The organism is Xanthomonas sp. 3058 (assembly GCF_014199765.1).
GTDB lineage: Bacteria > Pseudomonadota > Gammaproteobacteria > Xanthomonadales > Xanthomonadaceae > Xanthomonas > Xanthomonas campestris_B.
In genome coordinates this window covers 1-57,671 of the sequence record NZ_JACHOF010000012.1, presented here as the reverse complement: position 1 = coordinate 57,671, position 57,671 = coordinate 1, and the positions used below count along the sequence as shown (strand labels likewise).

The 57,671-nt window shown below is 65.6% G+C and carries 43 protein-coding genes (1 of these 43 running past the window's edge); 20 read left to right on the top strand and 23 right to left on the bottom strand.

Annotated features, from left to right (window positions below):
- The 5 genes from GGR61_RS14740 to GGR61_RS14720 form a co-directional block, all read left to right on the top strand.
- Positions 1 to 782 carry the 3' portion of a tetratricopeptide repeat protein gene (locus GGR61_RS14740; protein WP_184408295.1) on the top strand. It extends 415 nt beyond the left edge of the window, so 782 of the gene's 1,197 nt are visible here — the last part of the coding sequence; the start codon falls outside the window, past its left edge; the stop codon is at positions 780 to 782.
- Positions 783 to 1,049: 267 nt separating this feature from the next.
- On the top strand, positions 1,050 to 1,607 hold the full coding sequence (locus GGR61_RS14735) for an energy transducer TonB (RefSeq protein WP_184408332.1): 558 nt from the start codon (positions 1,050 to 1,052) through the stop codon (positions 1,605 to 1,607).
- Between the two features lie 85 nt (positions 1,608 to 1,692).
- Positions 1,693 to 2,454, top strand: a complete 762-nt coding sequence (gene exbB / locus GGR61_RS14730; RefSeq protein WP_184408296.1) for a TonB-system energizer ExbB — start codon at positions 1,693 to 1,695, stop codon at positions 2,452 to 2,454.
- Between the two features lie 58 nt (positions 2,455 to 2,512).
- Complete coding sequence (locus tag GGR61_RS14725) at positions 2,513 to 2,935, top strand: biopolymer transporter ExbD (protein ID WP_011035268.1); 423 nt, start codon at positions 2,513 to 2,515, stop codon at positions 2,933 to 2,935.
- A gap of 3 nt (positions 2,936 to 2,938) precedes the next feature.
- Positions 2,939 to 3,349, top strand: coding sequence for a biopolymer transporter ExbD (locus tag GGR61_RS14720; protein WP_011035269.1), 411 nt, complete (start codon positions 2,939 to 2,941; stop codon positions 3,347 to 3,349).
- A 298-nt stretch (positions 3,350 to 3,647) separates the two neighbouring features.
- Here GGR61_RS14720 and GGR61_RS14715 read toward each other — a convergent pair whose 3' ends face one another.
- The 3 genes from GGR61_RS14715 to cls all read right to left on the bottom strand — a co-directional run bounded on the left by GGR61_RS14715 (position 3,648) and on the right by cls (position 6,244).
- Complete coding sequence (locus GGR61_RS14715; protein WP_184622346.1) at positions 3,648 to 4,430, bottom strand: pyridoxine 5'-phosphate synthase; 783 nt, start codon at positions 4,428 to 4,430, stop codon at positions 3,648 to 3,650.
- Positions 4,431 to 4,440: 10 nt separating this feature from the next.
- A complete protein-coding gene (locus tag GGR61_RS14710) occupies positions 4,441 to 4,707 on the bottom strand; it encodes a hypothetical protein (protein WP_184622279.1) in 267 nt (88 codons plus the stop codon).
- Positions 4,708 to 4,783: 76 nt separating this feature from the next.
- Complete coding sequence (gene cls / locus GGR61_RS14705) at positions 4,784 to 6,244, bottom strand: cardiolipin synthase (RefSeq protein WP_184622277.1); 1,461 nt, start codon at positions 6,242 to 6,244, stop codon at positions 4,784 to 4,786.
- Between the two features lie 136 nt (positions 6,245 to 6,380).
- Between cls and GGR61_RS14700 the strand changes: the two genes are divergently transcribed.
- The gene (locus GGR61_RS14700; protein ID WP_184408300.1) at positions 6,381 to 7,475 is read left to right on the top strand and encodes a PA0069 family radical SAM protein; all 1,095 of its coding nucleotides are present in this window, start codon (positions 6,381 to 6,383) and stop codon (positions 7,473 to 7,475) included.
- A gap of 125 nt (positions 7,476 to 7,600) precedes the next feature.
- On the opposite strand, the gene GGR61_RS14695 is transcribed toward GGR61_RS14700, so the two are convergent.
- The gene (locus tag GGR61_RS14695; protein WP_184622274.1) at positions 7,601 to 8,317 is read right to left on the bottom strand and encodes a 2OG-Fe(II) oxygenase; all 717 of its coding nucleotides are present in this window, start codon (positions 8,315 to 8,317) and stop codon (positions 7,601 to 7,603) included.
- Positions 8,318 to 8,649: 332 nt separating this feature from the next.
- A complete protein-coding gene (locus GGR61_RS14690; RefSeq protein WP_184622272.1) occupies positions 8,650 to 9,990 on the bottom strand; it encodes an outer membrane protein transport protein in 1,341 nt (446 codons plus the stop codon).
- A 216-nt stretch (positions 9,991 to 10,206) separates the two neighbouring features.
- Between GGR61_RS14690 and GGR61_RS14685 the strand changes: the two genes are divergently transcribed.
- From GGR61_RS14685 to GGR61_RS14675, 3 genes are all read left to right on the top strand, one after another.
- Positions 10,207 to 10,899 carry a rhomboid family intramembrane serine protease gene (locus GGR61_RS14685; protein ID WP_184408303.1) on the top strand — a complete coding sequence of 231 codons (693 nt, stop codon included), beginning with the start codon at positions 10,207 to 10,209 and terminating at the stop codon, positions 10,897 to 10,899.
- An 88-nt stretch (positions 10,900 to 10,987) separates the two neighbouring features.
- Complete coding sequence (locus GGR61_RS14680) at positions 10,988 to 11,308, top strand: DUF1820 family protein (protein ID WP_184408304.1); 321 nt, start codon at positions 10,988 to 10,990, stop codon at positions 11,306 to 11,308.
- Positions 11,308 to 12,294: a D-2-hydroxyacid dehydrogenase family protein gene (locus tag GGR61_RS14675; RefSeq protein ID WP_184622270.1), complete on the top strand. Its 987-nt coding sequence runs from the start codon at positions 11,308 to 11,310 to the stop codon at positions 12,292 to 12,294. The genes GGR61_RS14680 and GGR61_RS14675 overlap by 1 nt, the downstream gene beginning before the upstream one ends.
- A gap of 78 nt (positions 12,295 to 12,372) precedes the next feature.
- On the opposite strand, the gene GGR61_RS14670 is transcribed toward GGR61_RS14675, so the two are convergent.
- From GGR61_RS14670 to GGR61_RS14660, 3 genes are all read right to left on the bottom strand, one after another.
- Positions 12,373 to 13,305, bottom strand: a complete 933-nt coding sequence (locus GGR61_RS14670) for a hypothetical protein (RefSeq protein WP_184622268.1) — start codon at positions 13,303 to 13,305, stop codon at positions 12,373 to 12,375.
- Between the two features lie 94 nt (positions 13,306 to 13,399).
- Positions 13,400 to 14,917, bottom strand: coding sequence for a S41 family peptidase (locus tag GGR61_RS14665; RefSeq protein WP_184622266.1), 1,518 nt, complete (start codon positions 14,915 to 14,917; stop codon positions 13,400 to 13,402).
- A 104-nt stretch (positions 14,918 to 15,021) separates the two neighbouring features.
- Positions 15,022 to 16,320, bottom strand: a complete 1,299-nt coding sequence (locus GGR61_RS14660; protein WP_184622264.1) for a peptidoglycan DD-metalloendopeptidase family protein — start codon at positions 16,318 to 16,320, stop codon at positions 15,022 to 15,024.
- A gap of 97 nt (positions 16,321 to 16,417) precedes the next feature.
- Here GGR61_RS14660 and GGR61_RS14655 point away from each other — a divergent pair, with 97 nt between their 5' ends.
- Complete coding sequence (locus tag GGR61_RS14655) at positions 16,418 to 17,074, top strand: hypothetical protein (RefSeq protein WP_184622262.1); 657 nt, start codon at positions 16,418 to 16,420, stop codon at positions 17,072 to 17,074.
- Between the two features lie 58 nt (positions 17,075 to 17,132).
- A complete protein-coding gene (locus tag GGR61_RS14650) occupies positions 17,133 to 18,950 on the top strand; it encodes a M28 family metallopeptidase (RefSeq protein ID WP_184622260.1) in 1,818 nt (605 codons plus the stop codon).
- Between the two features lie 151 nt (positions 18,951 to 19,101).
- On the opposite strand, the gene GGR61_RS14645 is transcribed toward GGR61_RS14650, so the two are convergent.
- From GGR61_RS14645 to GGR61_RS14630, 4 genes are all read right to left on the bottom strand, one after another.
- Entirely contained in the window at positions 19,102 to 19,545 is a 444-nt protein-coding gene (locus GGR61_RS14645) for a PepSY domain-containing protein (RefSeq protein ID WP_184622258.1), read from the bottom strand.
- A gap of 303 nt (positions 19,546 to 19,848) precedes the next feature.
- Entirely contained in the window at positions 19,849 to 20,910 is a 1,062-nt protein-coding gene (locus GGR61_RS14640; RefSeq protein WP_184622256.1) for a glycoside hydrolase family 5 protein, read from the bottom strand.
- A gap of 545 nt (positions 20,911 to 21,455) precedes the next feature.
- Positions 21,456 to 22,502 (bottom strand): glycoside hydrolase family 5 protein, encoded by a 1,047-nt coding sequence (locus GGR61_RS14635; RefSeq protein ID WP_260287959.1) that lies wholly within the window; start codon positions 22,500 to 22,502, stop codon positions 21,456 to 21,458.
- Positions 22,503 to 22,815: 313 nt separating this feature from the next.
- Positions 22,816 to 23,889 (bottom strand): glycoside hydrolase family 5 protein, encoded by a 1,074-nt coding sequence (locus GGR61_RS14630; protein ID WP_184408312.1) that lies wholly within the window; start codon positions 23,887 to 23,889, stop codon positions 22,816 to 22,818.
- Positions 23,890 to 24,200: 311 nt separating this feature from the next.
- On the opposite strand from GGR61_RS14630, the gene GGR61_RS14625 reads away from it, so the two are divergent.
- Positions 24,201 to 25,259, top strand: coding sequence for an NAD(P)-dependent alcohol dehydrogenase (locus tag GGR61_RS14625; protein WP_184408313.1), 1,059 nt, complete (start codon positions 24,201 to 24,203; stop codon positions 25,257 to 25,259).
- Between the two features lie 236 nt (positions 25,260 to 25,495).
- On the opposite strand, the gene GGR61_RS14620 is transcribed toward GGR61_RS14625, so the two are convergent.
- The 4 genes from GGR61_RS14620 to GGR61_RS14605 all read right to left on the bottom strand — a co-directional run bounded on the left by GGR61_RS14620 (position 25,496) and on the right by GGR61_RS14605 (position 32,578).
- Positions 25,496 to 25,849: a hypothetical protein gene (locus GGR61_RS14620; RefSeq protein ID WP_184408314.1), complete on the bottom strand. Its 354-nt coding sequence runs from the start codon at positions 25,847 to 25,849 to the stop codon at positions 25,496 to 25,498.
- Between the two features lie 15 nt (positions 25,850 to 25,864).
- Positions 25,865 to 27,346 carry an FAD-dependent oxidoreductase gene (locus GGR61_RS14615; protein WP_184622254.1) on the bottom strand — a complete coding sequence of 494 codons (1,482 nt, stop codon included), beginning with the start codon at positions 27,344 to 27,346 and terminating at the stop codon, positions 25,865 to 25,867.
- A 176-nt stretch (positions 27,347 to 27,522) separates the two neighbouring features.
- The gene (gltB, locus tag GGR61_RS14610; RefSeq protein WP_184622252.1) at positions 27,523 to 31,995 is read right to left on the bottom strand and encodes a glutamate synthase large subunit; all 4,473 of its coding nucleotides are present in this window, start codon (positions 31,993 to 31,995) and stop codon (positions 27,523 to 27,525) included.
- Positions 31,996 to 32,197: 202 nt separating this feature from the next.
- Positions 32,198 to 32,578, bottom strand: coding sequence for an I78 family peptidase inhibitor (locus GGR61_RS14605; protein ID WP_184408317.1), 381 nt, complete (start codon positions 32,576 to 32,578; stop codon positions 32,198 to 32,200).
- Between the two features lie 57 nt (positions 32,579 to 32,635).
- On the opposite strand from GGR61_RS14605, the gene GGR61_RS14600 reads away from it, so the two are divergent.
- Complete coding sequence (locus tag GGR61_RS14600) at positions 32,636 to 33,910, top strand: DNA topoisomerase IB (RefSeq protein ID WP_184408335.1); 1,275 nt, start codon at positions 32,636 to 32,638, stop codon at positions 33,908 to 33,910.
- A gap of 83 nt (positions 33,911 to 33,993) precedes the next feature.
- Here GGR61_RS14600 and GGR61_RS14595 read toward each other — a convergent pair whose 3' ends face one another.
- Positions 33,994 to 34,338: a hypothetical protein gene (locus GGR61_RS14595; RefSeq protein WP_184622250.1), complete on the bottom strand. Its 345-nt coding sequence runs from the start codon at positions 34,336 to 34,338 to the stop codon at positions 33,994 to 33,996.
- Between the two features lie 306 nt (positions 34,339 to 34,644).
- Here GGR61_RS14595 and GGR61_RS14590 point away from each other — a divergent pair, with 306 nt between their 5' ends.
- Entirely contained in the window at positions 34,645 to 35,259 is a 615-nt protein-coding gene (locus GGR61_RS14590; protein ID WP_184622248.1) for an NAD(P)H-dependent oxidoreductase, read from the top strand.
- Between the two features lie 334 nt (positions 35,260 to 35,593).
- Here GGR61_RS14590 and GGR61_RS14585 read toward each other — a convergent pair whose 3' ends face one another.
- Together GGR61_RS14585 and GGR61_RS14580 are read right to left on the bottom strand one after the other, a co-directional pair.
- The gene (locus GGR61_RS14585; protein WP_260287953.1) at positions 35,594 to 35,872 is read right to left on the bottom strand and encodes a hypothetical protein; all 279 of its coding nucleotides are present in this window, start codon (positions 35,870 to 35,872) and stop codon (positions 35,594 to 35,596) included.
- The gene (locus GGR61_RS14580) at positions 35,869 to 44,436 is read right to left on the bottom strand and encodes a glucoamylase family protein (RefSeq protein ID WP_184622344.1); all 8,568 of its coding nucleotides are present in this window, start codon (positions 44,434 to 44,436) and stop codon (positions 35,869 to 35,871) included. Before GGR61_RS14580 ends, GGR61_RS14585 begins: the two co-directional genes overlap by 4 nt.
- 830 nt (positions 44,437 to 45,266) lie before the next feature.
- On the opposite strand from GGR61_RS14580, the gene GGR61_RS14575 reads away from it, so the two are divergent.
- The 3 genes from GGR61_RS14575 (at position 45,267) to GGR61_RS14565 (ending at position 48,944) form a co-directional block, all read left to right on the top strand.
- Positions 45,267 to 45,653 carry a BlaI/MecI/CopY family transcriptional regulator gene (locus GGR61_RS14575; protein WP_184408320.1) on the top strand — a complete coding sequence of 129 codons (387 nt, stop codon included), beginning with the start codon at positions 45,267 to 45,269 and terminating at the stop codon, positions 45,651 to 45,653.
- Positions 45,654 to 45,656: 3 nt separating this feature from the next.
- Complete coding sequence (locus GGR61_RS14570; RefSeq protein ID WP_184622246.1) at positions 45,657 to 47,483, top strand: M56 family metallopeptidase; 1,827 nt, start codon at positions 45,657 to 45,659, stop codon at positions 47,481 to 47,483.
- A gap of 345 nt (positions 47,484 to 47,828) precedes the next feature.
- A complete protein-coding gene (locus GGR61_RS14565; RefSeq protein ID WP_184622244.1) occupies positions 47,829 to 48,944 on the top strand; it encodes a saccharopine dehydrogenase NADP-binding domain-containing protein in 1,116 nt (371 codons plus the stop codon).
- 214 nt (positions 48,945 to 49,158) lie between these two features.
- On the opposite strand, the gene GGR61_RS14560 is transcribed toward GGR61_RS14565, so the two are convergent.
- From GGR61_RS14560 to GGR61_RS14550, 3 genes are all read right to left on the bottom strand, one after another.
- Positions 49,159 to 49,947 (bottom strand): DUF1868 domain-containing protein, encoded by a 789-nt coding sequence (locus GGR61_RS14560; protein ID WP_184622242.1) that lies wholly within the window; start codon positions 49,945 to 49,947, stop codon positions 49,159 to 49,161.
- A 613-nt stretch (positions 49,948 to 50,560) separates the two neighbouring features.
- On the bottom strand, positions 50,561 to 52,345 hold the full coding sequence (locus GGR61_RS14555) for a ribonuclease H-like domain-containing protein (RefSeq protein ID WP_184622240.1): 1,785 nt from the start codon (positions 52,343 to 52,345) through the stop codon (positions 50,561 to 50,563).
- Positions 52,342 to 54,834, bottom strand: a complete 2,493-nt coding sequence (locus GGR61_RS14550) for a DEAD/DEAH box helicase (protein WP_184622238.1) — start codon at positions 54,832 to 54,834, stop codon at positions 52,342 to 52,344. The genes GGR61_RS14555 and GGR61_RS14550 overlap by 4 nt, the downstream gene beginning before the upstream one ends.
- Before the next feature lie 282 nt (positions 54,835 to 55,116).
- Between GGR61_RS14550 and GGR61_RS14545 the strand changes: the two genes are divergently transcribed.
- Together GGR61_RS14545 and GGR61_RS14540 are read left to right on the top strand one after the other, a co-directional pair.
- Complete coding sequence (locus tag GGR61_RS14545; RefSeq protein ID WP_184408326.1) at positions 55,117 to 55,581, top strand: hypothetical protein; 465 nt, start codon at positions 55,117 to 55,119, stop codon at positions 55,579 to 55,581.
- Positions 55,582 to 55,798: 217 nt separating this feature from the next.
- Positions 55,799 to 56,461: a hemolysin III family protein gene (locus GGR61_RS14540; RefSeq protein ID WP_184408327.1), complete on the top strand. Its 663-nt coding sequence runs from the start codon at positions 55,799 to 55,801 to the stop codon at positions 56,459 to 56,461.
- A gap of 137 nt (positions 56,462 to 56,598) precedes the next feature.
- Here the strand turns inward: GGR61_RS14540 and GGR61_RS14535 are convergent, their stop codons facing one another.
- A complete protein-coding gene (locus GGR61_RS14535) occupies positions 56,599 to 57,129 on the bottom strand; it encodes a hypothetical protein (RefSeq protein WP_260287949.1) in 531 nt (176 codons plus the stop codon).
- Between the two features lie 90 nt (positions 57,130 to 57,219).
- On the opposite strand from GGR61_RS14535, the gene GGR61_RS14530 reads away from it, so the two are divergent.
- Positions 57,220 to 57,456, top strand: coding sequence for a helix-turn-helix domain-containing protein (locus tag GGR61_RS14530; protein WP_184622236.1), 237 nt, complete (start codon positions 57,220 to 57,222; stop codon positions 57,454 to 57,456).
- The last annotated feature ends 215 nt before the right edge of the window (positions 57,457 to 57,671 follow it).

Here is a 57,671-nt window from a genome sequence, read left to right as displayed (position 1 = left end):
TGGACAACAACGGCCAGTTCCAGTCGATGCTGATGCTGGCGCAGTTGCAGTTGCAGGACGACCAGCAGGCCGAAGGCCTGGCCACGCTCGACAAGTATCTGGCCGAGAGCAAGTCGCAGCGCCCGGAAGATCTGATCCTCAAGGGCCAGGCGCTGTATCAGGCCGAGCGCTACAAGGAAGCGATCCCGGTGTTGAAGCAGGCCATTGCTGCCTCGCCGGAGCCGAAGGACACCTGGAACCAGCTGCTGATGGCCGCCTATGCCGAAGCCGGCCAGACCGGTGAAGCCGTTGCCGCCGCCGAGGCGCTCGCCGCCAAGACGCCGAACGACAAGAAGGCCCAGCTCAATCTCGCCAGCATGTACATGCAGGCCGACCAGATGGACAAGGCCGCCGCAGTGATGGACAAACTGCGCGCTGCCGGGCAGTTGACCGAAGAAAAGGAATACAAACAGCTGTATTCCATCTACGCCAACACCGAGAACAAGGAAAAGGACGTCATCGCAGTCATCAATGAAGGTATGCAAAAAGGCATCCTCAAGCCTGATTATCAGACATACCTCGCATTGGCGCAGTCCTATTACTACAGCGAGGATGTGCCGAAGGCGATCGAAAACTGGCAGAAGGCCGCACCGCTTTCCAAGGACGGCGAGACCTATCTGAATCTGGCCAAGGTGCTGCATTCGGAAGGTCGCATCCCAGAGGCCAAGCAGGCCGCGCAGCAGGCGATCGCCAAGGGTGTTAAAAAACCCGAAGACGCCAAGAAGATCATCAACCTGAAGTAAAAAAGAAAATAAACCCCCGAAATCCCTGTGTTTTTAGTGGTTACAGGACTCGGGATTGGTATAAGCTTGGGAGTTCCTGCGGTGTCAAAGCCGTCCGAAAACCTGGGGATCATCACCGTGATCCGGGGCCCCCACTGAAAGAGCCATTGGCGCATGACGGAACAACTCGTTATCCACAGGCATGACTATGATGCCGGGAACCAGGGTCTGAGCTGGGCCCGCATTATCGGCATTGCTTTTGTAATTGCCTTGCACCTCACTGCACTGATGATGTTGCTGATCCCTGCAGTGGCGCCGAAGGCTCCGGCAGAGAAGGAGCGCACCACCATGGTCACCCTGGTGGATGCACCGCCTCCTCCCCCGCCGCCGCCGCCGCCGCCGCCGCCGGAAGACAAGCCGCCGCCGCCGGTCAAGAATCTGTCGCCGCCGAAGCCGTCACCGGTTCCGCCGCCGCCGGAAGCGCCGGTCGTCGATGTTCCCGAACCGCGTCCGAGCGATATCGTCACGCCGCCTAGCCCGCCGAGTCCTCCGACTCCGCCGAGCGATATCGGCGCCAGTGTCGATATCTCGTCCAAGAACATGAACCCGCCGAAGTACCCGCCGGCTGCATTCCGTGCCGGTGTCCAAGGTGAGGTCATCCTGATCGTGGATGTGGATGCCAACGGCAACGTGACCAACGTGTCGGTCGAAAAGTCCAGCCGCAACCGCGACCTTGACCGTGCCGCGATGGACGCAGCACGCAAGTGGAAGTTCAATGCCTCCACTGTCAACGGGCAGAAAGCCGCCGGACGCGTCCGCGTCCCGGTCAACTTTGCTCTGAACTGATCCCACGGGCCGGCTACGGTCGGCCCAGGATCCTGTCTTCCTTTCGCTCCACCCTTCATCACCACACACAACAAAGGTAAGCGTCATGCTGCAGGAATTCTTTATCGCCGCCGCTGCAGGGGGCTCCAATCCGTCGGCCGCTCTGTCGCAGATGGGCTTCGAGCATCTGATCACCGAAATGACCTCTCAGCCCGGCGACTTCGCCGTGTCCTGGGTCGTGCTGATCACCCTGATCGCCATGTCCGCTGCCTCCTGGTACTGGACTGTCATCAACATTTTCCGCGCCACCCGTCTGAAGAGCGCGGCTGACCGCGTCACCACCGCGTTCTGGGATGCCCCGAATGCGCAGGACGCCATCCGCGCCATGGAAGAGCAGCCGGCTTCCGAGCCGTTCTCCAAGATCGCACTGGACGCTGCCCAGGCTGCTGCCCACCACCAGCGTGCCGAGGGCACCACTGGCGGCCTGGGTGAAACCCTGAGCCGTTCGGAATTCGTCGATCGCGCCCTGCGTCAGGCCGTGACCCGCGAAAGCACCCGTCTGCAGTCCGGCATGACCTTGCTCGCCACCGTCGGTGCGACCGCACCGTTCGTCGGTCTGCTCGGTACCGTGTGGGGCATCTACGGCGCGCTGATCAAGATCGGTGCCACCGGCTCGGCCTCCATCGACGCCGTTGCCGGCCCGGTGGGTGAAGCGCTGATCATGACCGCGATCGGTCTGTTCGTCGCCATCCCGGCCGTGTTCGCGTTCAACTTCTTCTCCAAGGTCAACAGCTCGGTGATCGCCAAGTTCGACACCTTCGCCCACGACCTGCACGACTTCTTCGCCACCGGTTCGCGCGTCCGCTAATCGCGGCGCAGATCCGTTAGTAAAGAACGCCTTCGCAACGATTTAGACGGAGCCCGTTATGGCCTTCAGTAGTGGAAACAGCGGTGGCCCGATGGCCGACATCAATGTGACGCCCCTCGTGGACGTCATGCTGGTGCTGCTGATCATCTTCATCATTACGGCACCGCTGATGTCCCACAAGGTCAAGGTGGAGCTGCCAGAGGCCAACCTGATCCAGAAGGAAGATGCGGAGAAACGTGCCGCACCGATCACCCTGGCCGTCAAGGAAGACGGGTCGCTGTACTGGAACGACGAGCCGATTTCCAAGGAAGCCCTGGAGTCGCGCCTGTCCACCGCAGCACAGCAGACCCCGCAACCGCCGCTCAACTTGCGCGGCGACCGCACCACCAAGATGCGTACGATCAACGAGATCACCAAGATCGCGCAGGGTCAGGGCATGTTGGACGTCGGCTTCGTTGCAACCAAAGAGAAGGGGCAGTAAGCCATGGCATTCAGTACCGGTGGAAACCGTGGCCCGATGGCCGACATCAACGTCACGCCCCTGGTGGACGTGATGTTGGTGCTGCTGATCATCTTCATCGTGACCGCGCCGATCATGACCTACCCGATCGCCGTGGATCTGCCGCAGCGGGTGCTCAACCCGCCACCGCAGACGACCGAGCCGCCGCCGCCGATCGAGTTGCGGATCGACGCCAGCAACCAGGTGTTCTGGAACAACAGCCCGACCCCGGTCGCGCAGTTGCAGCAGAAGATGGAAGAAGTGGTGCAGGCCGATCCGACCAACCAGCCGGAACTGCGCATCGATGCCAATGAAGATGCGGAGTACGAAGTGATGGCCAAGGTCTTGGCTGCTGCGAAAAACTCGCAGATGAAGAAAATCGGCTTCATGCAGTAAGACATCGCAACACCGCAACACACCAGTCATGACGCGACTGCAACGCCACCGGAAACGGTGGCGTTTTTTTATGCCGATCGAAGTGGAGGGTGTTTGCCTGTTCGAATCGTGCGTCTGGCGCCTTCGGGTCGGCTGGTGCTCTTCATCGATAGCGTGCACGCAGGAGCGCATCGGCTGACTGCAGTAAATAACGTCCCAAATATGTTGCAGTTACGATGGTAAGTAGGCGATTAACTCGTGCTCTGCAGAGAAAATCCGACCTGAAACCAGTGGGCGGTATCTGCCCTACCCTGTCGATTTACTCGGGCGAGTATCTCAGGCGTTTATCGGCACGCTGCAGAACGTCCAGATACGCGCGCACCGTTGCATCCAGACCGTGATACAGGGCCTCGCCAATCAATGCATGGCCGATGGATACTTCGAGCACGCCCGGGACAGCGGCCAGAAAGTCACCCAGGTTCGCCTGCGACAGATCGTGCCCGGCATTGATGCCCAGCCCTGCAGCGCCTGCGCGTTGCGAGGCTTCGGAAAATAGCTTCAAAGCAGCATCCGGCTGACCGCTCAGATGCGCCTGCGCATACGGGCCTGTGTACAACTCAATGCGGTCCGCACCTAGTGCTGCCGCTTGCGCAAGATCGGGATTGCCGGCATCGACAAACAAACTGACGCGAGCACCACTTGCCTTGAACGAGGCAATCAGCGCGGCGAGTTGAGCGGTGCCCTGTGTAAAATCGAAACCGTGGTCGGAGGTCAGCTGTCCATCGCCGTCGGGTACCAGGGTGACCTGCTCCGGGCCGGTGGCGCGACACAATGCGAATAAACCCGGATAACCCTCGCGCGGTGGCGCAAACGGGTTGCCTTCGATATTGAATTCGACTCCGTGCTCGCGTGTCAGTGCGCTCAGCGCCAGCACGTCGTCTGCGCGGATATGCCGTTGGTCCGGGCGCGGATGCACGGTGACGCCGTGCGCACCGGCTTCAATACAGGTCCGCGCGGCGTGCACCACATCCGGATCGAGGCCGCCGCGCGAGTTGCGCAGTACCGCGATCTTGTTGACATTGACGCTGAGCCGGGTGGTCACGACGGTGTTCTCACGCCTGTGGTTCGCCATCGCGTTGTGCTGCAAGCGCCGCTTTGCGGGCTTCGGCAATCTCGCGCAGGCGACGGAGTTCGGCCGGGTCGATCATGCTGCTGGTGGCGCGCTGGGTGCCGTCCATGCGCGAGGCGAACCAGCCGCGTGTCCACAGCAACAGCAGCAGCAATGCGACCAGCAGCGAAACCACCAGCAACCACACGTGCGGCGTGCTGAAAGCCAGCACCAGCGCACCCAGTGCCATAAGCAGAAACAGCCAATGCATGACGCGCTCCCCCCGATCAATGGCGGCAGTGTAGCGCCGTGCCCGACGCGGTTCCACGTGAGCTGCGCGGCATGGGTCAGAGCAGCGGCGATAGCAGCCGCGCGCAGGCCTCGGGCAGGCGCGAGCGCCACAACGGCCGGTGCTGCACGAAACGTACTTCCTGCGCCTGCTGCAGATCGGTCTCTATCATCCCGGCCAGTTCTGCCGCCACCGCCTGGTCGCGGAACAGCATCGACAGCTCAAAGTTCAAGCGGAAACTGCGGCTGTCGAAATTGGCACTGCCGACGATGCTGACGTCGTCGTCGGCCAGCAGCGCCTTGGTATGCAGCATGCGCGGGCCGTATTCATAGATACGCACCCCCGCTTCGAGCAGCTCGTCGAAGTAAGAGCGCGCGGCGTAGGTGACCAGGCGCGAATCACTGACCCGTGGCACCAGCAGCCGCACGTCCAGCCCGCCGAGCGCGGCCGAGGTCAGCGCCATGCGCGCCGCCTCGCCCGGCACGAAGTACGGGGTCACCAGCCAGACGCGGTGCTTGGCCTCGTGGATGGCCGCCACCATCAGGCGATGGATCGACTCCCACGACGAATCCGGGCCGGAGACCAGCACCTGCGCATCGACATCGCCTTGCGCCCGGCTTGGCACGTCCTCCGGCCATAACTGCTGGCCCTGGAACGCGATGCGGCCCTGCCCGGTGGCGTAGAGCCAGTCTTCCAGGAACACCAGCTGCAGGCTGCGCACCACGTGGCCCTGCAGGCGCACATGCAGGTCGCGATATGCGGCCACGCGCACCCGCTCGTTCTCGTCGTCGGTGACGTTGATGCCGCCGGTAAAGGCGACCCGGCCGTCGATCACCACGACCTTGCGATGGGTACGCAGATTCAGCCACGGCCGCTTGAACGGCTTGAGCAGCTGGGACGGATGGAACCAGGCGGTTTCCACCCCGGCCTGGCGCAGCATACGCAGCACGCGCCGGGTCATCGCCGACGAGCCCACCGCATCCATCAGCAAGCGCACTTTGACCCCGGCGCGCGCGCGCTCCATCAACGCATCGCAGATCGCAGTGCCGCTGTGGTCCGGCTGGAAGATGTAGTACTCCAGATGGATGTGGTCGCGTGCATCGCGGATCGCCTCGATGATGGCGGCGTAGGTAGCCGCGCCATCCACCAGCCAGTGCACTTCGGTGGCGCTGCTGGGTGCAAGGCCGGTAGTGGACTGGGCGATCTTGGCAAGTTCGGTGCAGTCGGCGTCCGGTGGGCAGACGCTGCTATAGCTCTCCATGCCCGAGCGCGACCGGCCGCGGCGCAGGCGCTGGCGTTTGACCTTCTGCGGGCCGAGCCAGTAGTAGATCAGCAGACCCAGATACGGCAGCGCGGCCAGCGACAGCACCCAGCTGAGCGTGGCCACCGGCTCGCGCTTCTGCAGCACGATCCAGCTGGAGATCCACAGCAGATACAGCACGTAGGCGGCGATGAGGAGCGCTTCGAGGTGGGGAATGGTGGCCAACCAGTCCCACGCGCTCTGGACGAATGCGAGCATGCGCGGATTCTACGGGCCGCATGCCACGCTGCGATGACCGGGCGAGCAACGTGGCGCCGAGGTAGCGATCTGAAAGCTCCATCCGAGCGCGCGCGCCGTCGCGGCGTCTGAGACTCACCGACAGTACGATGCGCCGATGGCAAGCGCGATCAAGGGCCGTGGTGCGACCGGCCATCTGCCCGGGCGATTCGAAGTCACCACCCAACAGGCAGTGGACGATGGCTGGTACGCCGACGACGGCGAAGAGTTCGTCGCGCCGGCATTGCGTACGCAAGTCACCGAGGAAACCGCGCGCAGCATCATCAGCCGTAACCAGTCGCCGGACATCGGGTTTTCGCAATCGGTCAATCCGTATCGCGGTTGCGAGCATGGCTGCAGCTACTGTTTCGCACGGCCCTCGCATGCGTATCTCAATCTGTCGCCCGGGTTGGATTTCGAGACGAAGCTGTTCGCCAAGACCAATGCGCCGGAGCTGCTGCGCCGGGAATTGTCGCGCCCGGGCTATGTGCCCAGCCCGATCGCACTGGGCATCAACACCGATGCGTACCAGCCGATCGAGCGCAAACGTGCACTGACGCGGCGGTTGATCGAGGTGCTGTGGGAAACGCGCCATCCGTTCACGCTGATCACCAAGAATGCGTTGGTGACGCGCGACCTGGACCTGCTCGCGCCGCTGGCACGCGAGGGCCTGGTCAACGTGCACTTTTCGGTGACCACGCTGGACCCGCAGCTGTCGGCAAAGCTGGAACCGCGCGCGTCCGCACCGCATGCCCGCCTGCGCGCGATGCGGACGCTGCACGCGGCCGGCGTGCCGGTCGGGGTGATGGCCGCGCCGGTGATTCCGTGGATCAACGACCATGAGTTGGAAGCGATTCTGCAGGCCGCGTCCGATGCCGGCGCGCACAGCGCCGGCTACGTGTTGCTGCGGCTCCCGCACGAAGTGGCGCCGCTGTTCCGCGACTGGCTGCAGACCCATCACCCACAACGCGCCGCGCATGTGATGAGCACGATCCAGCAACTACGCGGCGGCAAGGATTACGACAGCGCCTTCGGCGCGCGCATGCGTGGGCAAGGCGTGTACGCGGACCTGTTGGCGCGACGTTTCGCGCTGGCCCACCGCCGCTGCGGTTTCGACGCACGCCAGATGCCGCGGTTGGACACGGCCAAGTTCCGCCGCCCCGCTCCACCGGTCAAACCGGTGCCGGCATCGCCGCAGGGGCAGTTGTTTTAAGGACGGGGATTCGTGATTGGGGATTGGGGATTCGTAAGAGCCGTCGTGATTCGGCAGTCGGGATCAGTGATTCGCAACAGCAGCAGCACTGCAGTGCCCCGCTCTTGCGAATCCCCAATCCCCAATCACGAATCCCCGCCATATAACGCCTGCGCCGACTGAAACAGGATCCAGCTGGTGGCAATGAACTTGTCGCCGCCGACCGGGCGGTTGCCGCGGTGGGTGTGGGTGAAGGCGGTGGGCGCGATCAGCAGGCTGCCGGTGCGGGGGCGTGCCTTGCGCTGCTGGAACAGGAATTCGGTTTCGCCCTGTTCGAATTCCTCGTTGAGGTACAGCGTCCACAGCAGGTGCCGGTGCAAGGTGTCGGCGCTGGCATCGCGTGGATACAGTTCGCAATGCCAATACGGATACCCGCCCTGGTCGGCGGTGTACCACTGCAGATTGATCGCGCCCGGACGCAGGCAGGTGCGTGCCAGATCGCCCAGCGCCTGGTCGCTCATCTGCACGATGTCTTCGGCAACCAGCCGGTGCGGGCTGCCGTCGGCGGTGGTGACCTGCAACATCAATGGCGAGATCAACGCCTGCGGATAGCGCCGCAGATAGGTGAGCACGCCCTCGAAAACAGCGTGCTGGATGCGGTTTTCCGCTGACGCCCACTCGGCCACGCCGCTGATGCGCAGGTCGCGGCTGTGTTTGAGGTCGGGAAACACGCCGCTACCGACGCGCCCCGGTTGCAGCTGCTGACTGGCGCGCATGCGTTGCACGATCGCCGCGCAATCCTCGCGCGATACCGCGTGGTCGGTGATCTGGATGAAGTCGGGTTGGTCCATGCGCATGACCATAGCAACCTCGGCCGCAGCCTGCATGATCGGTGCCGTTAGTGTACACACGTGGATCGATACGCTGCGCCATGTCGCGCCGGGGTTGCTTCGATGCGCGCTGCTGGACCTGGCGGGTTTCGCGCGCAAGACCGGGCCAGTGCAACCGGCGCCGCGCCGTCCGGATCTTCCGCCGCAGTGTCCTTGCCACGCAAGGCAACGCCGCGTTGCGCTGGTCTTGTCGATGACGATGCTGCGCGCCTGCAGCATCGGTGCACGCGCACAGCGTCCGCACGATCGCAAAGAAAAACCCCGCCGAAGCGGGGTTTTTCATCACACGTGTGGCCGAGCGTCGATCAGAACTTGTAGTTGATCGAGGCAGCCAGCACGTCGCCGCGCACCTGGTAGTCACCGACCAGCGTGTTGCCGGTGGCGGTGGTGCGGTTGGTGGTCGGGTCGCTGGTGAACAGGTGCGTATAGCCGAAGTTGTACTCGGCCTTGTCCGACGGACGCCAGCTCATACCTACCGACACCCACTTGCGGCTCGCATCCGGTACGCGCACGTCACGGTGCTCGGCGGTGGTCGGAGTCTGGTCGTAGGCCAGACCGCCGCGCAGGGTCACGGTCTCGCTCATGCGGTAATCGGCACCGATCGAGGCGAAGGTGGTGTCGCGGTAGGAGAAGTCCAGCACGCTGTCGGGCTGGTTGGAGGCGAAGTCCACCGTCACCTGGTCGAACTTGCTCCAGGCGGTGCGGGTGACGTCGGCCATGATCGACCACTGCTCGTTCACGTTGTGGGTGAAGCTGGCGGTGGCACTGGCCGGCAGCTTGACCGTGGCGCGACCCTTGGTGTCGATGAAGGTGCCCGGAGCAGCCTGCGCCAGCACGGCGGAAGCGCCGCCCGGCACGGTGAAGTCGGCGTCGCCATCAGTGATCTTGTGCTCGACTTCCGAGCGGTAGCTGAAGCCGATGTGGGTGTTTTCGTCGATGCTGAACAAGCCGCCGAGGGTGAAGCCCACTTCGGTGCTGTCGCCCTTGATGCGCGAGTAACCATCGGCGCTGCCCGGTGCGAAGCCCGGCGCGCGACGCGCAGCCAGGATGCTGCCGAAGTCCACGGCGTTGGCCAGGTCGATATCCAGACGCTCGGCGAACACCGAGGCACCGAAGGACACATACGGATTCACGTCATAGGAGAACGCGACATTGAAGTCGATCGCCTGCAGCTCGGTCTTGGTGCCGTGGTAGCGGCCGACCCAGTCGCGGTCGTATTCGGTCTTGAAGCCGAACGGCACGGTCAGCGAAGTACCCAGGTGCATGTTGTCGTTCTCGCCGAACGGCACGTGGAAGTACATCGCCGGGACCGGCGCGATCATGCCGGCGTCGCCGCCATTGCCGCCGGAGATCGGCGCACCGTTGGCATAGCTGGCGCGGTCGCCCTGGAACTTGGCCGAGAAGCTGATGGCGCTGACGTCGGCCTGGAACAGGCGGCCGTCGAGCTGGCGCATGCCTGCCGGGTTGTTGGCGATGATCGAGGCATCGTCGGGGGCACTGCCCGAACCTGCGAAGGCGCGGCCAAGACCCTTGGCGCTGTTTTCCTTCAACTGGAACGCGGCGCCGTGGGCCTGGCCAACGGCCAGCACACCGGCGATACCAACGGCCAACAGGGTGGCGCGGCTAAGAGTAGAAGCGGTAGACATAAGTGGTGCTCTCCGGATAAGGACTGCAGTGGTCGGTACAGCGCCCGCGCCCAGCGCCAAGTGGCTGCTGGAGCGCGCCGGAGACCCCCCCCCGACATACGACGCCGTACGTAGTATACCCATGACGATTAACCGAACAATAACAAAGTGCATTTTGATCGCTCAGACAGGTTAGGGATGGGTTCAGGAGCGTGAACCCGCTAGAGTGCCACTCCGATGTTCGTTTCGATCCCCTCCCGCAAGAAATCCGCGCCGCGCTGGGCGGTGCCGCTGCTGTTTGCCACGGTGTGGCTGGCCTATCTGTGGTCGATCAGCCGGCCGGGCGAAGCGCGCAATACGCTGTGGCTGGACTGGGGCGCGCTGTCCAGCGGCGTGTCCAACCTGGCCGACTGGTGGGCGACGCTGCGCGACGGTAGCGTGCTGCGCTTGTTCACTGCGCTGTTCCTGCATGCCGACTGGTCGCATCTGCTCGGCAATCTGGTGTTCCTGCTGATCTTCGGGCTGCCGGCCGAGCGCATTCTGGGGCCGTGGCGCTTGCTGCTGCTGTTCCTGGTCGGCGGTGCGGCCTCCAATCTGGCGGCGATCTTCGCCATCGGCACCCCGGACCGGGTGATCATCGGCGCCTCGGGCGCGGTGTCGGCGTTGATCGGCACCTATCTGGCGCTGTTTCCGGGCGCCAAGCTGGGCGTGGTGCTGCCGCTTGGGGTGTTTCTGGAATTCATCCGGGTGCCGGCGCCGCTGCTGATCGGCGCCTGGGCGCTGCTGCAGGTGGTGTTCGCCTATATCGGCCCGGCGTTCGGCATGGTGGCATGGTCGGCGCATATCGCCGGTTTCGTGTTCGGCATCGTCTATGGGCTGTATGTGCGTGCGGCGATCGCGCGACGGCTGCGCAAGCGCCACGGGTTCTAGCGCGGCGATCGAGTCGATGCGAACGGCCGTGCTGCGCGGCGCAGGGGCTGCACGACCTCGGCTGCGCTGGCGCGCCTATACTTGCGCCATGTCCAAGCCCTTGTACAAAGTCACCTTCCTCAATCACGGCAAGGTGTACGAGCTTTACGCGCGGCAGGTCACCGGCAGCCATCTGTGGGGCTTCAACCAGATCGGCGAGCTGGTGTTCGACGTGCACGACGGGTTGGTGGTCGATCCCACCGAAGAACGCCTGCGCGAAGAGTTCGGCAACACCAAGACGCTGCACCTGCCGATGCAAAGCATCGTGCGGATCGAAGAAGTGGAAAAGAAAGGCCAGTCGGTGATCCGCGATGCCGCCACCGGCGACAAGGTGGTCACGCCGTTCCCGCTGCCGGGCAAGCCGCGCTGATGCGCATCCTGGTGCCCGACGATTACCAGGGCGCGGTGCGGCAGCTGCCCTGCCTGCAGCGGCTGCACGGGCATGAGGTGCAGGTGCTGGGCGCGCTGGCCACCGATCCCAACGAATGGGCCGAGCGCCTGGTCGAAGCCGACGCGCTGGTGCTGATCCGCGAACGCACCCGCGTGGACGCGACGCTGTTGCGGCGCTTGCCGCGGCTGAAACTGATCAGCCAGACCGGGCGCGTGGGTGCGCATCTGGATGTGGCCGCGTGCACCGAATTCGGAGTGGCGGTGGCCGAGGGCGTCGGTTCGCCGGTAGCGCCGGCCGAGCTCACCTGGGCCTTGATCCTGTCGGCCAGCCGCCGCTTGAGCGATTATCAGCGTGCCCTGCAGCAGGGCCGTTGGCAGGCGCTTGGCGATCCTGGACTGGGACGCGTACTGCATGGGCGCACGCTGGGCATCTGGAGTTACGGACGGATCGGCCAACGCGTGGCCCACTTTGGCCGGGCATTCGGCATGCAGGTGCTGGTGTGGGGCGGCGAAGCCTCCTGTGCGCAGGCTGCACGCGATGGCTTCGAGATCGCTGCCAGCCGTGACGCGCTGTTCGAGCGTAGCGATGTGCTGTCGCTGCATCGACGCCTGACCGCACAGACCCGCCACCAGGTGAGCGCACAGGATCTGGCGCGCATGCGCCCGGATGCGTTGTTGGTCAACACCAGCCGCGCCGAGTTGATTGCGCCTGGCGCATTGTTGGCCGCGCTCGACGCCGGGCGCCCTGCACAGGCCGCAGTGGATGTGTTCGAACGCGAACCGGTACTGGATGCGCGCGACCCGTTGCTGCAGCATCCGCGCGTGTTGGCCACGCCGCATCTGGGCTATGTGGAACGCGACAGTTACGCGCTGTACTTCGATGCAGCGTTCGACAATGTGCTGGCGTTTGCTGCGGGCTCGCCGCGCAACCTGGTCAATCCCGAAGCCTTGGCGATCGCGCGGTAACGCCACTGCAGTTGCAGACCATGCGGTTCATGGCGCTGCGCTTGCACACCTCGCCACTGGGTAGGTCGAATGCCTGAATTAAGCCGACCCGCGAAGCGGGTTCGGCTTGAATGAATTTTTAGCTTGCTGCTCGCGGTATGCGGCAACAACGTCATTGGGGATGTATATGTACTCAAGCACATGGTCCAGGATCTCTGGGTACAAGAACAGCGGCGAGTTCTCAGCATAGTGATGAGTTGGCACAGTAACGCGCTGGCGACGCGACTTGCCATAGAAGCCATTTTGCCAAATCAAAGGCGCTCTCGCTGGATGTGTCTGCTTCTTGATGATGGTCTCCAGCGCCCCGCCCACTATGTAGAACTCTTGAGGAGAACGTTTCTCCGCCGTCTCATTGCGCTGAATTTCCAAGTCAAGCATGGGTAGCGAAGCCTTGTCGGGGATAGGCAAAAGATAGTCCATGACTCGGCAGTAACGACGGAGTTCCCAAACGGCCTTATCCAGCTCTACTAGTTTTGGCCCGTGAATGAAGTAGGACGTTTCCAGGTAGCGGAAACGGCCGTAATTGTCTAGGTGTGCCAGAAGCTGTAAGGACGAATCGCTTAGCTTGATCTTGAAGGGGGCCTTCTCGGCCTGCTTCTGTGCGCATGCTAGATCGTGCCTGACGTTCTTAGCCTTGATACGGTTGTAGAGAAGAATGGCTTTGAAGTACTTCTCGAAGGCCTGAAGGGACGACCAATGGAACTGCGAGATCAGGCCTGCTCTGTAGCACATGCGCGCGCTAATGTAGTCGCGGTCTGCGACATCTCTGAAGCAGCGCGATGCAAAGCTGTTTAGGTGGGCTCCGAGATTCTCCATAAGCAAGCTAACATCCTCGATCTGACCACTTTTGAAATCAGTCAACGGCAATGCCAGCCGCCTTGGCGATCGCCGCGCCAGCGTTGCTTGTGGACGGCGACGCGACCGCAGCACTGCAGTTTCAAACCGGTTCAACCGAACGGGCATGATCTGCAAAGAGCCTGCCTGGTCGCAAACGCATTCACTGCCAAGTGCGCCACCGCCAGGTCCGCTGCTGCGCGAACGCACAGCAGCGGGGCCTTGCCCAGCCTTACTTGCTTGGCTCGACCGGCTTGGGCGTCTCTGCTGGCGCGGTTGGCGCTGCCGGCGCGACCGGCGGCTTGGCAGTGTCAGCGGGTTCGGCCGTCTTGGGCTTGTCCGTACTGGCTGGACGCGCTGCTGCCTGCTTGGGGTCGGCCGCTGTCTTGGCGGCCTTCGCCTTCTGCGCTGCCTGTGCCTGTGCCTTGGCCTTGCGGGCGGCTTGTGCCTTGGCGGCGGAGCCGGGTTGCTTGAGTTCGGCCAATGCCGCTGCAATCGGGCCGTCGCCCGGCAGCACGTCGCCGGCGCTATAGCCCTCTTCGCCCTCTTCGTCGCCACGCAGGTGGCCCGGCAGGGTGGCTTCGCTGTAGTCGGCCAGGCTGGCCGGCACGTCGGCGTCGCCCGGTTGCGGTTCGGGGCTGAGCATCACTTCGGGCACGATGCCGCTGGCCTGGATCGACTTGCCGCTGGGCGTGTAATAGCGCGCGGTGGTGAGCTTGACCGAATCGCCGTTGTCCAGCGGCAACACCGTCTGCACCGAGCCCTTGCCGAAGGTGCGGCTGCCGATGATGCGCGCGCGCTGGTTGTCGCGCAGGGCGCCGGCCAGCACCTCCGACGCACTGGCCGAGCCGGCGTCCACCAGCACCACCACCGGCGCGCCACCGAGCAGATCGCCCGGGGTGGCGTCGAACTTGGCATCGCTGATGGAGATGCGCCCGCGCGTGCTGACGATGTTGCCCTTGTCGAGAAGATCGTCGGCCACCTGCACTGCCGAGGTCAGCAGACCGCCCGGGTTGCTGCGCAGATCCAGCACCAACCCACGCAGTTTGCCGCCGGCCTGCAGCTGCTTGAGGTTTTTCTGGAAATCGGCGCCGGTGTCGGCCTGGAAGGTGCTGATGCGGATGTAGCCATAGCCCGGCTCCAGCAGCCTGCTGCGCACGCTGGCCACGCGGATGGTCTCGCGCTTCAAGCTGACATCGAACGGCTTGGGTGTCTTGTCGCGCATGATGGTGAGCACCACCGTGCTGCCGGAATCGCCACGCAGCGGCTCCATCGCCTTGCTGGCGTCGATCGCCTTGCCGTCGATGGCCACGATGATGTCGCCGGCGCGAATGCCGGCACGCGCGGCCGGGGTGTCGTCGATCGGCGCGATCACCTTGAGCGTGTTGTCCTGCTGCTGCAGCAATTCCACGCCGATCCCGTCGTAGGCGCCGGTGGCCTGTTCGTCGAAGGCTTCGGCGTCTTCCTTGTCGAAATAGGTGCTGTGCGGGTCCAGGTCCGAGAGCAGGCCGCGCACTGCGGCGTGCATCAGCTTCTTGTCTTCGACCGGGTCGACGTAGGCCTGCTTGACCGCGTTGTACACCGCCACGAAGCGGCGGATCTCGTCCAACGGGACTTTGGAGACGGCCGCTTCATTGGCTTCCGGATCGTCCGCAGTGGCCTGCTCGGCGGTGGGACTGGCTTTCTGCGCCCAACCGGGTGAAGCGAACAGGGCCAGCGACAGGGCAACGGACAGGACGGCTACGCGCATGAAGCACTCCGACAAAGAGATATGACGCCCCGTACGCCGGAGCTGACTGGATTATGCGCGAAGCAGCGGTAAATCCGCGTTGAATTGCCGGCGCTGCGCCGCACTCAGCGGCGCTGCAGCCAGCTCGATGGATCCACCGGCTGCCCATTGCGGCGCAATTCGAAGTACAGCGCCGGCACGCCCTGCCCGCCCGAGCTGCCGACCTTGGCCACCGCATCGCCGCGCTTGATCGCCGCGCCGGCATCGCGCAACAGCGTGTCGTTGTGCGCGTACAGGCTCATGTAGCCGTTGCCGTGGTCCACGATCAGGATCATGCCGTAGCCGGTCATCCAGTCGGAAAACACCACCGTGCCGTCGGCCACCGCGGTGACGGTGGTGCCTTTGGGAGCGCCGATCAGCACGCCCTTGCTGGTGTGTCCGTCCGGCAGCGTGGCGTTGAAGCGCGCCAGCAGGTTGCCCGACACCGGCCAGCTCAGCCCGCCGACCTTCGGTGCCGGCGCGTTGGCGACCACCTTGGGCGGCGTCTTGCCAGGCCGATCAGGTCGGTCGGTCTTGCCGCGTTTGGCCTGTGCAGCGGCCTCCGCAGCCGCGCGCTTGGCCGCAGCCCGACGTTCGGCCTCGGCTTTGGCGGCGGCCGCGCGCAGATTGGCGAGCAGCTGTTCCAGCGACTTGGCGTCCTGGCCCAGGGCTTTTTCGCGTTCGGCGCGCTGCTTGTAGCGATCGTCCAGCTGCGCGACCGTGGCCGCCTGCTGCGAGCGGTCCTTCTGCAACGACAAGGCCTGCGCCTTCTGCTGCGCGCGTGCGGCATCCAGCGCCTGGCGACGGGTGGCGATGTCCTGCTCCACCTTGGTGAGGGCATCCAGCTGCGTGGTGAGCGCATGGATGCGTTGTGCGCGCGCATTCTGCACGTAGCGATGATCGGCCAGCATGCGCGTGGCATCGCCCACCGTGTCCTGCGACAACAGCACCTTCAGCGGCGCGTTGCGGCCGACCTGATCGGCGGCGCGCAACAACGCGGCCAGCTGTACGCGCTGGTCCTGCAGACCGCGCTGCAACTGCGCACGCTCCTGCTGCAGTTTGCTCAGGTGCTGTTCGTGTTCGCGCATGGCCGTTTCGGTTTCGCTCAGGGCGCGCGCGGTCTTGGCGACCTTCTCATCGGCCTGGCGCAGCTGCTGGGCGGCGGTGCCGCGCTTGCCTTCCAGTTCGCGGCGGTCGGCGGTGATGGTCTTGAGCTCATCGCGCAGCTGCTGCAGTTTGCGCTCGGCCTCGCGCTGGCTCTGCGCGCTGGCCCCGGTGCTGCCCAGCAACAGGCAGGCCAGTACGGTCGCGGCCAGCCACGTGCGTCCACGGCCGGTGGCGGGGGCAAGTGGCAGGCGCAATCGCGGGGCGGGCAAAGGGGGCAACGAAAGGTCCAGTGACTTCAGGCAGGTGCGCGATTGTAGCCAAGCATGGTGTGATCACCGCCACGCCCCAGACAGCCGCCGCCGCGCGAGGTTCAGCATGAAGTCTAAGCATCTCCTCCTGGCGCTGTCTCTGGTCTGCGCGAGTGCCTGGGCCGACGAGGACATCAGCAAGGTCAACGGCCGCATCAGCGCCGAGGCCGGCAAGGTCTATGGCGGCCTGGAGACCGTCAACGGCTCCATCGAGATCGGTGCCGGTGCGCAGACCAGGCGCGTGGAAACGGTCAATGGCGGCATCCAGATCGGCGATGCCGCGCGCACCGGCGGCGTGTCCACGGTCAACGGGAAGATCAGCCTGGGCCAGAAGGTGGTGGTGTCCGGCGGGCTGGAGACGGTCAACGGCAGCATCCTGGTGGAACGCGGCAGCCGGATCAGCGGCGGCGTGGAAACGGTCAACGGCAGCATCGGCCTGGTGGAAACCGAGCTCGGCAAAGGGATCGAGACCGTCAACGGCGATATCACCGTGGGGGTGCGCTCGCACGTGCGCGGCGGGATCGAGATCACCAAGCCGAATTTCAGTTTCTCGTTCAAGCCTGCGCGCAAGCCGCGCGTGGTGATCGGCCCGGATGCGGTGGTCGATGGGCCGCTGGTCTTCAAGCGCGAAGTCAGCCTGTACGTGCACCGCACTGCCAAGATCGGCGCGGTGGCCGGCGCGACCGCGCGCAGCTTCAACAGCGACGTGGCACCCGAGGACTGACGCGCCGACCACAGCCACCGCCTAGAATCGGGGAACCTTCGCCGCACGAGGAGTCCCGATGCCCCGCAAGATCCTGTTGTGCCTGGCCGCGACGCTGGCCCTGGCCGGCTGCAAACGTGAGCCTGCCGACGCACCTGCCGCGCCCAGCGCGCAGACCCCGGCCGATACCGCACCCAGCGCACCGGTCAGCCGGCACGCGTTCTCGCCGGAGATGACGACCGGCGACTTCGCCGAGTTGGTCAAGACGCTGTCCTCGGACGCCTTCGAAGGACGCGGCCCCGGCACACCGGGCGAAGAGAAGACCGTCACCTACATCCGCGACCAGATGCAGCGCATCGGGTTGCAGCCGGGCAATGGCGACAGCTGGTTCCAGGACGTACCGATGGTGGAAACCACAGCCGATGCGGCCACTGCCCCCAGCCTGCGCAGCGGCGATCAAACCCGCGCGCTGAGCTTCGGCACCGATATCGTGGTGGGCACGCGCACCGGCCAGGCCGAGGTCAAGCTGGACAACAGCGAGCTGGTCTTCGTCGGCTACGGCGTGGATGCGCCCGAGCAGCAGTGGAACGACTACGCCGGCCAGGACTGGAAAGGCAAGACGGTGGTGATGTTCGTCAACGATCCGGGGTTTCATACCGGCGACGCCACGTTGTTCGACGGCAAGCGCATGACCTACTACGGGCGCTGGACCTACAAGTTCGAAGAGGCCGCGCGCAAGGGCGCGGCCGCCGCCTTGATCGTGCACGACACCCCCGGCGCCAGCTATGGCTGGGACGTGGTGAAAAATTCCTGGTCCGGCCCGCAATACGACCTGCCGGCCAAGGACGACCCCGATCCGCGCCTGCCGGTGCAGGGCTGGATCAGCGCCGACACCGCCAAGCAGTTGTTCGCCAACGCCGGGCTGGACCTGGCGCAGGCCTACAAGGACGCCAGCAAGCGCGGCTTCAAGCCGGTGCCATTGAAGGCCAACTGGTCGGTGGACCTGAAGAGCACCATCGCCGAAAAGACCTCGCGCAATGTGGTTGGGGTGCTGCCGGGCAGCAGCCATGCCGATGAGGCGGTGCTGTACATGGCGCACTGGGATCACCTGGGCAAGCATCCGGGCGAGAGCGGCGACAACATCTATAACGGTGCGGTGGACAACGCCACCGGCGTGGCCGGCATCCTGGAAATCGCCGATGCGTTCGCGCATCAGGACCCCAAGCCGGCGCGCTCGGTGGTGTTTGTGGCGGTGACGCTGGAGGAATCGGGGCTGCTCGGTTCCAAGTATTACGTGGCCAATCCCAGCTTCCCGCTGGACAAGATTGCCGCCGTGATCAATCTGGATGCGATGTCGGTGGCCGGACGCGCGCGCGATGTCACCGTGGTGGGCATGGGCAGTTCGGAGCTGGAGGACATCCTCAAGCCGATCGCCGCGATGCAGGGCCGCACCCTGCACGCCGAAGCCACCCCGCAAAGCGGCTCGTATTTCCGCTCGGATCACTTCAACTTCGCCAAGGCCGGTGTGCCGGCGCTGTATGCCGATGGTGGCGAAGACCTGCGCGAAGGCGGCAGCGCCGCCGGACGTGCCGCCGCCGAAGACTATGGACGCAACCGCTACCACGCCCCTGGCGATCAGTACGATGCGGCCACGTGGAAACTCGATGGCACGCTCGAAGACTTGCAGGTGGTGTATGGCGTGGGCAAGGAGGTAGCCGCTGGCGAGCGTTGGCCCAACTGGTATGCCGGCAATCCGTTCAAGGCCGCGCGCGATCGCATGATGGCCGGCACGCGTGGTGCAAGTACGGCAGCGGACGCACCCAAGCCTGAGGCCGATGGCAACGCGGACGCAGATGGAAAAAAGACAAATGGGAAAAAGATCACGCCTGCGCGCTGAGCGCCTGGATGGGTCACCGGCGTGGCGCCGGTGACGCGTTCGCCGCACTGCAATCGGTGCCGGTGGTCATTGCAGCGCTTCGCATAACGGCATTCGCCATAAAAAGGGCCTCCTGTCGGAGGCCCTTTGGGTTGTCGTCGATCGCCCGCTGTCAGTCGTTTTCGCGGCTGACCACGTGCGCATCTTCCGGGTCGATGTGCAGCTCCACCTTCTGGGCGCCCTGCATTGCATCCGCCTTCCACAGACCATCCTTGAACTTCAGATCGTGCACGTTGGAATAGCCGTTGCTGGACAACGCTGCACGGACATCGGCTTCGCTCAATGCCGAGGTGGTCTGGTCGCCGTAGACGCGGCCGGTGACCGGATCGATGCGCACATCCACGTCCTTGCCATCGCCGCTGCGCGCGTCAGCAGTCCACACGCCGTGCTCGAACTTGACGTCGTGCACCTTGGTGTAGCCCTTGCCGGTGAGCATGCTGGTGACCTCGTGGGATGTCAGCGCCTTGGTCGGCTTGGCCGCCGCCTGCGCGAAGGCAGCGTGCGATGCCAATGCAAGCGTGCCAATCAGCGCAGCCTTCATCAATCGATACGTCATGCGAATGCTCCTGCGGTGAAGTGCGCTCATGCTGGACGCCGCGTCATCGCCGGCAGGTGAAAAAACGCAGATGCGCACGACCACAGTTCAGTTAGCTGAAACGACTGCATGCCGATTCATGTGCATTGCACAGCATGTTTACATCCGGGCGCATGCCGGAGGAAAGGGACAACGTACAGCGCTCTCAATGAGCCTGAAAACCGCAGCCGGCAGGCGGTGATCTTTCCAAAAAAACTCTGCTCTACAAAAAAATCGGACCACCTTGCGGTGGCCCGATCCGAGAACTTGCGTTGCGACGGAAGGCTAAGGAATCGCGCGCGTCGCCCTTGCGGCATGCGGCGCGAGGATCGACATCTGCGGCTTGTCGGTGCCGTCCTTGTTCGGTTGCACGTTGTACGGATAGCTGACGTTCCACCATGCACCGGCAGCCCACCATGTCCAACCCAGCCAGACATCGGCGTTGTCTTCCATAAAGGACAGCATGCCCTGCAGTGCTTCGTTGCAGACGGCGTTGTTGGCGGTGCCGAATTCGCCCAGGAAGCCGCGTTTTTGATTGGTGCGCAACCAGGTGGTGAAGTTGCGCAAACGATCGACACCGACGGTGCCGCTGACGCAGACATGGGTGGTGCCGCTGGAATCGGTATCCAGGTATTGATGCACTTCGAAGGCATAGCGTTCGAGCGGATCGTGGATCGATGCCAATGCGGTTGCATTGGAATAGCCATCGTTGGTGGCCGAGTACCAACTGTGCGCACCGGTCCACGATGCGCCAGGCACCAGGATCAGGTTGTTGGCTCCGGTGGCGCGAATGGTATCGATGGCCGCCTGTGCAGCACGGGCCCAACCGCTGGCCGACACGCCGTTGGGCTCGTTCATCAGACCGAAGATCACCGCATTGTCGCTGGGAAAGACCAGCGCAAGTCGCCGCCACAGATCGGTGAAGGTCGCGATCGGCACTTCGGCGCCGCCGACCTTGTAGCCGTAGTATTTCCCGTAATTGTGGATGTCCAGCACCAGATACATGCCCGATGCCTTGGCGCGTGCCACGGCCTGTTGCACCAGCGCCAACTGGGTTGGATCCAGTTCGCCACGCGCGCTGGGTTGCAGGCGTTCCCAAAGGATCGGCAAGCGGATCGTATTCATGCCCACGCCAGCGAAATACGCGTAATCGTTGGCCGAGGCGTACATATAGTCTTTGTTGAGGACTCCCGGCTTTTTGGAGGATGCAAATTCGGCACCGGAAAGATTGACGCCGGCGTACCGCAGCGCACGCGTCTGTGCATGGGCGAACGGAAATGTGCCGAGCAGGATGCAGAACACGGCGCAACGGATCACGTTGCGTAGCGATTGAGAGACAGCAGACATAAAACCAACTCCTTCGACGACGGGAAGGATGTGTCGCCGCGCGTTGCGTGCGATCCGCGCGAGGTGCGCCACATCTGTCGTAACCAATGCATCTGCCGTGCCTAATCGCTCACCACATCGAATGTGAATTGAATGTGTTAATCGGCCCGCAGTTACATGCCACACCGGTCACGTTCTGAAACAGCACGCTGTAACGGCGCACACGAAAAACAAGTGCGCACGTCTGTTGAATGCGCCATCCATCTCCATGCGCTGTCGAAAAATCGGCGAATGGATGCGCTCGCCGTCAACGATGCGACGTCGAATCAATGACGCCACATTGCCGCGCCATCGCATGCGGCATGCGCGAACTGACGTGCGGTGGCGATCGACCTGGGTCACTCGACTTGGGTGATCTGCTCTGCGGTTTCAAAGCAGCCGGTACGCAGTCGTCTGCAAGGCGGTCGCGCTCGGTATGCCCATCGACAACGAGCAGATGGACAGTGCGATGCTGCGCGCGACTTCCGCCCCAGTATGATGATCGTGCTATGGCGTGTTCGCAGCGTTCACTCGGTAATGCGCTTTGCGCGCGCACTCAGGATCGACATCTGCGGCTTGTCGCGGCCCTGTGCGTCCGGATGCACGTTGAAGGGATAGGTGCCATTCCACCACGCACCGGCGGCCCACCAGATCCAGCCCAGCCAGACATCGCGGTTGGCTTCCATATAGCCGAGCATGCCGTTGAGTGCGCTGTTGCAGGTGGCATTGTTGCCGGTACCGAACTCGCCCAGAAAGCCGCGCTTGTGATTGAGGCGCAGCCACTGCGTAAAACTGCGCAGGCGTTCGGCACCGATGGTGCTGCTGACGCAGCCGGCGCTGGTGCCGCTTGAGTCCGTATCCAGATATTGATGGACTTCGATGGCGTAGCGATTGAGCGGATCGTTGATGGACGCCAATGCCACCGCGTTGGATTGCCCGGCCACGGTGGAATACCAGCTGTGCGCGCCGCTCCACAGCGCGCCGGGCACCAGGATCAGATTGTTGGCGCCGGTTTGGCGGATGGTGTCGATCGATGCCTGTGCCGCGTTGGCCCAGGATTGCGGGTTGATGTCGTAGGGCTCATTCATCAGCCCGAAGATCACCGTATCGTCGTCCTTGAAGGCGATCGCAAGACGTCGCCACAGATCGTTGAAGGTGCTGATCGGCACGCGCGGACTGCCGATCTTGTGGCCGTAGTAGCGGGCGTAGTTGTGGATGTCCAGGATCAGATAGACCTTGGCCGCCTTCGCGTTGGTCACGGCCTGGCGGATCAGCAACAGCTGCGCGGCGTCCAGCTCGCTTCCGGCACTGGGTTGCAGGCGTTCCCACAGGATGGGTAGCCGAATGGTGTTCATGTGCTTGCTGGCGAAGTAGCGGTAATCGCTGGCGGCCGGATACAGGTAATCGACGTTGAGCACGCCGGGCTTTTGCGAGGATTTGATTTCCGCGCCGGAAAGATTGACGCCTGCGTACTTCAGCGACGTCTGCGCATGTGCGAGCGGCACGACCGCAAGCAGCAACAAGACCAGCGCACGCCGAAGTAGCCGGCGTACGCGGGTGGGGGAGGGCAACATGGGTGACTCCTGGTGCATTCGCGGGGGAGATGCGTTGGCGTGGGCCTGCCATAGCCATGGCGACAACGCATCGCGTTCCACCCTAGGCGCATCGACGCGCGCAGGATACGGATGTGAGGTATCACTTAGTCCGAGCTGTGAGTGACTTCGCAGTTATCGCCGAATCTGCACGCGGACTGAGAGGTGCAGCGTGCGATCGACCTGCCGCGTTGTCGTGCGCGCGCGGCAATGTAGTTACCCGGCAGCGCACGCAAAAAAAACGGTGGCCGCAGCACATCGCTGCGACCACCGTGACCACACTGGCGTGCGCGGATTACTTGCCGGCGCGGCGTGCGTACTTGCTCAGGATCGCCATCTGCGGCTTGTCGCTGCCATCCTTGCCCGGCTGCACCGTAAAGGGATAGTCCGGCTTCCACCACGCACCGGCCGCCCACCAGTTCCAGCCCAGCCAGACGTCGCTATTCTTTTCCATGTAGGTCAGCATGCCCTCCAGCGCCTGGTTGCAGACGGGATTGTCGGCAGTGCCGAACTCGCCCAGGAATCCCTTCTGCTTGTTCTCGCGCAACCACGCAGTGAAGCCACGCAATTTCTCTTCGCCCACCGTGGCGCTGGTGCATACCGGCTTGGTGCCGCTGTAGTCGCTATCGAGATATTGATGCGCTTCGAAAGCCAGGTTCTTGCCAGGATCCTTGAGGATCTCCAGCGCCTTGGCGTTGGACACGCCATAACTGGTGCTGCGCCAGCTGTGCGCACCGGTGTAGGCAGTGCCCGGCACCAGGATCAGGTTCTTTGCACCGGTCTTGCGGATCGCATTGATCGCGCCTTGCGCTGCATTGGCCCAATCGGGCGCGGAGATGCCGTTGGGCTCGTTCATCAGCCCGAAGATCACCGCCTTGTCGTCCTTGAATTCCAGCGCCAACCGGCGCCACAGGTCGGCCATCGCAGCAGTGGGCACCTCGTTGGTACCCAGGCGATTACCGTTGTACTTGGCGTAGTTGTGCAGATCCAGGACCAGAAACTGCTTGTTGGCCTTGGCCGCTTCCACTGCCTTCTTGATCAGCCCCAGCTGGGCCTGATCCAGGTCGCCGTTGAGTGCGGGTTGCACGCGTTCCCACAGAAACGGCAGGCGGATCGTGTTCATGCCCTTGCCGGCGAAATAACTAAAATCCGACGCCGCCGGATAGGTGTAATCCTTGTACAAGGTGCCGGGTTTCTTGCGTGAGTTGAACTCGGCGCCGGAGAGACTGACGCCGACATACTTCAGGCCGGTGGATGGCTTCTGCGGGCCGGCCGGTTCTTTGGCCTGCGCCAACGGCATTGCAGCGAGCAGGGTCAGGGCGAGTGCGGCATTGCGTAGACCAGGGAACATCGGGGGAGAGCGGAACATGGAAGCCTCCTTCGGCATCGACGTAGGCGGCCGCGTGGGGGGAGGGGGCACGGCCAGCAAGGATGGTGCAGCGCGATACGTTGCTTGGTGAGCCTAGAAGCTCGCGCGTTAGCGGGCCATTCACGCGCGTCGCACGTCGATCGCAGGCGAACGCACGCGGCGGGCGCCGTGCGGCGGTGCAGCCGTTCGCAAGAGGGCGGGCAAAACGCACTGTCGCAGGAGCGCGACAGGCGGCTGTTCTAAGCTAGCGCTCACCTTTTCTGTCGTCGGCATCCGTGGCCGACCACGCAAACCCCACCGGAGCCTTACCCATGAGCAAAGCGCACGCGTACGCTGCCCAGACCGCCGATCAACCGCTTGCCCCGTTCGTCTTCGAACGCCGCGCGCCCGGCCCCGACGATGTACAGATCGAGATCGCCTATTGCGGCGTGTGTCACTCGGATCTGCATACCGCACGCAACGAATGGCACAACACCCGGTATCCGTCCGTGCCGGGCCACGAGATCGTCGGCCGTGTGACCGCCGTCGGTGACGCCGTCAGCGGCTTCAAGGTGGGCGACCTGGCCGGTGTCGGCTGCATGGTCGACAGCTGCCGCAGCTGCGCCTCCTGCCAGGAAGGCGAGGAGCAGTACTGCGAAGCCGGCTTCACCGGCACCTATAACGGCCCGATGTTCGGCGGCGGCGAGAACACCTATGGCGGCTACTCCGACCATATCGTGGTCGACCAGAAGTACGTGCTGCGCATCTCGCACACCGACAACCTGGCCGCCGTGGCGCCGCTGCTGTGCGCCGGCATCACCACCTATTCGCCGCTGGCGCACTGGAAGGTGGGCCCGGGGCAGAAGGTGGGCGTGGTCGGCCTGGGTGGCCTGGGTCACATGGCGGTGAAGATCGCCAAGGCGATGGGCGCCACCGTGGTGCTGTTCACCACTTCCGAGAACAAGCGCGCCGACGCGCTGCGCCTGGGCGCCAGCGAAGTGGTGATCTCCAAGGACGAGGCGCAGATGGCGGCGCAGTACAACACCCTGGACTTCATCCTCAACACCGTGGCCGCCCCGCACAACCTGGACCCGTTTATCAATGCACTCAAGCGCGACGGCGCAATGGTGCTGGTGGGCGTGCCCGAGGAATCGCACCCGTCGCCGGCCGTGTTCAACCTGATTATGAAGCGCCGCACCCTGGCCGGCTCGCTGATCGGCGGCATCCGCCAGACCCAGGAAATGCTGGACTTCTGCGCCAAGCACAACATCGTCTCGGACATCGAAACCATCCGCGCCGACGAAATCAACGCTGCCTACGAGCGCATGCTCAAGAGCGACGTGAAGTATCGCTTTGTGATCGATATGGCTACGTTGGATAAGGCGGCCTGATCGGCGACTGCAGCAGGGTGTGATGCCACTGCTTGCGTCGTTTTGTATGACGCAAGCGGTGGTGGGCTGCGTTGTGTCAACCGCGCGGCTATCGACCATGAAAAAGGTTGATGCCCTAACCTCTATGCGCATCGAACTGTTTTGCCCGGCCTAATGACTGGAGGGATTTTTGTCAGAATGCCGCGACCCGCGTGCACTGAGCCGCGAACGCGCTTCGATCAGAAGAATTGTTAGGCCTATGAGACTCGAGCGCTCAGCACTCCAAGTACACATTTTCCTCGGACAAGCGCATAACCCCAGGCGAATGGCTTCCCACTTGCAGGCCACAGCTGCTCATAAGCTACGAAGTAATCGCCGGAGCGGTACTGCTTCTTGAGCCGCATCCAATCTTTGTTGCCATAAGCAAATGGCACCTGAGGCGCCTTCTTATTTGCCGCCGCGTACTTGAGACCAATCTCTTCCATCTGCACGATGGAAAGAGGCAGGCCATCAAGACGCAGATTGTCCGATTCCTGGCATGTCGCGGTCTGCGCCGCAGCCACGCTACCGGCAGTCAAGATCAGCAAACCGGTAACGAGTGACCTCAGCATGCGGCCTAGCATCCCTTAAGCCGCAGCCGGCTCTTTGACCTGCGCTTTCACACCCAGCAGCTGCACGATGCTTCCCGCTGCATCGCGGCCTTCGGCGACGGCAGTCACCACCAAGTCGGCGCCGCGCACGCAGTCGCCGCCGGCGAACAGGCGTGGGTTGCTGGTCTGGTAGGGCAGGCGGCCGTTGTCGTCGGATGGCGCCACGATGCGGCCGTTGCTGCCGGCTTCCACGCCTTGCGATGACAGCCACTCCGGCACCGTCGGCGAGAAGCCGAAGGCGATGATCACTACGTCCGCTTCCAGCAGCGATTCGCTGCCTTCCACCGGTACCGCGTTGCGGCGGCCGCTGGCATCGGGTTCGCCGAGCTTGGTCTCCACCACGGTGACGCCAATGGCTTCGTCGTCGGCGCCGGATTCGATCGACAGCGGCTGGCGGTTGAACAGGAAGCGCACGCCTTCTTCGCGCGCGTTGGCCACCTCGCGCGCCGAGCCCGGCATGCTGGCTTCGTCGCGGCGGTAGGCGCAGGTGACCTTGGCCGCGCCCAGGCGGATGGCGCTGCGCACGCAGTCCATGCCGGTGTCGCCGCCGCCCAGCACCACCACGCGCTTGCCGTTGAGATCGGGCAGCGCCATCTGGTCTTCCCAGCCGGCGATCGGCCGGCCGTGCGGGTCGTTGCCGCCGACGATGCGGCTGTTCTGCACCAGGAACGGCAGCGCCGGCAGCACGTTCTTCAGATCCTGCCCGGGCAGGCCGCCATCGGTGTAGCGGTAGGCGCCGGTGCCCAGGAACACCGCGTCGAATTCGCCCAGCAACTGCTCGATGCTGACGTCGCGGCCCACTTCCACGCCCAGGCGGAACTGCACGCCCATGCCTTCGAGGATCTCGCGGCGCTTGCCGATCACCGACTTGTCCAGCTTGAAGCTGGGAATGCCGAACTGCAGCAGCCCGCCGATCTGCTCGTAGCGGTCGTAGACCACCGCTTCGATGCCGGCACGCACCAGGCGGTCCGCGCAGGACAGGCCGGCGGGGCCGGCGCCGATCACCGCCACCCGCCAGCCAGTGGGCTGCACGTTGCCCAGGTCCGGGCGCCAGCCCATCTTGAACGCGGTATCGACGATGTATTTTTCCACTGCGCCGATGGTGACCGCGCCGAATTCCTCCAGCGTGCAGCTGCCTTCGCACAGGCGGTCCTGCGGACACACCCGCCCGCACACTTCCGGCAGCGGGTTGGTGGAATGGCATAGCGCGGCGGCTTCTTCGATGCGGTTTTCCTGCACCAGCTGCAGCCATTGCGGGATGGCGTTATGCACCGGGCATTTCCAGCTGCAATACGGGTTGCCGCAATCCAGACAGCGGCCGGACTGGTACTGCGCGTCGGCCTTGTCGAACTTGCCGTACAACTCGCCCCAGTCACCGGAGGTACGCAGCTCCACCGGAATGCGCGTGGGCATGGTCCGGGGCAGGTCGAGGAATTGGAAGGCTTGCTTGCGGCTCATAGGGCTGGGATTCGGGAGTTGGGATTGGGGATTCGCAACAGCGGGCGACGGGGGGCGGACGCAGGGCGAATCTCGAACAAACAATCACGACGCTGGAAGGCCGGGAGTGGAGATTCGGGAATCGGGATTCGCATAGCTTGAGCGAATCCCCAATCCCGACTCCCCAATCCCGTCACTCAGGCGGCGCGCCGCAGCGACTCGGTCAGCGACTCGATGCTGGCGGCCTTGGGTTTGACCAGCCAGAACTTGCCGATGTAGTCGCGGAACTCGTCGAGGATCTGCTGCGCCCAGATGCTGCCGGTCAGCTCGCGGTGGCGGCTGATCAGGGTGTGCAGGTGCTGGCGATGGTTTTCGAACCCTTCGGCGGAGACGCGGTGGATGTCGATCAGCTCGTGGTTGTAGCGGTCCACGAAGTCGCGTTCGATATCCAGCACGTAGGCCAGGCCGCCGGTGAAGCCGGCGCCGAAGTTCAGGCCCACCTTGCCCAGCACCAGCACCACGCCGTCGGTCATGTATTCGCAGCAGTGATCGCCGGCGCCTTCCACCACCGCGAGCGCGCCGGAGTTGCGCACCGCAAAGCGTTCGCCCGCGCGGCCGGCCGCGAACAGCTCGCCGCCGGTGGCGCCGTACAGGCAGGTGTTGCCGACGATCGGTGTGCTGCGGGCCTCGAAGCGCGCGCCGCGCGGCGGACGCACCACCAGCCGGCCGCCGGCCATGCCCTTGCCGACGTAGTCGTTGGCTTCGCCTTCCAGCTCCAGCTGCAGGCCGCCGGCGTTGAACGCGCCGAAGCTCTGACCGGCGGTGCCGCGGAAGCGCAGGTTCAACGGCGCATCGCTCATGCCGTGGTTGCCGTGCGCCCGCGCAATGGTGCCGGACAGGCGCGCGCCGATCGAGCGGTCGGTGTTGTGAATCAGGAAGCGATGGTCGCCGCCGGTCTTGTTGGCGATCGCATCGGCGAGCAGGCCGTCCATCTGCGTGGCCAGGCTGTCCGGCGATTCGTACAGGCGCTGGGCTGCGCAATGGCTGCCGTCGTACTGCGCATGCGTGAGCAGGCGTGACAGATCGACCTTGACGCCCGGGCGTGGCGAGACCTCCAGCTGTTCCAGCAGGTCGGTGCGGCCGACGATCTCGTCCAGCGAACGCACGCCCAGGTACGACAGCCACTGCCGCACTTCTTCGGCCAGCAGGCGGAAGAAATACTCCACGCGCTCCGGCAGGCCGGTGAAGTAGTTCGCACGCAGGCGCTCGTCCTGGGTGGCCACGCCGGTGGCGCAGTTGTTGAGGTGGCAGATGCGCAGGTACTTGCAGCCCAGCACGATCATCGGCGCGGTGCCGAAGCCGAAGCTGTCGGCGCCCAGCAGCGCGGCCTTGACCACGTCCAGGCCGGTCTTCAGGCCGCCGTCGGTCTGCAGGATGGTGCGGTCGCGCAGGTCGTTGGCCACCAGTGCCTGGTGCGACTCGGCCACGCCCAGTTCCCACGGCACGCCGGCATAGCGGATCGAGCTGACCGGGCTGGCGCCGGTGCCGCCGTCGTGGCCGGACACGGTGATCAGATCGGCGCCGGCCTTGACCACGCCGGCGGCAATCGTGCCGACGCCGGCATGCGCGACCAGCTTCACCGACACCAGTGCGGTCGGGTTGACCTGCTTGAGGTCGTAGATCAGCTGGGCCAGGTCTTCGATGGAATAAATGTCGTGATGCGGCGGCGGCGAGATCAGGCCGATGCCGGGCTTGGCGTAGCGCAGCCGGGCGATCAGCTCGTTGACCTTGTGGCCGGGCAGCTGGCCGCCTTCGCCGGGCTTGGCGCCCTGGGCGACCTTGATCTGCAGCACTTCGGCGTTGACCAGGTACTCCGGGGTCACGCCGAAGCGGCCCGAGGCCACCTGTTTGATCTTGGAGCGCTTCTCGGTGCCGTAGCGGGCCGGGTCTTCGCCGCCTTCGCCGGAGTTGCTGCGCCCGCCCAGGCGGTTCATCGCAATGGCCAGCGCCTCGTGCGCCTCGGGCGACAACGCGCCCAGGCTGATAGCGGCGGTGTCGAAGCGACGCAGCACGTCACTGGCCGGGGCGACCTCGTCCAGCGGGGTCGGGGTGTCGGCACGCTTGAGCTGGACCAGATCGCGCAGCGTGGAGGCTGGGCGCGAATGCACCGCATCCACGTATTTCTGCCAGTCGCCGGCATCGCCGGTGCGGGTGGCGCGCTGCAGCGTCATCACCACGTCCGGGTTGTACATGTGGTACTCGCCGCCGTGCACGTACTTGAGCAGGCCGCCCACTTCCGGCTTGAGCTGGTCGTTCCAGGCGCGTGCGGCGAGCTCGCGCGCCTCGGTGTCCAGCCGCGGCAGGCTGACCCCGCCGATACGCGCGGGCGTGTCGGCGAAGCACAACTCCACCACGTCCGGGTCCAGCCCGACGATCTCGAACAACTGCGCGCCGCGGTAGCTGGCGATGGTGCAGATGCCCATCTTGGAGATGATCTTGGACAGGCCCTTGTAGATGCCCTTGCGATAACGGCGGCCGATCTGCGACTGCTCGCCGCCCTTGCTCAGCTGCAGGATGCCGCGCCGGCCCAGGTCGAACAGCGTCTGGTAGGCCAGATACGGATACACCGCGGTGGCGCCGAAGCCGAGCAGGCAGGCCATGTGGTGCGCATCGCGGGCGGTGCCGGTTTCGATGATCAGGTTGACGTCGCAGCGCAGGCCCACCTTGCACAGGTGGTGATGCACCGCGCCGGTGGCCAGCAGCGCATGCGCCATCGGCCGGTCCGGCACCGGGTAGCGGTCGGACAGCAGCAGCATCACCGCGCCATCGCGGGCGGCGGCTTCCACTTCCTGGCAGATGCGCTCCAGGCCGGCCTTCAGCCCTTCTTCGACGCTGTAGGACAGGTCGATCAGGCGATTGCGCGCGACGTACTGCTCCATCTTCAGCAGCTGGCGCAGCTTGCGCTGGCTGAGCACCGGCGAATTCAGGATGACGTGGTTCACCGTCTCCGCGCCGGCATGGAAGATGTTGGTCTCCTTGCCGAGCTGGGTGGTGAGCGACATCGCGATGCCTTCGCGCAGCGGGTCGATCGGCGGGTTGGTGACCTGCGCGAACGCCTGGCGGAAGTAGTCGTACAACGGGCGCGTTTGACGGCTGAGCACCGCCATCGGGGTGTCGTCGCCCATCGAGCCGGTGGCTTCCTGCTCGGTCTCGGCCAGCGGGCGCAGGATCTGCTCCACTTCTTCGATGCTGAGCTGGAACAGCTTGTGGTAGCTGCGCAGGGTCTGCTCGCTGAAGGGTTCTTCCACCAGCGAGGGGTCGATCAGTTCGGTTTGCAGGTAGGTCACACCCTGCTGCAGCCATTGCTTGTACGGCGCGCGCGCGCGGTTGATGCGGTCGATGGCGTCCGAGTCGAGCAGGTCGCCGCGCTTGAGATCGATCGCCATCATCTCGCCCGGGCCCAGCTTGCCCTTGCGGGTGATGCGCTCGGCCGGCAATTCCCACACGCCGGCCTCGGAGGCCACCAGGAAATGGCGGTCGGAGGTGAGCATCCAGCGGGCGGGGCGCAGGCCGTTGCGATCGAGCATGCAGGCGGCGTAACGGCCGTCGCAGGCGACGATGCCGGCCGGGCCATCCCACGGCTCGGTGTTCAACCCGTAGAACTCGTAGAACGCGGCCAGGTCGGCGTCCTTGAACTCCAGCGACTGGGTCGCCGGCGGCACCAGGATGCGCAACGCCTGCAGCAGGTCCATGCCACCGGCGATCAGCAGCTCCAGCATGTTGTCCAGGCTCTGCGAATCGGAGCCATGCATGGAGATCACCGGGTCGAATTCGGCGATATCGAAGCGCGGCGTCTGCCACACCTTGCTGCGCGCCTGCGCCCAGCGCCGGTTGCCTTCGATGGTGTTGATTTCGCCGTTGTGGGCGAGCAGGCGGAATGGATGCGCCAGCGGCCAGCGCGGCAGCGTATTGGTGGAAAAGCGCTGGTGAAAGACAATCGCGCTGGAGGACAGATCGCTGCGCTGCAGGTCCGGGTAGAACGTGCTCAGCTTGTCCGGCAGCACCATGCCCTTGTAGCTGATGCCGTTGGGCGACAAGGTGGTGACGTAGAAGTTATCCACCTCGCGCAGCGCCTGTTCGGCGCGGCGGCGCGCCAGGAACAGCGCCAGGGTGAAGCCGTCTTCGGTCTGTTCGGCACCGGCATCGACAAACACTTGCTCGATGCGCGGCAGGGTGTCGCGCGCCAGCTGGCCGCAGACGCTGTCGTCGGTGGGCACCACGCGCCAACCGCGGAACTGCACGCCGGCGCTATGCAACTGGGTTTCCAGTTCGGCACGACAGCGCGACGCTTCGGCCTCGTCCAGCGGCAAAAACACCACACCGGCCGCGTAGCGCGTGCCCAGGGGGATGCCCGCATCGCGGGCCAGCCCGCGCAGGAATGCGTCGGGTTTGCGGATCAGCAACCCGCAGCCGTCGCCGGTGAGCCCGTCGGCGGCCACGCCGCCACGGTGGGTCATGCGCGAGAGCGCCGCAATCGCGGTGTCTACCAGCGAACGGGAAGGTTGGTCGTCCAACTGCGCCACCATGCCAAAACCACAGGCGTCGCGTTCGTCGCGCGCGCTGTTGTAGAGACCGTGCTCGTTGAGCCCTTGGCGAGTGCGGGGGGCCATGTGTGCCTCTTTGCGATCTGGGAGAGCGGCGACAACGTTGCAGCGCTCGATCCGTGGAGCGTTTCGAAGAGGTCACCGGATGATCGACTAGACCACAGTTGATGCGGTGCCGCAATACACCGTTACAGCTGCAACGAGGGCGGCTGCAAGGCCTTGTCGCAGCTGGCTTGCCGCCTGTTCGCCGACAGGCGCCGACGTGTGCTCAGCCGCAACGCACCGAGGCGATCACGTTCTTGGCGTCCACTTCCAGATTGAGCCGCTCGCCGTTGAACTCCATGGTCGTCATCTGGCCGGGTTTGAGCACGCGTACCGTCTTGGCGCCGGCATCGTTGCGGGCCTGTTCGCTCACCGTCTCGGTCAGCGCCTGGCCCACCAGCGATTGCACCTGGGTGGCGTCGCAGCTGCCGATCGGCGGCGCTTCGGGCGCGGCGGCAGGGGCTGGCGCCGCGGCTTGTTCGGCCGCTTGCTGCGCTTTGGCGGAGACGGCTTCCTGCTCGTCCGGTTGCGGCTTGCCGCAGGCACTCAAGGCCGCCAGCACGACCAGGGTGCAGGCCAGGCGGGCGGTAGGCAGGACAGAGCGCATCGATAACTCCAGCACGTTGGGGAGCGCCAAGCATAAGCAGAAAAGCGCCCGGCGGGCATCGCTTGCCCACACCGCGTTGTCGCTACGTTGACGCGGCCTAGTCCTACCCGGCTGAACAATCGGCGCCTGTCCTCCGATCCGTGCGCAATGAAAGCCAAACGTGTTGTTCGCAATGCCGCAGCCACCGCCAGCGCGGCCGGCAAGCTGGCCACCGTTGCCGCCGATGCGGTGGCCGCTACCGCTACCGCTGCAGCAGCGAGCGTGGCGGCGGTCGCACAGGCCAAGGCCACCGCGCGCGCGGCCGGGCTCACCTACGTCAACGATCAGCAGCCCGGCATCAGCCGCCGCAAGGCGGGCAGGAGTTTCAGTTATCGCAATGCGGACGGGCAACGCGTTGCCGATGCCGATACCTTGCAGCGCATCCGTGCGTTGGCGATTCCGCCGGCGTATACCGAGGTGTGGATCTGCGCCAAGCCCAACGGCCATCTGCAGGCCACCGGCCGCGATGCACGCAGGCGCAAGCAATACCGCTATCACGCCGAGTGGGCGCAGGTGCGTGGCGAAGGCAAGTTCGAGCGGGTGATCGCCTTTGGCCAGGCGCTGCCCAAACTGCGCCGCCGGTTGCGCCGCGATCTGGTGCTGCCGGGGTTTCCGCGCGAGAAAGTGCTGGCGATCGTGGTGGCGTTGTTGGCCGATACCCTGGTGCGCGTGGGCAATGCCGAATATGCGCGCAGCAATCGTTCCTATGGGCTGACCACGTTGCGCAACCGGCATATGGAATTCCTGCGTGGCGGACGTGCGCGGCTGAAGTTCCGCGGCAAGAGCGGCCAGGACCACGATATCGAAGTGGACGACAAGCAACTGGTCAAACTGATCCGGCAGTGCCAGCAATTGCCGGGGCAATCGCTGTTCCAGTACCGCGACGACGACGGCCAGCTGCAGCCGGTGGATTCGGGCGAGGTCAACGAGTATCTGCGCGAGGCGATGGGCGAGGATTTCACCGCCAAGGATTTCCGCACCTGGGGCGGCACGTTGGCTGCCTTGCAACGCCTGGCGCGCTTGCCGCTACCCGAACGCATGAGCGAACGCGCGCTGACCCAGGTGCAGAACGATGTCATCCGCGAAGTGGCCGATGCGCTGGGCAATACGCCCTCGGTGTGTCGCAAGGCCTATATCGACCCGTGCGTGTTCGCAGGCTGGCGCGCCGGCCAGTTGCAGGCCATGGCCACCGGCGTGCGTGGCGAGCGCCAATGGGAGGCGGCCACGCTGCGGTTTCTGACCGACTCGCGCAGCAAGTCCAGGCAGCCGGTGAAGGCCACCAAACGCACGTGAGCAGGATTGGCGGTGTCGTGATCGCGGCCGGTTGATTGGCAGGGGTAACCGCCTGCCACCCCTGGCCCGCGCCCGGCAAGCGGTTAGCCGCAGTAGATCGCGGTGATGCTGTTGTTCGGGCCGGTCTCGATGGTGAGGTGATCGCCACCGGTGCTGCTGGCACCCTGTGCCGGGTCGGCCAGGCCGCTGGCCGTGGTGCCGCCCGTTGCGCGTTCGCTACGGCGCACGCTGACCTGCAGGCTGTCGCTGTCCACGCGGGCCCGCTCGATGGTCTGCGCCGCCGCTGCCAGCCCGACCGCTCCACGCACGCTATCGCTATGGCATTGGCCGGAGATGACCCCGTCGATGGGCTGCACCTGGGCGACCTGGTTGGATGCGCAGGACGACAACAGCAGGACGGCAGCGAGCGGAGCAAGGGTGCGGATCATCGGGGGACCTCCAGCGCAAGAATGGCGCAAGCGTGAAGGTTTCGTTGTTGGTGTGGCATGAAGACCGCCGGCTGCGCGCAAGGCCGCGCCACGCGTGTGCGGCGATCGGCCGGCGTGCCGTTGGTCGGATTGCCTGCTGCGCCAGGAAGGAGGCGGTGTGCGGATGCGCAGGGCGGCAGTGACTGGGCGCAAGAGGTGCCGCAGCGGTGGTGCGGTTTCGTTTGCCGGCGCGCGCGCCTTATGCTCGGGTTTGGTATCCAGCCCATTGTCGTGGCTCCCACGTCCCCACTCACGCGAGGCACCACCATGAACGTGCTCCATCTCGACTCCAGCATCCTTGGCGATTATTCGGCCAGCCGTCAGCTGTCGGCCGCCACTGTCGCCAAGTTGCAGTCCGGCAGCCGCAATGTCGTGCTCACCTACCGCGATCTGGCGGCCGAGCCGCTGCCGCATCTGTCCGGCGCGCACCTGGCCGCCCAGCAGAACGCCAGCGGCGACCAGCACCCCGAACTGGCTGCCGAACTGGCCACCAGCGCAGCGGTGCTGCAGGAATTTCTGGAGGCCGACACGGTGGTGATCGGCGTGGCGCTGTACAACTTCACCGTTTCGACCCAGCTCAAGGCATGGATCGATCGCGTGCTGGTGACCGGCAAGACCTTCCGCTACAACGCCCAGGGCGTGCCCGAAGGGCTGGCCGGCGACAAGCGCGTCATCCTGCTGGTGGCACGCGGCAGTTTCTACGGCGCCGGCACGCCGATGGCAGCGCTGGAGCATGCCGAAAGCTACATGCGCACCGCGCTGGGTTTCATCGGCGTGCAGCAGCTGGAGGTGATCGTCGCCGAAGGCCTGGCGACCGGTCAGGACGCACGCGCCGAGGCGCTGGCTGGCGCACTACGGCAGATCGACGCACTGGCTGTCTGAGACGCAGGCGCCGGCGTTCCTCGCGGCGCAGGTGGCGAGGACACCCGGCCCGGCCACCGCATCCAGGCCCGGCAACACGGCGCATCGGGTGGCATTAGCGCGCGCGCTGCCGGGTTCGCTGCACCACACGGCGCATCGTCGCGCACCACCGATGCGGTCCGTACCCGCACGTCAATGCAGACACCACACAGCGTGTGAGTGACCGGCGTGTGCACGCGACCACACACCGCGTGGCGGCGCTCGGCGGCAAGACGCGCAGTCTGCCGGCCGGTCCGCGCGTGAACCGGCGGGTGGCGGTGTTCTGGTGCGCTATCGATGCGGCCGCAAGGACGTATCAGACAGTTCTGGAAACGCCGTGCCGAAGCCGAGGCGCAGCAGCAATGCGTGACCTGCACGGCGTCGGCGTGCGAGTGAGCCCGTGGCAGCGCAGCAGGTGCCGCAACTGGCGTCGCACGCGGGCCACATCGGTGTGTGCGGCGGCATCGAGGATGCCCTGGGCCAGGGCATCGAACTGTGGCCAGAACTGGCTGGGGTCGCGCACCCGCTGCGGCCACACGCCCAACATCTTGTCCAGGTCGGAGAGCTGATGATCGGTGTGGCTGCGTGTGCTCATGTCGCGACTCCAGGCCAGTCCAGTGCGACAGCGTGGACCGCACCGTCATCGATGAGAGTGAAAGCAAGCTCGGCTTGCGCCACCCCATCGATCTCCAGCCGCGCCTGCCCGCCCGGGCGCTGGGTGACGTCGATGATGTAGGTGCTGGTGCCGAAGCGATAACGCAGCTGATACCCCGGCCAGTCGACCGGAATGCACGGCACGATGTGCATGCGTTCGCCGCGGCGCTGCAGGCCGAGCAGCGATTCGGTCAGCAACCGGTACATCCAGCCGGCAGCACCGGTGTACCAGCTCCAGCCGCCACGGCCGGCGTGCGGCGCCACCGCGTAGACATCGGCGGCCAGCACGTAAGGCTCGGCCTTGTAGCGTTGCGCCGCTGCCGCATCGCGGGCGTGGTGGATCGGGTTGATCATGCCGGCCAGTTGCCAGGCCCGCGCGCTGTCGCCGAGATGGGCGAAGGCCATCGTCGCCCACACCGCCGCATGCGTGTACTGGCCACCGTTTTCGCGCACGCCGGGGAGGTAGCCACGGATATAGCCGGGATCGTGCTCGGTGCGATCGAACGGGGGCACCAGCAGCTTGACGATGCCTGCTTCCGGGTCGACCAGATGCTGGTGCATCGCGTCCATCGCCTGCGCGCTGCGTGCCGGATCCATCGCACCGGACAGCACCGCCCAGCTCTGCGACAACGAATCGATGCGGCATTCGTCCGAATCGCTCGACCCCAGCGGGGTGCCGTCGTCGAACCAGGCGCGTCGGTACCACCGCCCATCCCAGGCATGCTGTTCCAATGCGGCGCGCAAGGTCTGCGCATGCGTGCGGCAGGTCGTTGCGAATGCCGCATCGTCGCGCTGCACGGCCACGGCTTCGAACCGCAGCAGCGTGTCGTACAGGAAAAAGCCCAGCCACACGCTCTCGCCCTTGCCGTCCTTGCCGACCCGGTTCATGCCGTCGTTCCAGTCGCCGCTGCCGATCAGCGGCAGGCCACGTTCGCCCAATCGCGCCATGCCGCGTTGCAGGGCGAGCACGGCGTGCGCGTACAGCGATTGCACGTTGCCGGTGAGCTGTGGCAGGTCGTAATACGATTCCTCGTCGTGCTTGAGTTCGCGCCCATCGATGAAGCCCACGCGTTCGTCCAGCACGCCGGTATCGGCGGTGGTGTCCAGATAGCGGCATAGCGCCTGCGGCAACCACAGAAAATCGTCCGAACACTGCGTGCGCACGCCACGGTCCTGCGGCGGGTGCCACCAGTGCTGCACATCGCCCTGCACGAACTGATGCGCGGCGCAGCGCAGCAGGTGGGCGCGGGCCAGCGCCGGTTGCGCGTGCACCATCGCCATGCTGTCCTGCAGCTGGTCGCGGAAACCGTACGCGCCGCCGGACTGGTAGTAACCGCTACGCGCCAGGAACCGGCAGGCGATGGTCTGGTAGAGCAGCCAGCCATTGGCCAGCAGGTCCACCGCCGGATCGGGCGTGCTCACCTGCACGGTGCCCAGGATCTGCTGCCAGTGCGCGCGCACCGCCAGCAAGGCGGCCTGCGCGGCGGCCACGCCACGGCTCTGGCGTGCCAGGGTCAGCGCGGTCTCGCGATCGACGCCCGCGCCCAGGCGGAACACCGTCTCGAAGCTCTGCTCTGCTGCCAGCGTCACCGGGATCTGGATCGCCGCGCACGGGTCCAGGCCGGCACCGACGCGTCCGGACAAGCGCTGCCGGGCGAGCGCGGCAGGTGCGGCCAGGTTGCCGTTGCGGCCCAGGAATTCGCTGCGGTCGGCGGTGATGCTGCGGCTGGGCGCATCGGCATCGAAGAACGCCACGCGCCCGTCGAACTCGGTGTTGTACGGGTTGCGCGCGGTCAGCACGTTGCTGCCAAGGTCGACCTCGCTGACCACGTGCAGCTGCGAGTGTGTGCGGATGTCGCCGAGCGTCCATTCCACGTAACCGGTGACGCTGAGTCGGCGCGGGCGCCCCGACAGATTCTTCAGCCGCAGGTGACTGAACTTGACCGGCCGGTCCACATCGACGAACACCCACAGCTCGCTGCCGATGCCGTGTTCGATATGGCTGTAGACGCTGTAACCGAAGCCGTGGCGCACCGTATAACGACCGCTGCCGCGACACGGCAGCGCCATCGGCGACCACACCTGGCCGGTGTCCTCGTCGCGCAGGTAGAACGCCTCGCTGGAGGCATCGCCCACCGGGTCGTTATGCCACGGCGTGAGCCGGAATTCGTGCGCGTTCTCGGCCCAGCTGTAGCCGGGGCTGCTGTCGCTGACCACGGTGCCGAATTGCGCATTGGCCATCACGTTGCACCACGGCGCCGGCGTGGCCGCGCCGTCGTCCAGGGTGATGCGGTATTCGCGGCCATCGGCGGCGAACGCGCCCAGGCCGTTGTCGAACACCACCGGTTCTTCGGCTGCGGCCTGCAGGGTGTTGTCCAGGTAGGCGGCGTGCGCGCCGGTCATGGCGTCGCCGCTGTCCAGCGCCTGGATCGGCTCCAGCAATGGCGGCAGCGCACGCGCGCTGGGATGGCGCTGCAGTTGCGCATCCAGCGTGCCGTTGGCATCGCTCAGGATGGCGCGCGCCACGGTCTGCAGCAGCACCCGGTCTTCCTGCGAGATGTGTTCGATGGCGCGCACGAAGATACCGCCGGGGCGGTCGAGCACATTGGCTTCGGGGTCAGCGGCGATCAGGCCCAGGATGGCGTCCTGCAGCGATTGCCGATAGCCGGCCTGGCTTTCGTTCCAGATCACCAGGTCTGCGCGCAGGCCTTTCAGACGCCAGTACGCGTGCGCCTGCACCAGCTGGCGCGCCAGTTCGAGATTGTCCGGGTCGGTGATGCGCAACAGCACGATCGGCAGATCGCCGGAGATGGCGTGGCTCCACAGCGCCGACTGGCCGCGATGGTTGTGCAGCAATACCTCGTTGTCGGCGCGCAGCTGCGGGTCGACGAACAGCACGCGCGCGGCAAGCCGCTCGTAGCGCATCGCGTCTTCCAGCGAGGCATTGATCTGCCGGCGCGTGACCTGGCTCTGGGTCAGCGCCAGATCGAACACGCGATCGGCCAGCCGGCGATCGCGGTACTTGTCGATCAAGGCGGTGCAGGCGTCGCGTTGGGGACCGACGCCGTAGACCATGTCCACCTGCGCCTGTTGATCCGGCGCCAGCGAAATACGGCAACGGATCGCCACGATCGGGTCCAGCACCGAGCCGGCGGCACCGGACAGGCTGGCGTGATCGCGCAAGGCCACCGGATCGCGGGTGCTGTGCCCGCGCCCGACAAACGCGGCGCGATCGGTCTCGTAGGAGATCGACGCCACATCGGCATCGTGCACCGCGACCAGATGCAGCATCCACGGCTGCGCTTCGTCATGCCCGCGCGGGCGGCGCGTGCACAACAGCGCCTGCTTGTCGGCCAGGATCTCGGTCTGCACGAACAGGTTGCTGAAGGCCGGATGGGCTTCGTCGGATGCGGCCGGGGCCAGCACCACTTCGGCGTAGGTGGTGATTTCGATCACCCGCGTCTGCCGCGAGCGGTTGCGGATGCGCAGCCGGCGCAGCTCCACATCGTCCTCGGCGGAGATGGCGATTTCCAGATGGCTGTCGTAGCGCTGGTGGCTGCCCTTGAACTCGGCCTTGGCGTCGGAAAAGATCGCTTCGTAACGCTCTACCGGCACGCAGGTCGGTTGATGCGCGGCCGACCACACCGCGCCGCTGTCCACATCGCGCAGATAGCAGAAGGTGCCCCAGTGATCGCGGGTGCCGTCTTCGCGCCAACGGGTCACCGCCATGTCGCGCGCCCGGCTGTAGCCGCCGCCGGCCGAGGTCAGCATGCCGTGGTAGCGCCCGTTGGAGAGCAGTTGCAACGCCGGTTGCGGCATGTTGGGATCGCGATGGATGCGCAGCGCCATGCCCGCCTCGGTGGCCACCGGGCGTTCGGCGGCGTTGGCCAGGCCTTTGACGTACACCCCGGCGCGCGGTGCGCGCTCCTGCAGCAGCAATAGCGTGGCCTGGAATTGCGGGTCGGCGACAAAGCGTTGCTGCATCGGCGCATCGCGCAACACGTGGTCCAGCGCCAGCAGCGCCATGCCCTGGTGATGCGACATGAACGAGCGCACCAGGGCGTGTTGTTCGCCACGCGGCACGCGCGAGGGGGTGTAATCGATCGCCTCGTACAAGCCGAAGCGCCCGCCGAATCCCAACGCCTGCAGCTGCGCCAGATTGCGGCAGGCCGCATCCGGTTCCACCATCAACGCCATTGCGCTGGCATACGGGGCGATCACCAGATCCTGGCCCAGCCCGCGCTTGAGCCCCAGCCCGGGCACGCCGAACGCGCGGTACTGGTAATTGCGCCGTGTATCGACCGTGTTGTAACCCGACTCGGACACGCCCCACGGCACCGCACGCGCGGCGCCGTAGCGGATCTGCGCCTGTACCGCGCCGCGCATCGAGCGGTTCAGCAACGTCTGCGGGTAGCTGGGCATCACCAGGTCGGGCATCAGGTACTCGAACATCGAGCCGCTCCACGACAGCAGCGTCGGCTCGGCGCCGGTGTCGGTGAGCGTGCGTCCGAGCGCGAACCAACTGTCCTGCGGCAGCTTGCCCTGGGCGATCGCCACGAAGACGCCCAGGCGCGCCTCGGAGGCGAGCAGATCGTAATGGCCGCTATCCAGGCGTCGGTCGTCGACGTTGTAGCCGATCGACAACAGCTGCTGGGCTGGGCTGTAGAGGAAGTCGTAGTCCATCTGCGCCAGTTGTCCGGCGATATGCGCAAGCCGTTGCAGCTCCTGCACGCGCCTGGCGGCCCAGCGCTGTACACCGGGAATCGGGTCGCTGTCGGCCAGTTGTCGCAGCGTGGCGAGCGCACTGCCGGCCGCGTCTGTCGTTGTCGTCTGCAGATCGGTGCTGGATGGCGCAGCTGCGCACTGCGCCAGCTCGGCCAACGCCGCCTGGCAGCTGTCGACCAGGCGCTGTGACCACGGTTCGTCGTCGTCTGCATTGGCCGGCAGCAGCGCCAGGATTGCCTGGCTCTGCGCCAGCAGCAGGCGCAGCGCCTGGTCGGCCTGGTGCAGGCCTGGCGTGGGTTGGCGACGGATGTCGTGCAAGGTCTGCGACATCGCGCCGAGGGCTGCGGTGGCGTCGCTACTGCGCGCCGCTGCCTGCGATGCCAGCACGCCCAGGGTGTCGGCCAGTCCATCGAACACCGCCATCGACAGCGCAGGTGCGTCCACCAGCGCCAACAGGCCCTGCCGCAGCGTCAGCAGATGCCCGGCCAGGTTGCCGCTGTCGACCGTGGAGACGTAGCGCGGCAACAGCGGCACCAGCGTTTCGGTGTCATACCAGTTGTAGAAATGCCCGCGATGGCGCGGTAGCGCTTCGAGCGTGGTCAGCGTAGCGGCAACACGGGACATCACGCCCGCCACGGTCAGGTAGCCCAGATCGTAGGCGGCCAGATTGGCCAGCAGGCCCAGGCCGATGTTGGTCGGCGAGGTGCGGTTGGCCACCACCGTGACCGGATACTCCTGCACGTTGTCCGGCGGCAGCCAGTGATGTTGCGCAGTGCAGTGGCTCTCGAAGAACGCCCAGGTGCGCCGCGACAACCTGCCGAGGAAATCGCGCTGTTCCTGCGACAGCTGCGCCACCGGCGCGGCGGGCTGCTCGCCCAGCCAGGTCATCAGCCAGGGCGCGGCCATCCATGCCAGCCCCAGCGGCAGTGCCGCCCACAACGCCCAAGGCGACCACCACGTCACTGCTGCGACCACCAGCGCTGCGCTGCAGGCCGCTCCGGCCATCAGCTGATGTTCGGCAGAGCCGCTGCGCGCGCTGCGCTCCACTTCGCTGGACGGCGCCCACTGCAGCAGGTGGCGGTGGGTGATCGCCATCCGCACCAGCGTACGGGCGATCGCTGCCAGCTGCAGTCCGGCCTCGAACGGCAGGCAGGCCAGCACTACGCCGGTACGCACCAATTGCTGACGCATTGCCATGCCCACCTGGCGCGCGTGATGATGCAGCCCCAGTCCCTCGGGCGGATGCGCCAGCGCATACACCGCCGAACACAGCCCCGGCAGTAGCCACAGCCCCAGCAGCCACAGCGTCCAGCGCAAGGGTGTGGGCGAGCCCAGCCAGCCGATCAACAGCAGACTGAGCGCGGCCGGTGCCACCAGGCTGCGGCGCAGGTTGTCCAGCAACTTGCCGCGCGACAACCATGACAGCGGATTGCGCGCGCGCCGGCCACCGCGGTCGGGCACCCACGGCAGCAGCCATGGCAGCAACTGCCAGTCGCCACGCACCCAGCGCGCGCGGCGCTTGGCATCGGTGGCATAGCGCTGCGGATGCCGTTCGTACAGGCGCACATCGCTGAGCAGGCCGGCGCGCACATAGCAGCCTTCCAGCAGGTCATGGCTGAGTACACGGTTGTCGGGGAAGCGGCCGGCCAACACCTGTTCGAAGGTGGCCACCGCATAGATGCCCTTGCCGATGAACGAGCCTTCGCCGAACAGATCCTGGTACACGTCCGACACCACGCGGGTGTAAGGATCGATACCCGGCTCGATGCCGAACATGTGCGCAAAGCGCGATTCGCCGCCCTCGCTCATGCCGGTGCCCAGGCCGGGCTGCAGAATGCCGTAACCGGCTTGCACGATCTGCCCGGAGGCGTCCATGCGCGGCACGTTCAACGGATGCGACATCGCCCCGACCAGCGCGCGCGCCGCATCGCGCGGCAAATGGGTGTCGCTATCGAGCGTGATCACATAGCGCACGCGCACCAGCGCGGAGACATCGCCTTGCACCTGCAGGAATTCGTTGGCTGCCTGCAGCGGCGCATCGTCGGCGCAGAGCAGGCGATTGAGCGCTTCCAGCTTGCCGCGCTTGCGCTCTGCGCCCATCCAGCAGCGTTCGGCGGGGTTCCACTGGCGTGCGCGATGCAGCAGGAAGAAGCGGTCGCCATGCGCATCGGCATAGGCGGCGTTGAGGCGGTCGATGTGCTGCGCCGCATGCGTCACCAACGCCATGTCGGCAGGCAGCAACGCCTGCGCGGCATCGAGAAAGTCGGTGAGCAGTGCGAAGTACAGCTGTGCGTCGCGGTTGGCCAGGTAATGCACCTCCAATGCGCTCACCAGCTCGTCGATGGCCTCGGTGTTGGCGAGCATGCTCGGCATCACCACCAGCGTGCGGCAATCGGGCGTAATGCCTGCACGCAGGTCCATGCGCGGCAACGGACGCGGGCGCACCCATAGCGTTGCCACCCAGTTGACCAGCGCGATGCCCAGCTCGCTGGCGGCCAGCAACCCGATGCCGGCGGTGATCCACCACAGTGTCGGCGGAAGCGTGCCGGCGCCCTGCAGCAACACGCCGGTCCATAGCAGGGCGATCAACGCGATCGGCAGTAGATAGACGGGCAGCGCAACGCGTCGCGCGCGCGCGACGCTTGGTGTCGGTGTCGGTGTCGGTGTCGGTGTCGGTGTCGGTGCAGCGGACGTGGCCGGGTCGCGCAATGCGGTGTGTAGCAGCGGCAGGCCTGCATCCAGCAGGTAATAGCCGACGTGGGAGGCCACCTGCGTAGCGGCACCTGCCTGCGCCGCCAAGCGCAGCACCGTCTCGGCCACTGCCGGCTCATCGCGATCCAGGCGCTGGGCCAGATGTTCCACCACATGCCGGTACGCATCGCGGGTCTGAAAATCCATGCGCGCATAGACAGCGGCCGGATCCTTGCGCAGGGTCTGCTCGACCACGCTCATGGTCTCGACGAACTCGCGCCAATCCATTTCGTCCAGAAAGCGCAGGCTGCCGATGCTGTTGCTGATCGATACCTGTTCGGCCGCCTGCCGTTGGCTTTCGGCGTGCACCAGGCCTTCCACGCTGTGGCCTTCGCTGGCCAGCCATTGCTCCACCCAGGCGCTGGCCATCGACAGCACCGGGCCACGGCCCTGGATGCCGCGGGTCAGCTCGGCCACGAACGCGCCGCTGACCGGCGGCTGCGAACGCGCCAGATCGGCCACCACCACCACCACATCCTTGGGCTGGTCGGCAGCGGTGGCGTTGAGCAATCCGGCCCAATGCGCCGCCAGGCCGCTATCGCGTCCATCGTGCATGATGTCGTCGGCAATGCGGCGCAGGTTGTCGATCAACGCCAGCCGCAACATGATCGGAATGGCCCACAGCTCGCCGAGTTTGAGCGGCGCCACCTGTTGATAGGCCGCGATGAAACGGCTCAGCGTGACCGCATCCACGCGCCCGTCGCCATGCGCCACCACTTGCAGGCCCAATTCGTAGACGCGCGGCAGACCAACCGAGGTTGGCGTACGCAAGCGCGGCAACTGCCGGCTGTAACCGGGCGGAAGATGCTGGCGCGCCAGGCGCATCTGCTCTTCGACCAGATAATAGTTGTCCAGCAACCATTCGCCGGCGGGATGCAAGCGCACGCCGTCGGCCGCCATCTCGGTCAATCGGGTTGCCGCACTGCCAAGCGAACGTTGGTTGGACTTCAGTTGCGCCAACAGCAGTTCGCGCGTTGGCCCGGTGTAGAGCACATGCGCCTGCGCCAATGTCCGCCCGAGCGTCTGCATCTGTTCGTCGCCGAACAAGGCCGCGCCGTGCGGTACCGCATCGCGGACCGGAGCGTGTTGCAGTGTTGCTGCTGGTTGGGTGATCGACTGCCACCAGAGAGAAAACGCAGAAGCCTTCCGCTGTGGCGGCATGGAGACGTGACCTGTGCAGCATACGAGCCGCTAGAGCGGCCGATCATGCGCGCTCACTCCGTGCTGCATGTGAAGACAGCATGCAAATCGCGGACCTGCCTTCGTGATTGCGGTACACCCTGCAGTCGGCATTCAATGGGGTTGCATCCGTTGACGGCGTTGGAGGCTGCAGGCGCGATGCATTGAGCAGCATGTTGCGACGCGTGATCGTGTGCATGCCCCGTCGATGCTGGTTGCGCCGTCGATGCAGATGCATTGACGACTGGCGCGTGGTACATGGCGCCCTGGCGATTGGCCGCAGTGGGTGTTGCATGCGGGTTTCTGCGGTTACCGATCAAGGAGTGCTCTCCGCGCGTCAGGCATGCAATCGCCCAATCGCCCAAACGGCGACCGCGACCGCGTGTGGCCCACGCGCGATCACAGCGCTGCCTAACCCGTGCGTGTCAGATGTCGGAGTTGCCGCATCGCTCGACATCGTGATTCGACACCGCCAGATCCAGTGCCGTCACTGCACGACGCCGTGGCAGTGACGCATCACATCCCGCGAGACCGCAAGCCACGCGATCGCATTGTCGTCATACGGCAACAACCAGACGCCAACGCAGAAACGCGTCAGTCAGCAGTCCATGCCATCCGGCCTATTGACTACACGTGTCGTCACGCCTACGGTAGCGACACCTGTAGTCAGAGAGCTCGCCATGCGCGGCAAGACCATCGGGGACCAGGAACTGGCCCTGCTGCAATACATCCAAGAACAGCGGCACGCCAGTGTGGGGGAGGTCGCCGCTGCGTTTGGCGAAGCGCGCGGATTGGCGCGCTCCACCGTGCTGACCATGATGGAGCGCCTGCGTGGCAAAGGCTTTTTGCGCCGCAAACAGGTGGATGGCATGTACCGCTACAGCGCCACGACCGGCCAGGACGATGTAGTGCGCTCGGCCGTGGGGCAGTTTGTCGAGAAGACCTTGCAGGGCTCGGTATCGCCATTTGTGGCGTGGATGTCGCAGCGCGCCGAGGTCAGCGATCGCGAGCTGGCCGAACTCGAAGCATTGGTCGCCAAGCTGCAATCGCAGCGCAAGGAGGATTGAGCCATGTCGCCGCTGATCGAATCGCTGTTATGGAAACTCGGTGCCACCAGTGTGCAGACCGTGGCGCTGGCGCTGGCGGTATGGGCGCTGTGCCGCAGCGTGCGGCGCTTGCCGGCCACCACGCAAACCTGGCTGTGGTGGTTGGTGAGTGTGCAGGCGGTGGTGGGATTGTTATGGAACGCGCCGCTGCAGCTGCCGGTGTTGCCGGCAACGGCAACGGCGCCGGCACTGGTCGCCGTCGACAGCTTGGCGCCGCTGGTGACGGCCACTGCCTCCAGCGCGACCACGGCCAGCAATGCGAGCGTCGCAAGCGCACTGCAGGCTGCCAGTGGTCCGTCCTGGGCATTGTGGTTGATTGCGCTGTGGGGTGCCGGCATTGCCGTGATGGTGTTCGGCACCGTGCGTGCATATCGACGCAGCCGCGCGCTGGTGCGCGCCGCCGTACCGTGTACCGATCGTGTCCTGATCGCCGCGCTGCAGATGGCCGCAGAAGCGCATGGCCTGTCGCAAGCGCCGGAGGTGCGGTTGTCGTCGCAGATCGCCTCGCCGCAGTTGATCGGCCCCTGGCGGCCAGTCCTGCTGTTGCCTGCCGCGCGCCTGCCGCACATGGCCGACGATGATCTGGACATGGCGCTGACCCACGAGTTGATCCATCTGCGTCGGCGCGATCTGTGGTGGGGGCTGGTGCCGTCGTTGGCGCAGCACCTGTTCTTCTTCCATCCGCTGGTGCATCTGGCCGCCCGCGAATACGCCACCGCCCGCGAAGCCGCCTGCGATGCCGCCGTGGTCGCAGGTCACCGGCATTGCCGCCACGACTACGGCCGCCTGCTGCTGCAACTGGGCGTGGCACCGCGCCCGCACGCTGGCGTGGCCAGCGCTTCGCCGTCCTTCCTCAGCCTCAAACGGAGATTGCTCATGCTGCAGAACCCGACCTCGTTCCCGCGGCTTGGAGCCGCATTGATCCTGGGCGCCGTGGCGGTGACCGGCGTGTTGCCGCTGCGCCTGGTGGCCATGCCCGCCACGCCGGCGGTTGCTGCCGCACCAGCACCTGTACAGGCGCCAGCCCAGGCCAAGCCGGCGGCCGCGACCTCCACACCCGTGGCACCGGCTGCCGCTGCCGCTGCCGCTGCCGCTGCCGCTGCGGCACGCGATGCCGCACCCGCGAAAACCGCCGTGCCGGCGACACCTGTCGCACCGGCTGCGTCCACCAGCCAGACCACCACCACGCATGGCCAGATCCACCTGTCGCATGATCCCGACCGCGATGCCTACGTGCTGCTGCAGGGCAACGACAGCGTGATGAACGGATCGGTGGACGATCTCAAACATGTGCGTCGTCTGGCCGGCAATGACGGTCGGCTGATGTGGTTCCGCACGGATGGCAAGCAGTACGTCGTGCGCGATCCGGGGACGTTCAAGCGCCTGGATGCGTTGTATGCGCCAGTGACCGAACTGGGCCAGGCCCAGGGCGCGCTGGGCGAGCGCCAGGGCAACCTCGGCGAACAGCAGGGCAGGCTGGGTGAACAGATGGCCGAGCTGGGTGCCAAGGTCGCCGCCGCTGCGAGCGAACGCGTCCGCAGCTCACTGGACCACGATGCGATTGCCGCACAGGCGGCCGAGCGTGCTGCGCAGCAAGCAGAAGACGCCATGCGGCGCAGTGGTGTCGAGCAACAGATCCAGGCATTGGCCAGGCAACAGGCCGCACTCGGCATGCAACAGGCCGACCTGGCCAGCAAGCAGGCCGCCGCCAGCGCGCGCGCAGAGAAGCAAACCCGGCAGATCATGCGCGAGGCGATCGCCCGCGGCGTGGCCACGCAGATCGACGGCTGATCGCCTTGCGCCGCTGCCCGCTGGCAACGGACAGCATGCGCAGACGAAGAGCGGGGTGCTGACGGATCGGCTGGCCTTGAATCGACCAACACACGCGGTGCGCGATGTGCGGATGCGCCAGCCGTGTTGATCGCGAAGCGGTCACCCCAAGCCTCGATAGCTGTGCGGCGCGCCGACGGCCAGCAGCCGACGACAGAACGTGTGGCGTATGCAATGACGCTCGGCACCGTCTGCGCGATGCGTGTGCGCACCAACCGGTCACGCTGCAACGCTGCTCTCGGGATGATCGCCCCTCGCGCGTCTGCGCGTTGATACTGTGCAATACGCGTAGACGGCGAGTGGGCGATGACGTACCGGGTAGTGGTGTTGGGAGGTTTCGGGCATTTCGGCGCGCGCATCGTGCGGGCGCTGGCGGCGACGGCGCAGATCCAGGTGATCGCGGCCGGACGGCATCCCGGCGATATCGGCCGCACCTGGCCCGATGCGGTGCCCGGACGCATCTCCACCTGTCAGCTGGATATCGATGCAGCCGACTTCGCCGCGCGGTTGATGGCCACCCATGCCGATGCGGTGGTGCATACCGCAGGGCCATTCCAGGGCCAGGACTATGCCGTCGCCCGCACCTGTCTGAGGGCCGGCATGCACTACATCGACCTGGCCGACGGCCGCGCCTTCGTCCGCGATTTCCCAGCTGCACTCGACGCCATCGCGCAGCAGGCGCGGTGCGTGGCGATCAGCGGCGCCAGCACCTTGCCCGCACTGTCGAGCGCGGTGATCGACGCGTTGTTGCCGCGCTTTTCTGCGCTGCATTCCATCAGCATGCTGATCGCGCCCGCACAGGGCACCCCGCTGGGCCTGGCCACCGTGGGTGCGGCGCTGTCGTATTGCGGCACGCCGTTCGCGTGGTGGCGCGATGGCCGTTGGCAAACGGTGGTGGGCTGGGCCAGGCCAACACGCGTGCAGTTCGCCCAGCTCGCGCCACGCCTGGCCTCGCCGTGCGATGTGCCTGACCACGACCTGTTGCCGCAGCGCTATCCCGGTGTGCATACCGTGCAATTTCGCGCCGCGTTGGAGGTGACGTTCCTGCAGCGCTGCCTGGCCGCCATCGCCTGGTTGCGTTGCCACGGTGTGCCGCTGCCGATGGCACGCCTGGCAGAGGCCATGGCCCGTGCCGGTCGCTGGTTCGACCGCTTCGGCACCGATCTGGGCGGAATGCGCGTGCAGCTGCGCGGTGTGCGTGATGGTCAGCCGCTGGTGCTGAACTGGGATCTCACCGCGCCGATGCTGCACGGCCCGGAGATTCCGTGTTTTGCAGCGATTTTGTTGATCCGCAAACTCGCCGCAGGCCAGCCCGTGCCGATCGGCGCGCAGGCATGCATGGGCTTGCTGACGCTGGCGGAGTTCGAACAGGAATTTGCAGCGTGGCACATGACGACCGAGTTATCGGAGGTGGGTGTGTGATGACACGTCATGCGATACAACCGCACAGCCGTGCACGAGCCAGACACTCCGCAACCAACAAGCACCAGCGGCCCAGGCTCCACTCCCTTGGCGCGAGTAAGCGTTGCGCCAGTGCGGATGGGCGAGTGCAAGCCAGCACACGATCACTTGCGCGTTGACGCTGCTGCGGCTCCTAGTGGCGTGCACACAGCCGTTCGATCCCACGCGACCAACCTCATACCTCGTGCACCGTACGAAACGCATCCATATCCGCAAACGTACAGAAGTGGAAATGCGGCACGGTGATCGGCCCGGCTGCTGCAAGCCGCGTGAGCCATCCGGACACGGCACTGCGATACGCAGCCTGTTCTGCCGCATCGAGGGTCTGGCACAGGTAGGCCAGCGAGATGTGAAAACGGAAATTGATGTAGTCCGGGCGCTGCAGCTTGGTCAACGCCATCAGCCCCTGACGCGCAGCCTCCAAGCGTTGCGCGGTGTGCGCATCGGCAGGGATCAAGGGAATCAACAGATTCTCGTTGCGGCCGGCCTTCATCGCAGTGGGGTCGACCAGGAAGCGGCACGCCCCTAACGGCGGACCGCCGCGCTGCTTCAGCCGTGACAGGAAACCGGCACTGATGTCGGCCAGCGGAACATCGCGCGCCGTATCGCTTGGCCACGGCCCGCGCGCCCGGTCGATCTCATTGACCCCGCCCAGCAACGTTGCGTGGTAGCTGCTCGGCGGCAGCACCGCGAGCTTGCTGGCAAAGCCGTGCTCGGGGAGCTCGCGATAGATATCCAGCACCCGATCGAAGCTGTCGTAGCCATCGCCCTGCTGATCCAGATGCCCCAGAAACGTGTTGCCGGCAAATGGCATCGGTCGCCTGGAGCGCAGGAACTTGCTGCCCACATCCCGGGGCGGTGCGGGGTCGGCGAGCGCTGGCAACGCGGTGGCCAGCGCCGTTGCGCCGGCAGCGCCAATCAGCAGACGGCGACGGCTGAAGGAGGTGTCCAGGAATGACGGCATGCGTTAGTCCTTGCAGGGTGAGGTTGAGGTGGAGGACCGCTGTCAGAAATCCACGGCAATGGGTCGAGGTCTGACGACCACCACACCGGGACGCCCATCCTTGACCGCCGCGTGTGCCTGCACGCAGCCGGTGCGCGCAACGTTGCGTCGAGGTCGCATCGCCGCAAACCCGTCATTGTCGAAACACGCAGGCCATGCGCGACCCTAAGTTCGTTAGCAGACGACGCCTGCGGGAATTCCTCATGCAGGCGGGCCAGCACAACGCTGCCCATGAACGGAGCGGATACACCTGCCGACAAGGTCGTGCAGCGCCACACCCTACGTGATCGGGTTGAGCCGGAGATGACAACGCCAGGCCTTGACGCGTTAGCGCACGCGCGGCTTCGTCAACGCGGCCATCTGTTCGGATCGGGACGCGGCGGCGGTGCCACGGCAGGTGGACAAGGCGTCCATCGGACGTGGCGATCCAGGCACTGCGCTTGCCGCCACGCGGAAACAAGCCGGAACACCGGATTTGCGTGCGGCATGCAGCACACGCACCCCCTGTTCCCGGTGCATGGCTACACGCAGCTGGCGATTACCGGCGAGGTATGCCCAGCCGTGCGCATGCACTCTACGGCGTATCCATTAGCGGAATCACTTCACGCTCCTGCGCGTCCACCGCCACCAGGCGCTGCATCAGCAGCGACAACGTCACCACGTCCTGGTGATTGTGCTCGGCCACCCGGCGCAGGTTGCGCGCGCTGCCGCCGCGCAGATAACTCAACCATGCAGCCGGGGCTTCGGAGCCGGGCAGGTCGTCTTCGCGCACCACGCGCAGCAACTGGCGTTCGATGGTGGACAGCTTGCAGTTCTCCCAGGTGCCGCGATACCGGCGCCGTGTGGGGAACAATAGATCCACATGATCCAGTGCGGAAATCGGGTCGCCGCGCCGCGCCAGGCGGTAGCGTGTCTTCAACAACGGTGCGTCATAGCAGCGGCCGTTGTAACTGGACAGCACGGTCTGCGGCGACAGCCAGCTACGGAACAGATCCAGCATCGCGCTTTCGGCGGCCATCGTGGACATCATCAACTGGCGCACGCGCAAGCCGCTACCGTGTGCCTGATCCACCTGCCAATCGGCTGCGCCGATCATAAAGGCGCGGGTGCCGGTGCCACCGGCCAGGCCGGTGGTTTCGGTATCGAAGAACAGCAGATCCATCGGGTTCACCGCGTCCTGGCGTTTGGCGAATGCCAACGACAAGGCTTCCTGCGGAATCGGCTGCGGCAGGAATGCTTCGATCAGATGCAGGCCGGGGGCGATCTCGTTGCCGGGCAGATGGCGGTCGGTGGACGTCACACGTGCCGGCGTCTGCGCCGATACGGCGCGCTCGCGCAGCCCGATCATCTTGCGCAAGCCGGCGATATCGGTGCGTCGCTGTGAAGCGGGCATTGGTGCGATGGATGTTTCATTCGATGTAGCCAGACGCTTTGCGGCATCGGTATCGGCATTTGCAGTCGACTGCGATTGCGACTGCAACGGCGATGCCGGCCGGTGGCGCACGTCGTGCTCCACCCATGCAAACACGGAGGCATCGCGCGCCGGTGCTGCAGCACCCGGTGCCTGCAAGGTGCGGCGCGTCATTGACGGTGTCTCTGCCTGGGCATGCCTGTCACTGCCAGCGTCTACGTTGCCTGCCTGCGCGCTTGGCGCAGCAGCATTGCGCGGCGCAGCGCGCCACCCCTGCGAGGTGGCACCGGGCGCAGGCAGACGCTGCGCACGCGTCGGTATCACCGCCTCGTCCTTGCGCGCTGCAGGTGTCAGCCCGCCGACCTGACGGCGTAGCAAGCGCAGACGTTCTGCGCTGACACCGGGGCCGCTGCCAGGCAGGGTCGGCGCGGGGTCACGCGGCGGCTGTGCGGCTGCAGCCATTGCCGTTGCCGGACCGGTGTGCGCGCTGCCGACAACAGCGACCACGCCGGTTGCGTCGCCAGACGTGCGCTTGACCACTGCGGAGTGCATCTGTTGCGTAGACGAACCCATCGTGCCGTCGGTCGCCAACGCAACGACTTCATCGTTCAGGCCGCTCTGCGCGGTTGCCGGCGCAGCGCAGGACGAGACGACGCCACTGCGCACCTCACCGTGCAACCGCGGCGAACCCACACCCGCATGCGCAGCATCATCGGCGGGAGCGGGACGCGCGACCTGCCGTGCCATCGCTCTATGCGGTACGCCACGCGCGCCTGCACTGGACTGCGATTGCGACAGGCCACCCACAACGTCGGCATTCGCATCAACTGCAGCCGCTGCCTGCGTGCCATGCGGTGCATCGCCGTCTGCAACCACCACTGGCGCACGCACATCCGCATGTCCCGCCTGCCGACGCAACACCCGCAGCCGGTCCGCACTCACGCTCATGCAAGCACATCCAGCGCCAGGTCGTCGTCGAACGACGTGGCATGCCGCAACGGCGCATCCGCATCGAACAACAGCGCCAGCACCGTCAACGCCAAGGACTTCGGCGATTCACCCTTGCCTTCCTCATGCGCGGCCAGCACCGGTCCCACACACGCCGGGCAGCCGGCGCTGCAATCGCACCGCCGCACCAACTCATCGGCGCGTTGCAACAGTTCGGCCTGGCGCAGCCACAACGGCTCGCTCAGGCCCACGCCACCGGGGAAGTTGTCGTACAGGTACACCGTGGGCACGAAGGCCTGCTGCAGTTCCACCGCGCCTTGCTCGCCTTCGTCCACGCCGCGCAATTGCCCGCGTCCGGTCTGGTCGGCCACCGCAAACCACGCACCGTCGCCGTTGCCTACGGCTTTCTGCAGGTCGCGCGCATCGGCCATCACCGCCACCGTGGCCACCACGTGCAGCGCATACGCCGCACCCAAAAATCCGTCCAGCGCATCCTGCTTGGAGGCAAAAGCCTTCCCCAGCGTGGCCTGTGGCAACTGCCACCACACCGCGGTGGTATGCAATTCCTGGTCGGGCAGATTGACCGGGCCGTAGCCGATGTTCTCGTGCGTGTAATAACGGATCTTCTTGTAGCCGGACACGCGCCGCACCACATGCACCTCGCCATGGTGCGAGTCACCGCGCCCGGCCACGCTGCCGTCGAAGCGGTCCAGTACCTTCAACTTGGTGTAGTCGATGCTGTCGGTGTAGTAGTCCACGTGGGTGCGCGTGACATAGGCCTTGCGGCCCTCCCAATCCAGCCGCTCGACCTGGTACGGCGTGCTCTGCACCATGTGGATGGCGCCTTCGTACAGGGTCAGCGCAGCGGCCGAGTAATCCACCTCGGCGATGATCTGCTGCTTGCCATCGCTCTTGTCCACCACCACGAAGTTGCCGTCGGCCACCGAGCGCAGGCTCACCGCATTGGCCGGGTAGCTGTCGGCGATCCATTCCCAGCGGTCGCCTTCCTGGTGGATCACTTCGCTCTCGGCCAGCGCTTCCAGAAACACCAGCGGGTCGATCGGCCCGAACGGCTCGTCGGCAATGAACGGCAACTCGAACGCGGCGCAACGGATGTGGTCGAACAGGATCAGTGGCTGGTCCGGCGCAATACGCGCGTGCTCGGGCGAGGCATCGGCGAAGAAGTCCGGATGCCGCACCACGTACTGGTCCAGCGGTTGCGAGCTGGCCACCAGCACGCCCAGCGCCGGTTGCTGGCGCCGCCCGGCACGGCCGAAACGCTGCCAGGTCGCCGCCACGCTGCCCGGATATCCGTTGAGGATCACCACATCCAGCGCGCCGATATCCACGCCCAGTTCCAGCGCCGAGGTCGACACGATGCCGTCGATGTTGCCGGCGCGCATCGCACGCTCCACCTCGCGCCGCTCGGTGGGCAGATAGCCACCTCGGTACGCACGGATGCGCGGCGGCTTGCGCGGGTCGTGGTCGAAGATGTCCTTCAGGTACTTGGTCAGCACTTCCACCATCAGGCGCGTCTGCGCGAATACCAGCGTCTTCAGCCCGCTCTTGATCGCGATACGCGCAATGCGGTTGCTCTGCGAGCGCGCCGACGCACGCAGGCCCAGGTCGGCATTGACCACCGGCGGGTTCCACAACAGCACATGCTTGTCACCGGTGGGCGCGCCGGATTCGGTGATCGCATGCACCTGTTCTTCGATCAAGGCCTGCGCGTGCGCATGCGGGTTGCCGATGGTGGCCGAGCACAGGATGAACTGCGGGTTGGCGCCATAGAACGCGCAGATGCGCTTGAGCCTGCGCAGCACGTTGGTGACATGGCTGCCGAACACGCCGCGATAAGTGTGGATCTCGTCGATCACCACATAGCGCAGGTTCTCGAAGAACTGCGCCCACTTGGTGTGATGCGGCAGGATCGCCTGGTGCAGCATGTCCGGGTTGCTCACCACGATGTCGCCATGCAGGCGGATCGCCTGGCGCGCATCGCCGGGCGTGTCGCCATCGAAGGTGAAGGCCTTGACCCCCAGCTCGCCGGCGCGGTTCAACTCCAGCAGCTCGGCCACCTGGTCCTGCGCCAGCGCCTTGGTCGGAAACAGGTACAGCGCCTTGGCGCCGGAGGTCATCGCCGCACTCACCACCGGCAACGTGTAGCACAGCGATTTGCCGGAGGCGGTGGGCGTCACGATCGCCACGTGCTCGCCGCGCTGGGTCGCTGCCCACGCCTCGGCCTGGTGACTGTAGAGCTGGCTGATGCCGCGCGCACGCAGTGCATCGGCCAGCGCGCTTGGCACATCGTCGGGGATCGGCGCATAGCGGCCGTCGCGCCCGGGGAGGGTGAAGCTGCCGGTGATGCGGTCGTGGTAGCGCCGTTCCAGGCGCTCGGTGAGCAACGCCCCATCGCGGCTGGGGCGGCCATCGGTGGTGGCCAGCGCGCGTTCGGCGGTTTCGGTGCGGCGGGCTAGGGCGTAAACCATGCGTGAGAATCCAAAGCGTTGCAGGGGAGCAGGAAAGAGTCTCAGAGAGTGAGACGCGGGAGCAACGCCAGACAAGTCGCGTAGCTGATCGCTTCATCCCCGCAGCGCACGCCACCATCACCAGAGGTTGGGACGACGGTATTCCGGGGGCCTTTGTTCTCAGTGTATCGGGCAGCGGAAATGGGCATCGCACCGATGGTGGTGCGATGCGCGGCATCCCTACGCTGCGCATGTCCTTCGCGTGGCGACGGATGCCTCTACCTACCCTTACGGAGTCAGCTCATGGTCAGTGCCCAGTTTCTGCAGGACAACGGTTTCAGCAACAAGGCCTCGACGGCCCAGGATGTCTACATCAAGGATGTCACCAGCAAGTTGAAGGATGCCAAAGGCCTGCACGCGCATCTGAAGGTGACCTTCACCAACGCGCAGCGCACCGATTTCGAGATCCATGGCACCCTGCGTAGCGCCGCCGACGCCGAGGCGCTCGGCCAGCGCAAGGGCGACGACAGCACGGTCGGGCGTGCCCTTTGGATCTATGCCGACGGCACGTTCCGTACGTCGGTCGACGCGGCGTTCTGGAGCGACGAGGCAGAGGTCACGCTGTCCCAACTCAAGCGCTGCGCGCGCGAACTCAAGGTGCAGGTGAGCGATTGGGAAGTGGAACTGGAGCGCGAAGGCGCCATGAGCCACCCTTCGGCAGCGGACAACAAGCGTTCCATCGACGCGCTCTACGCCACCGGCGCGTGATTGTCGCAACCGAAGGCTAGCGCTTGCCGTTCCAGCGCCTGCAACGGGGTGGCCGCGCTTGCCTGCGTGGCGCGTGCTGCCAGCCAGCCAAGCCGGCAGCACGCGTCGATGTGCGCGCTCGCGGTCCGACGACGCCTAGCTGATCGTCGCGGCCAACGCGTATCCTGTGCTCCCCCCTCGCGCAGCGGCGCCGTCCCTGACGCGTCGAAGACCCCCCTTGTCCGTGCCTGCTCCCGCCCCTGCCGCACATTACAAGACCGCCGGCGCCCGCCGTGCCGATGTCGTCGTCCACGCCGCCGGCCTGTTTCTGGCCATCGTCGGGGGCGCCTGGATGGTCTGGCGCGCCCATGCCGACCAGACGATGGTGCTTGCCATCTGCGTCTATGCAGCAGGGCTGCTGGTGATGTTCGCCTGTTCGGCCGCCTACAACTTTGCTCCGCCGCAGCGCCAACCGATGCTGCGCAAGTTCGACCACGCCGGCATCTTCGTGATGATCGCCGGCTCGTATACCCCCTTCTTTCTGGTCACGCTCGATGGCACCTGGCGCTGGGCGATGCTGCTGGGCGTCTGGAGCGTGGCCTTGTTCGGCGTCTTCGCCAAGTTGTGCCTGCCCGGTATCGCCAAGGGGTTCTGGGTGGCGATTTACCTGCTGCTGGGCTGGGCCGGCATCGTGGTGATCAAGCCCATCATGGCCGGGCTGGACAGCACGGTGCTCTGGCTCATCGCCGGCGGCGGTGCGTTCTACACGGTGGGCGTGACCTTCTACGTGCGCAAATCGATGGTCTACAACCGCGCCATCTGGCATGCCCACGTCCTCGGTGGCGCGTTGTCGCACTGGTATGCGATCTGGTTGTGCCTGGGCCCGTTGGGCGGGGTGTAGCAGGCGCGGGCCGCCGAGAGTTGTCGGCGCTGCGGCGCGTCAGCCGACAGCGGCTGCCACGCGCGCCGATGCGGACACGGCCGTGTCCTATCAACGTTCCACGCACTGCACGGACGCCAGCGACGCGGCGCCAACACTCACAGTTTCTTCGTCAACACCGCTTCGAACGCGGCATCCGGCGCAATGCTGTCGGAGAGCAGGATCACCGAATGCAGCCGGCCCTTGGCCTGCACGCTGTATTCGAACCCCACCGGCGTGCCGTTGCGGCTGAAGAGCGCGATCTCGCTGTACTCGCCGATCCGGCCTTCGCCACTGTCCTGCTCGAACCCGTGCTGTTTGGCGAACGAGCGGGCCGCGGTGCGCGCGCCTTCCCACGCCGCATCTTCGTACTCGGCCGATTGCAGCAGGCTGACCAATTGGGTCGCGCAGGGCGTGGTGCTGGTAAAGCCATAGCCATCGATCTGGCCCATCAACGGGATGCTGCGCAGATCGCGCTTGGGCGTGGCGGCGACGCTGCAACCCAGCTGTCGCAGATCGTCAAGATTGACGTGCTCTGACGCCGGGCGCGGTGTGGCGTCAGGTGCGCTGCCACCAGAGCAGGCGACCAGCAGGCCGAGCAAGGCCAGCGGCATGAAAAGACGGAATGAACTGTGCGGCAAGCGAAACATCCAGGACGGGCAGCGTGCGTGGCATATGCACTGCCTACGCAAGGCAACGCGGGCGCGCAGTATCGGCTGCTTTCCGTCCCATCGCCAGGTATGGGCCAGCTGCATCGCTTTGACGATGCCGCATCGGCCACGATCGGCACCACACCGGCGTACTGGCTGCAGGGCGAACGCGTGCGCGCGGCAACGGCGCTGCTGGAACAAGGCCCGCTGGACCTGGCTCGCATCGCCGACGCCTGCGGCATGCTGGATGCGTTCCGGGCTGCCTTCCGCCGCTATGTCGGAGTGGCACCCTCGGTGTACCGCAGCGGATTCGGGCAAGTGGCGTAAGCGCGTAGCATGGGTCTCTCTACGAACGCCCGCCGTTTGAGCAGATGACCTGCCGCATCTGCCGACCACATGGGGACACATAATATCAGCGAATTCCCAGCGCAGTGATCTTGCCGCCCACTAAGGATGGTCTGATCAACGGCATCGGAGGATGAGCCTAACCACATCGACCAGGCTGACGGCGCTCAGATCCTCGATTTTTTTGCCGTTTCCGG

Coding starts and splice junctions, on each gene's coding strand:
- GGR61_RS14735 (WP_184408332.1), top strand. CDS start 1,050: ATGATGTTGCTGATCCCTGCAGTGGCGCCGAAGGCTCCGGCAGAGAAG.
- exbB (WP_184408296.1), top strand. CDS start 1,693: ATGCTGCAGGAATTCTTTATCGCCGCCGCTGCAGGGGGCTCCAATCCG.
- GGR61_RS14725 (WP_011035268.1), top strand. CDS start 2,513: ATGGCCTTCAGTAGTGGAAACAGCGGTGGCCCGATGGCCGACATCAAT.
- GGR61_RS14720 (WP_011035269.1), top strand. CDS start 2,939: ATGGCATTCAGTACCGGTGGAAACCGTGGCCCGATGGCCGACATCAAC.
- GGR61_RS14710 (WP_184622279.1), bottom strand. CDS start 4,707: ATGCATTGGCTGTTTCTGCTTATGGCACTGGGTGCGCTGGTGCTGGCT.
- cls (WP_184622277.1), bottom strand. CDS start 6,244: ATGCTCGCATTCGTCCAGAGCGCGTGGGACTGGTTGGCCACCATTCCC.
- GGR61_RS14700 (WP_184408300.1), top strand. CDS start 6,381: ATGGCAAGCGCGATCAAGGGCCGTGGTGCGACCGGCCATCTGCCCGGG.
- GGR61_RS14695 (WP_184622274.1), bottom strand. CDS start 8,317: ATGGTCATGCGCATGGACCAACCCGACTTCATCCAGATCACCGACCAC.
- GGR61_RS14690 (WP_184622272.1), bottom strand. CDS start 9,990: ATGTCTACCGCTTCTACTCTTAGCCGCGCCACCCTGTTGGCCGTTGGT.
- GGR61_RS14685 (WP_184408303.1), top strand. CDS start 10,207: ATGTTCGTTTCGATCCCCTCCCGCAAGAAATCCGCGCCGCGCTGGGCG.
- GGR61_RS14680 (WP_184408304.1), top strand. CDS start 10,988: ATGTCCAAGCCCTTGTACAAAGTCACCTTCCTCAATCACGGCAAGGTG.
- GGR61_RS14675 (WP_184622270.1), top strand. CDS start 11,308: ATGCGCATCCTGGTGCCCGACGATTACCAGGGCGCGGTGCGGCAGCTG.
- GGR61_RS14665 (WP_184622266.1), bottom strand. CDS start 14,917: ATGCGCGTAGCCGTCCTGTCCGTTGCCCTGTCGCTGGCCCTGTTCGCT.
- GGR61_RS14655 (WP_184622262.1), top strand. CDS start 16,418: ATGAAGTCTAAGCATCTCCTCCTGGCGCTGTCTCTGGTCTGCGCGAGT.
- GGR61_RS14650 (WP_184622260.1), top strand. CDS start 17,133: ATGCCCCGCAAGATCCTGTTGTGCCTGGCCGCGACGCTGGCCCTGGCC.
- GGR61_RS14645 (WP_184622258.1), bottom strand. CDS start 19,545: ATGACGTATCGATTGATGAAGGCTGCGCTGATTGGCACGCTTGCATTG.
- GGR61_RS14640 (WP_184622256.1), bottom strand. CDS start 20,910: ATGTCTGCTGTCTCTCAATCGCTACGCAACGTGATCCGTTGCGCCGTG.
- GGR61_RS14635 (WP_260287959.1), bottom strand. CDS start 22,502: ATGTTGCCCTCCCCCACCCGCGTACGCCGGCTACTTCGGCGTGCGCTG.
- GGR61_RS14630 (WP_184408312.1), bottom strand. CDS start 23,889: ATGTTCCGCTCTCCCCCGATGTTCCCTGGTCTACGCAATGCCGCACTC.
- GGR61_RS14625 (WP_184408313.1), top strand. CDS start 24,201: ATGAGCAAAGCGCACGCGTACGCTGCCCAGACCGCCGATCAACCGCTT.
- GGR61_RS14620 (WP_184408314.1), bottom strand. CDS start 25,849: ATGCTGAGGTCACTCGTTACCGGTTTGCTGATCTTGACTGCCGGTAGC.
- GGR61_RS14615 (WP_184622254.1), bottom strand. CDS start 27,346: ATGAGCCGCAAGCAAGCCTTCCAATTCCTCGACCTGCCCCGGACCATG.
- gltB (WP_184622252.1), bottom strand. CDS start 31,995: ATGGCCCCCCGCACTCGCCAAGGGCTCAACGAGCACGGTCTCTACAAC.
- GGR61_RS14605 (WP_184408317.1), bottom strand. CDS start 32,578: ATGCGCTCTGTCCTGCCTACCGCCCGCCTGGCCTGCACCCTGGTCGTG.
- GGR61_RS14595 (WP_184622250.1), bottom strand. CDS start 34,338: ATGATCCGCACCCTTGCTCCGCTCGCTGCCGTCCTGCTGTTGTCGTCC.
- GGR61_RS14590 (WP_184622248.1), top strand. CDS start 34,645: ATGAACGTGCTCCATCTCGACTCCAGCATCCTTGGCGATTATTCGGCC.
- GGR61_RS14585 (WP_260287953.1), bottom strand. CDS start 35,872: ATGAGCACACGCAGCCACACCGATCATCAGCTCTCCGACCTGGACAAG.
- GGR61_RS14580 (WP_184622344.1), bottom strand. CDS start 44,436: ATGCAGACGCTCGGGCGGACATTGGCGCAGGCGCATGTGCTCTACACC.
- GGR61_RS14575 (WP_184408320.1), top strand. CDS start 45,267: ATGCGCGGCAAGACCATCGGGGACCAGGAACTGGCCCTGCTGCAATAC.
- GGR61_RS14570 (WP_184622246.1), top strand. CDS start 45,657: ATGTCGCCGCTGATCGAATCGCTGTTATGGAAACTCGGTGCCACCAGT.
- GGR61_RS14565 (WP_184622244.1), top strand. CDS start 47,829: ATGACGTACCGGGTAGTGGTGTTGGGAGGTTTCGGGCATTTCGGCGCG.
- GGR61_RS14560 (WP_184622242.1), bottom strand. CDS start 49,947: ATGCCGTCATTCCTGGACACCTCCTTCAGCCGTCGCCGTCTGCTGATT.
- GGR61_RS14555 (WP_184622240.1), bottom strand. CDS start 52,345: ATGAGCGTGAGTGCGGACCGGCTGCGGGTGTTGCGTCGGCAGGCGGGA.
- GGR61_RS14550 (WP_184622238.1), bottom strand. CDS start 54,834: ATGGTTTACGCCCTAGCCCGCCGCACCGAAACCGCCGAACGCGCGCTG.
- GGR61_RS14545 (WP_184408326.1), top strand. CDS start 55,117: ATGGTCAGTGCCCAGTTTCTGCAGGACAACGGTTTCAGCAACAAGGCC.
- GGR61_RS14535 (WP_260287949.1), bottom strand. CDS start 57,129: ATGTTTCGCTTGCCGCACAGTTCATTCCGTCTTTTCATGCCGCTGGCC.
- GGR61_RS14530 (WP_184622236.1), top strand. CDS start 57,220: ATGGGCCAGCTGCATCGCTTTGACGATGCCGCATCGGCCACGATCGGC.